The 57,671-nt window shown below is 44.5% G+C and carries 52 protein-coding genes, 1 pseudogene and 1 other annotated feature (2 of these 54 running past the window's edge); of the genes and pseudogenes, 13 read left to right on the forward strand and 40 right to left on the reverse strand.

What is annotated here, in order from left to right:
- Positions 1 to 15, reverse strand: partial view of a prenyltransferase gene (locus tag IGJ15_RS15610; RefSeq protein WP_005226546.1) — the start only. Its footprint begins 888 nt before the window's first position; 15 of the gene's 903 nt are visible here — the first part of the coding sequence; its start codon is at positions 13 to 15; the stop codon falls past the left edge of the window.
- Between the two features lie 93 nt (positions 16 to 108).
- Here IGJ15_RS15610 and IGJ15_RS15615 point away from each other — a divergent pair, with 93 nt between their 5' ends.
- Positions 109 to 1,089 (forward strand): polyprenyl synthetase family protein, encoded by a 981-nt coding sequence (locus IGJ15_RS15615; RefSeq protein WP_005226544.1) that lies wholly within the window; start codon positions 109 to 111, stop codon positions 1,087 to 1,089.
- A gap of 55 nt (positions 1,090 to 1,144) precedes the next feature.
- Here IGJ15_RS15615 and cydC read toward each other — a convergent pair whose 3' ends face one another.
- The 5 genes from cydC to IGJ15_RS15640 form a co-directional block, all read right to left on the reverse strand.
- Entirely contained in the window at positions 1,145 to 2,902 is a 1,758-nt protein-coding gene (cydC, locus tag IGJ15_RS15620; protein WP_231434712.1) for a thiol reductant ABC exporter subunit CydC, read from the reverse strand.
- A complete protein-coding gene (gene cydD, locus IGJ15_RS15625; RefSeq protein WP_015508716.1) occupies positions 2,895 to 4,616 on the reverse strand; it encodes a thiol reductant ABC exporter subunit CydD in 1,722 nt (573 codons plus the stop codon). Before cydD ends, cydC begins: the two co-directional genes overlap by 8 nt.
- Positions 4,613 to 5,632, reverse strand: coding sequence for a cytochrome d ubiquinol oxidase subunit II (gene cydB, locus IGJ15_RS15630; protein WP_005226530.1), 1,020 nt, complete (start codon positions 5,630 to 5,632; stop codon positions 4,613 to 4,615). The genes cydD and cydB overlap by 4 nt, the downstream gene beginning before the upstream one ends.
- Entirely contained in the window at positions 5,629 to 7,059 is a 1,431-nt protein-coding gene (locus tag IGJ15_RS15635) for a cytochrome ubiquinol oxidase subunit I (protein ID WP_010748516.1), read from the reverse strand. Before IGJ15_RS15635 ends, cydB begins: the two co-directional genes overlap by 4 nt.
- A gap of 187 nt (positions 7,060 to 7,246) precedes the next feature.
- Positions 7,247 to 8,206: a helix-turn-helix domain-containing protein gene (locus IGJ15_RS15640; protein WP_010748515.1), complete on the reverse strand. Its 960-nt coding sequence runs from the start codon at positions 8,204 to 8,206 to the stop codon at positions 7,247 to 7,249.
- Between the two features lie 95 nt (positions 8,207 to 8,301).
- On the opposite strand from IGJ15_RS15640, the pseudogene IGJ15_RS15645 reads away from it, so the two are divergent.
- The 3 genes and pseudogenes from IGJ15_RS15645 to IGJ15_RS15655 all read left to right on the forward strand — a co-directional run bounded on the left by IGJ15_RS15645 (position 8,302) and on the right by IGJ15_RS15655 (position 10,409).
- Positions 8,302 to 9,243, forward strand: a pseudogene (locus tag IGJ15_RS15645) (ATP-binding cassette domain-containing protein).
- Positions 9,240 to 9,992, forward strand: coding sequence for an ABC transporter permease (locus tag IGJ15_RS15650; RefSeq protein ID WP_005226521.1), 753 nt, complete (start codon positions 9,240 to 9,242; stop codon positions 9,990 to 9,992). Before IGJ15_RS15645 ends, IGJ15_RS15650 begins: the two are co-directional and overlap by 4 nt.
- A 60-nt stretch (positions 9,993 to 10,052) precedes the next feature.
- Entirely contained in the window at positions 10,053 to 10,409 is a 357-nt protein-coding gene (locus IGJ15_RS15655; RefSeq protein ID WP_010748512.1) for an MmcQ/YjbR family DNA-binding protein, read from the forward strand.
- 108 nt (positions 10,410 to 10,517) lie between these two features.
- On the opposite strand, the gene IGJ15_RS15660 is transcribed toward IGJ15_RS15655, so the two are convergent.
- The 4 genes from IGJ15_RS15660 to IGJ15_RS15675 all read right to left on the reverse strand — a co-directional run bounded on the left by IGJ15_RS15660 (position 10,518) and on the right by IGJ15_RS15675 (position 16,577).
- Positions 10,518 to 11,960: a glycoside hydrolase family 1 protein gene (locus IGJ15_RS15660; protein WP_005226517.1), complete on the reverse strand. Its 1,443-nt coding sequence runs from the start codon at positions 11,958 to 11,960 to the stop codon at positions 10,518 to 10,520.
- A gap of 381 nt (positions 11,961 to 12,341) precedes the next feature.
- Entirely contained in the window at positions 12,342 to 13,649 is a 1,308-nt protein-coding gene (locus IGJ15_RS15665; protein ID WP_010748511.1) for a PTS sugar transporter subunit IIC, read from the reverse strand.
- Positions 13,650 to 13,975: 326 nt separating this feature from the next.
- Positions 13,976 to 15,289, reverse strand: coding sequence for a PTS sugar transporter subunit IIC (locus IGJ15_RS15670; protein WP_010748510.1), 1,314 nt, complete (start codon positions 15,287 to 15,289; stop codon positions 13,976 to 13,978).
- Positions 15,290 to 15,296: 7 nt separating this feature from the next.
- Positions 15,297 to 16,577 carry a DUF4038 domain-containing protein gene (locus IGJ15_RS15675; protein WP_010748509.1) on the reverse strand — a complete coding sequence of 427 codons (1,281 nt, stop codon included), beginning with the start codon at positions 16,575 to 16,577 and terminating at the stop codon, positions 15,297 to 15,299.
- Positions 16,578 to 16,898: 321 nt separating this feature from the next.
- On the opposite strand from IGJ15_RS15675, the gene IGJ15_RS15680 reads away from it, so the two are divergent.
- On the forward strand, positions 16,899 to 18,086 hold the full coding sequence (locus IGJ15_RS15680) for an IS110 family transposase (RefSeq protein WP_010748508.1): 1,188 nt from the start codon (positions 16,899 to 16,901) through the stop codon (positions 18,084 to 18,086).
- Positions 18,087 to 18,243: 157 nt separating this feature from the next.
- Here IGJ15_RS15680 and IGJ15_RS15685 read toward each other — a convergent pair whose 3' ends face one another.
- From IGJ15_RS15685 to IGJ15_RS15725, 9 genes are all read right to left on the reverse strand, one after another.
- Positions 18,244 to 19,101 carry an alpha/beta hydrolase gene (locus IGJ15_RS15685; RefSeq protein WP_010748507.1) on the reverse strand — a complete coding sequence of 286 codons (858 nt, stop codon included), beginning with the start codon at positions 19,099 to 19,101 and terminating at the stop codon, positions 18,244 to 18,246.
- A 12-nt stretch (positions 19,102 to 19,113) separates the two neighbouring features.
- Complete coding sequence (locus tag IGJ15_RS15690; RefSeq protein WP_010748506.1) at positions 19,114 to 20,562, reverse strand: FGGY-family carbohydrate kinase; 1,449 nt, start codon at positions 20,560 to 20,562, stop codon at positions 19,114 to 19,116.
- A gap of 1 nt (position 20,563) precedes the next feature.
- Positions 20,564 to 21,505 (reverse strand): transketolase family protein, encoded by a 942-nt coding sequence (locus IGJ15_RS15695; protein WP_010748505.1) that lies wholly within the window; start codon positions 21,503 to 21,505, stop codon positions 20,564 to 20,566.
- Positions 21,492 to 22,328: a transketolase gene (locus tag IGJ15_RS15700; protein WP_010748504.1), complete on the reverse strand. Its 837-nt coding sequence runs from the start codon at positions 22,326 to 22,328 to the stop codon at positions 21,492 to 21,494. The genes IGJ15_RS15695 and IGJ15_RS15700 overlap by 14 nt, the downstream gene beginning before the upstream one ends.
- The gene (locus IGJ15_RS15705) at positions 22,319 to 23,737 is read right to left on the reverse strand and encodes an L-fucose/L-arabinose isomerase family protein (protein WP_010748503.1); all 1,419 of its coding nucleotides are present in this window, start codon (positions 23,735 to 23,737) and stop codon (positions 22,319 to 22,321) included. The genes IGJ15_RS15700 and IGJ15_RS15705 overlap by 10 nt, the downstream gene beginning before the upstream one ends.
- A 31-nt stretch (positions 23,738 to 23,768) precedes the next feature.
- Positions 23,769 to 24,056: a hypothetical protein gene (locus tag IGJ15_RS15710; protein ID WP_010748502.1), complete on the reverse strand. Its 288-nt coding sequence runs from the start codon at positions 24,054 to 24,056 to the stop codon at positions 23,769 to 23,771.
- Between the two features lie 170 nt (positions 24,057 to 24,226).
- Entirely contained in the window at positions 24,227 to 25,234 is a 1,008-nt protein-coding gene (locus IGJ15_RS15715) for a LacI family DNA-binding transcriptional regulator (protein ID WP_010748501.1), read from the reverse strand.
- Between the two features lie 117 nt (positions 25,235 to 25,351).
- Positions 25,352 to 27,373, reverse strand: coding sequence for a type I pullulanase (gene pulA, locus IGJ15_RS15720; RefSeq protein WP_010748500.1), 2,022 nt, complete (start codon positions 27,371 to 27,373; stop codon positions 25,352 to 25,354).
- Between the two features lie 345 nt (positions 27,374 to 27,718).
- Entirely contained in the window at positions 27,719 to 28,333 is a 615-nt protein-coding gene (locus tag IGJ15_RS15725) for a TetR/AcrR family transcriptional regulator (RefSeq protein ID WP_010748499.1), read from the reverse strand.
- A gap of 319 nt (positions 28,334 to 28,652) precedes the next feature.
- Here IGJ15_RS15725 and IGJ15_RS15730 point away from each other — a divergent pair, with 319 nt between their 5' ends.
- The 3 genes from IGJ15_RS15730 to IGJ15_RS15740 are packed head-to-tail and all read left to right on the forward strand — an operon-like array spanning position 28,653 to position 29,717.
- A complete protein-coding gene (locus tag IGJ15_RS15730) occupies positions 28,653 to 28,979 on the forward strand; it encodes a PadR family transcriptional regulator (RefSeq protein ID WP_005226473.1) in 327 nt (108 codons plus the stop codon).
- A complete protein-coding gene (locus IGJ15_RS15735) occupies positions 28,966 to 29,556 on the forward strand; it encodes a DUF1700 domain-containing protein (RefSeq protein WP_010748498.1) in 591 nt (196 codons plus the stop codon). The genes IGJ15_RS15730 and IGJ15_RS15735 overlap by 14 nt, the downstream gene beginning before the upstream one ends.
- Positions 29,553 to 29,717 (forward strand): hypothetical protein, encoded by a 165-nt coding sequence (locus IGJ15_RS15740; protein WP_005226470.1) that lies wholly within the window; start codon positions 29,553 to 29,555, stop codon positions 29,715 to 29,717. The genes IGJ15_RS15735 and IGJ15_RS15740 overlap by 4 nt, the downstream gene beginning before the upstream one ends.
- A 292-nt stretch (positions 29,718 to 30,009) precedes the next feature.
- Here the strand turns inward: IGJ15_RS15740 and IGJ15_RS15745 are convergent, their stop codons facing one another.
- Complete coding sequence (locus IGJ15_RS15745) at positions 30,010 to 30,495, reverse strand: hypothetical protein (protein ID WP_005226468.1); 486 nt, start codon at positions 30,493 to 30,495, stop codon at positions 30,010 to 30,012.
- Positions 30,496 to 30,753: 258 nt separating this feature from the next.
- Between IGJ15_RS15745 and IGJ15_RS15750 the strand changes: the two genes are divergently transcribed.
- On the forward strand, positions 30,754 to 32,127 hold the full coding sequence (locus IGJ15_RS15750) for an MFS transporter (protein ID WP_010748497.1): 1,374 nt from the start codon (positions 30,754 to 30,756) through the stop codon (positions 32,125 to 32,127).
- 121 nt (positions 32,128 to 32,248) lie between these two features.
- Here IGJ15_RS15750 and treP read toward each other — a convergent pair whose 3' ends face one another.
- Positions 32,249 to 34,228, reverse strand: coding sequence for a PTS system trehalose-specific EIIBC component (gene treP, locus IGJ15_RS15755; RefSeq protein WP_010748496.1), 1,980 nt, complete (start codon positions 34,226 to 34,228; stop codon positions 32,249 to 32,251).
- Positions 34,229 to 34,564: 336 nt separating this feature from the next.
- On the opposite strand from treP, the gene IGJ15_RS15760 reads away from it, so the two are divergent.
- The 3 genes from IGJ15_RS15760 to treR are packed head-to-tail and all read left to right on the forward strand — an operon-like array spanning position 34,565 to position 38,628.
- Complete coding sequence (locus tag IGJ15_RS15760; RefSeq protein WP_010748495.1) at positions 34,565 to 37,192, forward strand: glycoside hydrolase family 65 protein; 2,628 nt, start codon at positions 34,565 to 34,567, stop codon at positions 37,190 to 37,192.
- A 14-nt stretch (positions 37,193 to 37,206) separates the two neighbouring features.
- Positions 37,207 to 37,857, forward strand: coding sequence for a beta-phosphoglucomutase (pgmB, locus tag IGJ15_RS15765; RefSeq protein WP_010748494.1), 651 nt, complete (start codon positions 37,207 to 37,209; stop codon positions 37,855 to 37,857).
- A gap of 54 nt (positions 37,858 to 37,911) precedes the next feature.
- On the forward strand, positions 37,912 to 38,628 hold the full coding sequence (gene treR, locus IGJ15_RS15770) for a trehalose operon repressor (protein ID WP_005226457.1): 717 nt from the start codon (positions 37,912 to 37,914) through the stop codon (positions 38,626 to 38,628).
- A 298-nt stretch (positions 38,629 to 38,926) separates the two neighbouring features.
- Here the strand turns inward: treR and rny are convergent, their stop codons facing one another.
- The 7 genes from rny to yfmF all read right to left on the reverse strand — a co-directional run bounded on the left by rny (position 38,927) and on the right by yfmF (position 47,897).
- Positions 38,927 to 40,501, reverse strand: a complete 1,575-nt coding sequence (gene rny / locus IGJ15_RS15775) for a ribonuclease Y (protein ID WP_005232891.1) — start codon at positions 40,499 to 40,501, stop codon at positions 38,927 to 38,929.
- 243 nt (positions 40,502 to 40,744) lie between these two features.
- The gene (gene recA / locus IGJ15_RS15780) at positions 40,745 to 41,788 is read right to left on the reverse strand and encodes a recombinase RecA (protein ID WP_005226448.1); all 1,044 of its coding nucleotides are present in this window, start codon (positions 41,786 to 41,788) and stop codon (positions 40,745 to 40,747) included.
- A gap of 102 nt (positions 41,789 to 41,890) precedes the next feature.
- Positions 41,891 to 43,129 carry a competence/damage-inducible protein A gene (locus IGJ15_RS15785; RefSeq protein ID WP_010748493.1) on the reverse strand — a complete coding sequence of 413 codons (1,239 nt, stop codon included), beginning with the start codon at positions 43,127 to 43,129 and terminating at the stop codon, positions 41,891 to 41,893.
- Between the two features lie 127 nt (positions 43,130 to 43,256).
- Positions 43,257 to 43,838: a CDP-diacylglycerol--glycerol-3-phosphate 3-phosphatidyltransferase gene (gene pgsA, locus IGJ15_RS15790; RefSeq protein ID WP_005226440.1), complete on the reverse strand. Its 582-nt coding sequence runs from the start codon at positions 43,836 to 43,838 to the stop codon at positions 43,257 to 43,259.
- A gap of 132 nt (positions 43,839 to 43,970) precedes the next feature.
- Entirely contained in the window at positions 43,971 to 44,873 is a 903-nt protein-coding gene (locus tag IGJ15_RS15795; protein WP_159161176.1) for a helix-turn-helix domain-containing protein, read from the reverse strand.
- A gap of 464 nt (positions 44,874 to 45,337) precedes the next feature.
- The gene (gene yfmH, locus IGJ15_RS15800; RefSeq protein WP_010748491.1) at positions 45,338 to 46,636 is read right to left on the reverse strand and encodes an EF-P 5-aminopentanol modification-associated protein YfmH; all 1,299 of its coding nucleotides are present in this window, start codon (positions 46,634 to 46,636) and stop codon (positions 45,338 to 45,340) included.
- Entirely contained in the window at positions 46,629 to 47,897 is a 1,269-nt protein-coding gene (gene yfmF / locus IGJ15_RS15805) for an EF-P 5-aminopentanol modification-associated protein YfmF (protein WP_010748490.1), read from the reverse strand. The genes yfmH and yfmF overlap by 8 nt, the downstream gene beginning before the upstream one ends.
- A gap of 161 nt (positions 47,898 to 48,058) precedes the next feature.
- On the opposite strand from yfmF, the gene mscL reads away from it, so the two are divergent.
- Positions 48,059 to 48,505, forward strand: a complete 447-nt coding sequence (gene mscL, locus IGJ15_RS15810) for a large conductance mechanosensitive channel protein MscL (RefSeq protein ID WP_005226421.1) — start codon at positions 48,059 to 48,061, stop codon at positions 48,503 to 48,505.
- A gap of 95 nt (positions 48,506 to 48,600) precedes the next feature.
- Here the strand turns inward: mscL and IGJ15_RS15815 are convergent, their stop codons facing one another.
- The 12 genes from IGJ15_RS15815 to radA form a co-directional block, all read right to left on the reverse strand.
- A complete protein-coding gene (locus IGJ15_RS15815; protein ID WP_010748489.1) occupies positions 48,601 to 49,053 on the reverse strand; it encodes a GNAT family N-acetyltransferase in 453 nt (150 codons plus the stop codon).
- Positions 49,054 to 49,114: 61 nt separating this feature from the next.
- Entirely contained in the window at positions 49,115 to 49,360 is a 246-nt protein-coding gene (locus IGJ15_RS15820) for a Veg family protein (RefSeq protein WP_005226417.1), read from the reverse strand.
- Positions 49,361 to 49,447: 87 nt separating this feature from the next.
- Positions 49,448 to 50,011, reverse strand: coding sequence for a sigma-70 family RNA polymerase sigma factor (locus IGJ15_RS15825; protein WP_430599212.1), 564 nt, complete (start codon positions 50,009 to 50,011; stop codon positions 49,448 to 49,450).
- A gap of 95 nt (positions 50,012 to 50,106) precedes the next feature.
- On the reverse strand, positions 50,107 to 50,625 hold the full coding sequence (locus IGJ15_RS15830) for an NYN domain-containing protein (RefSeq protein WP_010748486.1): 519 nt from the start codon (positions 50,623 to 50,625) through the stop codon (positions 50,107 to 50,109).
- Positions 50,622 to 51,461 (reverse strand): 23S rRNA (guanosine(2251)-2'-O)-methyltransferase RlmB, encoded by an 840-nt coding sequence (gene rlmB / locus IGJ15_RS15835; protein WP_010748485.1) that lies wholly within the window; start codon positions 51,459 to 51,461, stop codon positions 50,622 to 50,624. The genes IGJ15_RS15830 and rlmB overlap by 4 nt, the downstream gene beginning before the upstream one ends.
- Positions 51,427 to 51,849 carry a Mini-ribonuclease 3 gene (locus IGJ15_RS15840; protein ID WP_010748484.1) on the reverse strand — a complete coding sequence of 141 codons (423 nt, stop codon included), beginning with the start codon at positions 51,847 to 51,849 and terminating at the stop codon, positions 51,427 to 51,429. The genes rlmB and IGJ15_RS15840 overlap by 35 nt, the downstream gene beginning before the upstream one ends.
- Positions 51,846 to 53,258 carry a cysteine--tRNA ligase gene (gene cysS, locus IGJ15_RS15845; protein WP_010748483.1) on the reverse strand — a complete coding sequence of 471 codons (1,413 nt, stop codon included), beginning with the start codon at positions 53,256 to 53,258 and terminating at the stop codon, positions 51,846 to 51,848. Before cysS ends, IGJ15_RS15840 begins: the two co-directional genes overlap by 4 nt.
- Positions 53,251 to 53,787: a serine O-acetyltransferase EpsC gene (gene epsC, locus IGJ15_RS15850; protein ID WP_034695645.1), complete on the reverse strand. Its 537-nt coding sequence runs from the start codon at positions 53,785 to 53,787 to the stop codon at positions 53,251 to 53,253. The genes cysS and epsC overlap by 8 nt, the downstream gene beginning before the upstream one ends.
- Positions 53,788 to 53,852: 65 nt before the next feature.
- Positions 53,853 to 54,051, reverse strand: a binding site (T-box leader).
- Entirely contained in the window at positions 54,048 to 55,505 is a 1,458-nt protein-coding gene (gene gltX / locus IGJ15_RS15855; RefSeq protein WP_010748481.1) for a glutamate--tRNA ligase, read from the reverse strand. (Overlaps the previous feature by 4 nt.)
- Before the next feature lie 169 nt (positions 55,506 to 55,674).
- The gene (locus tag IGJ15_RS15860) at positions 55,675 to 56,814 is read right to left on the reverse strand and encodes a PIN/TRAM domain-containing protein (RefSeq protein WP_005226396.1); all 1,140 of its coding nucleotides are present in this window, start codon (positions 56,812 to 56,814) and stop codon (positions 55,675 to 55,677) included.
- Positions 56,815 to 56,849: 35 nt separating this feature from the next.
- The gene (locus tag IGJ15_RS15865) at positions 56,850 to 56,981 is read right to left on the reverse strand and encodes a hypothetical protein (RefSeq protein ID WP_254907872.1); all 132 of its coding nucleotides are present in this window, start codon (positions 56,979 to 56,981) and stop codon (positions 56,850 to 56,852) included.
- A gap of 1 nt (position 56,982) precedes the next feature.
- Positions 56,983 to 57,671, reverse strand: the 3' portion of a protein-coding gene (gene radA, locus IGJ15_RS15870; protein ID WP_005226394.1) for a DNA repair protein RadA. It continues 682 nt past the right edge of the window; only the last 689 of its 1,371 coding nucleotides appear in the window; the start codon falls outside the window, past its right edge; the stop codon is at positions 56,983 to 56,985.

The raw sequence follows: 57,671 nt of genomic DNA on the forward strand, positions 1-57,671 counted from the left end.
TACAGGTAGCGTCACAACTTCACCTCCTTTAGTGAGTGCATTAAACTAGTCAATCACGCCCCTTTACGCTAGAATAAGGGCTGAATGACTGTTAGAAAGGGTTATACTATGTTTGACTTTTGGATCGATTATCCGACGATCGAACAACGATTGAAAACCGTATGTTCCATCATTGAAGAACACGTTACTGTTCGTAACAAAGAGATACAAGATGTTTTGATCGACTTTACTTATTCAGGTGGAAAAATGCTGCGGCCAGCGCTCTTTTTTTTGTTTGCTGACTTAGGCGATCCCCATTATAAAAAAACCGACCAATTAACAAAAATTGCTGCTTCTCTAGAAATTTTACACATGGCCACTTTGATCCACGACGACATCATTGACGATTCGCCGCTGCGGCGCAGTCAAGTCACTGTTCAAGCCAAATACGGCAAGGATATCGCGGTCTACACGGGTGATCTTTTGTTCACCCAATTTTTTGAGCTTTTGATCGAAAGTATGAATGGCTCCCCGTTTTTAAAAACCAACGCACAAGCCATGAAACGACTCCTTTTAGGTGAACTTGATCAAATGCACACTCGCTACAACATCCATGAATCGATTGACGACTATCTGCAAAGCATCAACGGCAAAACCGCTGAACTGTTTTGGCTCGCTTGTCTCGAAGGCGCTCATTTTGGCGGCCTCGACACAGAAAACCAAGAGCGGGCGGGTGAGATCGGTCGCAACATCGGGATCGCCTTTCAAGTATTCGACGATATTCTCGACTACACCTCTGATAGCGGCACTTTGAAAAAACCGATTCTAGAAGATTTGGCACAAGGAGTCTATACCTTACCGCTGCTATTTGCCAAAGAACAGGCACCTGCAGCATTCGCTCCTTATTTGAATAAAAAAGCAGCACTCTCCTTGGCAGAAGCCCAAGAAGTTGCGGATCTTGTCGTCCGTTACGGCGGTGTTGAAAAAGCGCGCGCTTTCGCGGTCACCTACACGCAAAAAGCCTTAGACGACATCGATCTGCTGCCCGAAGCACCTAGCAAAGCCAAAATTCGTTCATTAACTGAACTGCTCTTGCAGCGCAATTACTGAGCCATAGAGCAATGAGAAGAAAAGCGTCCATCACTGATTGATGGACGCTCTTTTTTTATCGTCGTCCTTGGTCAATGGCCAATAAGTGTTGAAAATGTTTGTTTTCTGCTGCCAATTCGGCAGGTGTTCCGCTCATGGTCAACTGACCATCTTCAATAAAGAGCACACGGTCCATCATCGAAATTCCTTGCAAGTGGTGGGTGATCCAAATGATCGTTTTGTTCTCCAGCACTTGGAAAAAGGTTTCGAGCACGCCTTGCTCCGTGATCGGGTCTAAGCCGACGGTTGGCTCATCCAATAAGATGATCGGAGTATCTTTTAGCAAGATCCGCGCCAAGGCCAAACGATGGCGTTCTCCACCAGAAAAACGCAAGCCGGCTTCATCCACCATCGTCGCCAAGCCGTTAGGCAAAGCTGCCACCATTTCTTTCAACCCGACTTGCTCCAGTACGCGCCAGACTTCTTCTTCCAAAGCCGACTCATTGCCTAGCCGAATATTATTCAAGACGGTCGTATGGAAAAGATAGGGACTTTGATTGATGACACCGATCAAGTCACTGATCGACTCACTCAATGCCGTCACAGGCACGTCGTTTAAGGTGATCGACCCTTGCGTCGGTTGCAGATCGCCTCGCAACAAGGAGGCAAATGTACTTTTCCCAGAACCGCTGCGACCAAGGATCGCTAGTTTTTGATGCGCAGGAATCGTTAGATCCAACCCATGAAGCACTTCTTTGCCTTCAGGATACTGAAAATGCAAGTCCTTGACTGTGATCGACACGAGGCCCGTCACTTCAGGTACTGACGGTTGCTCCATGGAGACTTGGCGATTTTCTTCTGGCAATGCATTGAAGCGATCGATGGAGTCTTTGTAGCGATTGGTTTCTTGAGCAGCAGACGGTAATGGCGCAAATGCATCAACTAAAGGAAAGACACACAGGACAAAGGCAGCGATCCAGTTGGCTGCTCCTCCGTGGTTACCTGGAAAGCGAATGCTGGTCCAAAGCAGCAATGCGACAGCGATCACTCCAAAGATGCTTTGTAAAAGAAAATCACGCCGGCGATCAAAGGACAGCATCTGTTCATCCACCGCCCGCAACTGTGTTTCCAGTTCCTTATGGGCAGCCACGTACTCGCTGCCTCTTTGAGAGAAGACCCAATCAGAAACCCCTAATACATTATCCGTCAGTGTCGTATACAAGTTGTTTTTCATGTGTTTTTGCTTTTCTTGCCGCGCGCCGTTGATGATCACCGACCAAAGCGGCAAGACAAAGACAATGATTCCTAATAGCAGCAGCATCACCAAAGCAAACCACCAAGAAAAATAGCCGAGTCCAATGATCAAGAACGCATACAAGATCCAAGCGATCACGGTAGGAAAGATCGTCCGCAAATACAGGTTTTGAATATGGTTGATATCTTCTGCCAATAAGCCCAAGATATCCCCCGTGCGATGCGCTTGCTTAAAGAAGATCGCATCTTTTTCTACTACGTTGTACAATTTCAATCGCAAATTAGAGGTCATGCGCAAGACCCAGCTATGACTGGTCAACCGTTCCAAATAGCGAAAGACTGGACGGCCGATCCCAAACGCTCGGGTCAGTACGATGGGGATGTAAACCAATAGAATGTTTTCTGGGATCGATGCCGAGCGGCTGATCAGGTACCCAGAATTAAACATCAGTGCCCCACCACAGAAAAAGGTCAAGAAGCCTAGGAATAAGGCCAGCGCCAAAACGTTTTTGTATTTTGACAAGAAAGGCTTGACCCACGTATCAGTTTTCAATGAGCGCAATAAGCCGATTTTATTCAAGCTGTTCCCTCCTCATTCCATTGACTAGTTCTGTAAAAGCACCTTGCTTTTGCTGCAGTTGTGCCAAGGTTCCTTGTTCCACGATTCTTCCTTGATCCATCACGATGATTTCATCCATTTCTTCCATCCAGTGCAAGCGATGGGTTGCAAAAAAGACTAAACGGTTTTCCATCAGCGGTAGCATCCGTTCCTTTAAAGCAACTTCGGTTTCAATATCCAAATGAGCCGTTGGTTCATCAAACAAAAGAATCTTTCGTTGCTGGTCTAAAAAGGCACGGGCTAGAGCGATCCGTTGGGCTTGTCCGCCACTTAGATGCCGTTCCCCTTCTCCTAACATCGTGTCCAACCCTTGCGGCAGCTCTGCTAAAAGCTCAGTCAAGCCTGCCACTTCAATGGCTTTCAGTACGGCTTCTTTGGTAGCTGTCGGCTGATAAAACGCGACATTTTCCTGCAAGGTCAACCGATAGATATAAGGATTTTGCGGAATATAGATCAGCTGTTCTTGCCAGCTTGCTTGGCGAAAGGCCGTGGTCTTGGCCCCTCCGAGACTGATCTCGCCACTGTCTGGCACGAGAAAGCCACTCAAAGTATTGATCAAGGTAGACTTGCCAGAACCGCTCAAACCGATGATCCCGATCTTTTTGAAGCCAGTCACGTTCAAGTTGATATCCGTCAAAGCCGCTTTTTCCTCGTAGGAAAACGCCAGCTGATCGATCGTTAACTGGGCGTCTTCCTGCCAACGAGGCACCGTTACTGCCGGTACTTGGGCTTCGGGCTGATGCAAGATCTCCGTCACCGCAGTCATCGCATTTTTTCCGTCTAAGGTTGCATGGTAATCACTGGAAAAGTCGCGGATCGGCAAGAAGTATTCTGGTGCTAAAATCAAGATGGTTAACGCTGGAAACAGCAAGATTCCTTCATTGATCAGCCGCAAGCCTAGCAAGACTGCCACGACGGCAATCGATAAGGTCGTGAAAAAGTCTAAGGCGAAGGTCGATAAAATACCGACTTTTAATGAAGCCATCGTCGCTTTCCGAAACCGTTCGCTGGAAGCAAAGATACTCTTGCCATATTTTTTACTGACCCCAAACAATTTCAGCGTGTCGATCCCTCGAAGGGAGTCGATGAAATGATTGGACAGTAATTGAAACGTTCGGTATTGTTTTTCCGCTTTGCTTTGCGCGGCATAGCCCAAGATGATCATAAAAATGATGATCAAGGGGAACACCAACAGCAAGACCAAGCCCGACTCCCAATCCAGATAAAAAACGAGTGCCAAAATGACCCAAGGAATGATCGACATATTCATGATTTTGGCAAGAATCAATTTCAAGTAGTTTTCGACTTGGTTGATCCCTTCCAAGACCATCGTTGTTACATTCCCCGTCCCTTGCTGTTGTGCGATCTGAGGACCGACCCGAAACAATTTCTCCAACAACTGATCCCGCAGATCGGCGGCTTGCTGGTAACTGTAATCATCAAGTCTTTTGGAACGGAAATAGATAACGGCTTGTCGGGCGATAAACGAACAAAAGAACAGCAGAATCCAGCCCCACTGTTCCTCTAATGGTCGTCCTTCCCATAAGCCAGTGATGGCACGTGCCAATCCATACGCCTGCCCAATAATGAAGAGCGCCTGCAGGAACGAAAGTCCCGCAAGCAGCCCTAAAAGTTGTTTCATTCCTGGGAGCTTCATGATTTGTTTATCAATCATTTATACCCCTCCAACGCCTCCGTATGACTGATCCGTTTACGGAAGATATAGTAACTCCAAGCCGTATAGGCCAAGACGAAAGGCAAGATCGTCAGTGAAAGATAACTCATGATCTTCAATGTGTAGCGGCTTGAAGACGCATCAGCGATCAACAGGTCATAGCTTGAATCGATCGAACTAATCAAGACTCTTGGGAATAACCCTGTGAAGATCAATGCCACCAAAGCGATCAACGTCAAGCCGCTCGCAATGAAAGCCATCATTTCCTTGCCTTTAAAGACGCCGATATTTGCAATCAGTGTCAGTACAACGATCACGAGCAACAAACCAAGCGTTGTCGCAAAATGATTCTCGAAGAAATCCGTTTGGAAGTAAAGCATCACAGCAAAGACGACTAAGCCTGCATATAAGATGCCATAAAAAATACTTGCATAGTTGCGTGCCCGTGCCCGAATCGGACCTTCCGTTTTCAAAGCGATATAGTTTAATCCGTGCAAGTAGCACAACAAGGTCAACGCGATCCCGCCAACGATTGAAAAGGGATTGACGTAATCCGTAAAGGTTGCCGTCATGTTGCCATCTTCACCCAAAGGCATTCCTTGGATCATGCTGACAAACATCAGACCGAAGAAAAACGGTACGATCGTACTGCCGATCGTCAACGTCCAGTTCCAAATGTTTTTGTGTTCTTTCGGGAAGTTTGCTCGAAACTCAAAGGAAACACCGCGAATGATCAACCCGACTAAGATCAATAACAAAATCAAATAAAAACCGCTGAACAAAGAAGCATACCAGTATGGAAACGAGGCGAACATTGCTCCGCCAGCGGTCAATAGCCACACTTCATTGCCATCCCAGACAGGCCCGATCGTTTTAACGATCTGGTCTTTTTCCTCTTCATTGTGGGCCAATGTCTGCACAGACATCCCCACACCAAAGTCAAACCCTTCTAAGAAGAAGAAGCCAGAAAATAAAAGCCCAATCAACGTGAACCATAGTAATTGCAGACCGGTCATCCTTCAAACGCCTCCTTATCAAATGGGTCTTCGTACCCTTCTTGGTTGTCTCCTTGGCTGATTTCGCCGAAGGCTTCTTTTTCAGGTCCATGATCCATTTCCCGTTTCACCAGATAGACCATCGTTCCGCCTAAGCCAGAGAACAAGAGGAAGTAAACGATGTTTGAGATCAAGAGTGAGGTCACGGAAACGTTTGGTGACACACTATCTTCGATCGTAAACAAGCCGTAAACCGTCCATGGGTAACGTCCTAACTCCGTGATCAGCCAACCAGCTGTATTGGCAATAAATGGGGTGAACAAAGTGATCGCCACTACCCAAAGCAGCCAGCGTTTTTCAAAGAGCCACGGTTTCTTCTTACGCGTAAAATACAACCCCAGACCAGAAACCAACAACATCAACGCACCAAAACCAGCCATGATCCGGAAGCTCCAAAAGAGTGTGTTGACCGGCGGGTAGTAATTACGGTCGCCGTAGGTTTCAATCAATTGCTGATTGACCGTATCCATCCCATCGATGGAGCCGAAGGGTTCATTGAAGGCTAAGATACTCAACATATATGGAATCGAAATACCGAAGACTTGGTGATGTTCCGCTTCATTCGCCCAAGCAACGACAGTCCAAGCCGCAGGACTCCCGGTATCTTCATAAGTTCCTTCCATTGCGGCAAATTTCATTGGTTGTTCTTCAACCAAGTATTTCATTTGTTCATCCCCAGCTAGCAAGACGGTGAATGAACCGAACAATGCCACCGCAAAACCGATCCGCATTGATTTTTTGAAGAAATCACGTTCAATGTCTTTGTCTTTCTTCAATAGACGAAAGGCAGATAAACCAGCAACAATGATCCCACCCATCGTGATGGCAGCGGTGATCACGTGTAAAAACTCATACCACACCTGTGGATTTGCCAATAATGCACCGAAGTCAGTCATTTCTGCCCGGCCATTGTTCAAGGTATACCCCACTGGATGCTGCATAAAACTATTGGCAGCTAAGATCCAAAACGCCGATAGCATCGAACCCAGCGTCACCAACCAGAAAAAGGTGGCGTGCAGCTTGGGACTGACCCGATCCCATGTAAAGATCCACAGTCCTAAGAACGTCGATTCTAAGAAGAACGCCAACAAAGCTTCTAAAGCCAAGGGCGCACCAAAAATATCCCCGACAAAACGAGAATAGTCTGACCAGTTCATCCCAAATTGAAATTCTTGAATGATCCCTGTCACGACCCCGACAGCAAAACTCAATAGAAAAATATTTCCCCAAAACTTCGTCATCCGGCGATATTTTTCATCTTTTTTGATCACATAAAGTGTCTCCATAATTGCAACGACGACACCAGTTCCGATCGAAAACGGTACAAAGAAAAAGTGAAAAATCGTCGTCATCGCAAACTGGATTCGCGCTAGTGTCACAATATCCATCCTACATCCTCCTATTTCATAAAAAGTACATTAAAATAATTCTAAATAAAGAAAAATTCCAACTTCGAATATACTCCTCTAATCAGTAAAAAAGAAGCAAATTGCTTGCATTTACTGATTTTTAATCACTTCCTCTCCGATTCTTAAACATAAGGCGCTTTCATCGGCGGAATACAGCTTATTCTAGCTAGTCCCAGCCAAAACGGGTTCCTTCAGAAAGCAATGGATCACTCAATAAAATCCCTGGAAACTCTTCTTTCAATACAGATGTGCTTAATAATTGATACATAGCAAACGTGTTCTTCATCCCTAATCTTTCCAGCTGATCTAACGTTTGCTGCATCAAGTCCGCTGCTTGTGCCTTATTTTGTTTTAATAGATGCGTCCAGCCTTCAAAAAACGGCATAAAGATCGCTTGTTCAATGTGCTCTTTTTCATAAACATGATCTCGCCATAAATGAAAGGTCTTTTCCGCATAATTCGCCTCGTCGAAAACAGCAAAGACAGAAAATACCGTCTCAAACGTGTTGTACAAAATATCTTCATTGCCAGGAATTTTTGCAAAGCGCTGACTCTTTTTGATGGCGATCGTCAAGCAGCGCCAAAGCAAAGCCGGCTCCATCGAAATTGCTACGCGGGCAAACAGCCGCAGCTCATAAACACCCCATGTATCGGTATTCAGCAAGTAATGCTTGGCAGAGTCCAAACAGTAATTGTGTTTCAGGTAAGCCTCCTCGATGGGCACCCCTTTAAAAAGCTCCTCTTTCATCAAGTAGTCAAAACGGATCAGTTGTAAGAAGTGGTCCAGCTCCAAGGAGTAATGCTGTTGAAAGTACGTGGTCAGCTTTTGATATTTCTTTTTTAATTTAGGTACTTCATCAATGGATTCGATCCCCATCGAACGGACATAGTCGACCATTAGCTTTTGAGCCTCCGAATGATGCTCCCCCGTATGCAGCAGCTGAAATTCGGCAAAACTCACTTCCAATTTATCTAGCAAGCGATAAAATCGTTCGCAGGAAATCGTCGTTTTGCCATTTTCAAATTGCGATAACAAAGACATCGACAATTGTTCATCCACTAATTCCTTCAACAGCAAGCCTTTACTTTTGCGAAGCTCTTTCACTGTCGCACCATAATTGTTCATTTTTTCACCTTCTTTTTCAATATATTGAAATAAGCAGTTGTTTTTCCCGAAGAGCCTTTATAGTTGAATTATCTTATAGAAACGAGGGAAAAGCTATGGATACCCATATAAAAAAGAAAATGCTTCACGTGAAACATTTACAAAAAAGCTTCAAAGACAAAACCGTTTTGAAAGAGGTCACTTTTGACGTCACTCCTGGCGAAGTATTTGTCTTACTAGGATCAAACGGCGCTGGAAAAACCACTTTAGTCAAAATTTTGTCCACTATCCTACCTTTTGACCAAGGAACCGCGCGGATCGATGGGATCGACTTGACCAAAGATCCAGCAGCGATTCGCGAAAAAATCAGTCTGACAGGGCAATTTTCCGCCGTCGATCAAGAACTGACCGGACGAGAAAACTTGCTGATGATTGCTGCCTTGCGCCATGTCAAAAACAAACAGTTTATCGTCCAACATTTGTTAGAGCGTTTTGATTTGGTGGATGCCAGCAACCGACTAGTCAAAAATTATTCTGGTGGCATGCGACGACGCTTAGACATCGCCATGAGTTTTATCGGCGAACCTGACCTGCTCTTTTTGGATGAACCAACGACCGGGTTAGACCCGCAAAACCGCTTAGCCACATGGCACATGATCAAAGAGATCGCCGCTCAAGGACGAACGATTTTCCTGACGACCCAATACCTCGAATAAGCTGAATTTTTAGCAGATCAAGTCGCCATCTTGCATGAAGGGAAAATCATCTTGCAAGGAACACCAACGGAAGTCAAAGCACTGCATCCTTCACAAACGATGGAAATCAGCGTATTGACGAAAGAACACTTGCAGACCGTGCGACAGCATCTGTCTGACTTTCCGCTGCAAGTCAATGAGTCCAGTCTCTCTCTGGCATTTCCCGTCAGTCAAGACTTCCAGCATTCCTTCACGCTGTTGCAGGAACTCAATCAACTACCGATCACTATCACCAGTTTTAATCAAAAGAATGCTTCGTTAGAAGATATTTTTCTAACACTTGTCCAAGGAGGAAACCAATGAAAGCAATTATAGAAACCAACACCTTATTCAAACGCAACCTCTTGCTATCGATTCGCAGTATGGAGACTTTGCTAAGTGGGATTTTGACCCCAGCGATTTTAATGATCCTCTTCGTCTATGTTTTTGGGGGAGCCATGAACGTCGGCGATACCTCTTATGTCGATTTTGTCGTTCCTGGTGTTCTCGTCCAATGTATCGCCCAAAGCGCCTCCTCCGTTGGGGTAACGGTGACGGAAGATTTGAAATCCGGCATGGTGGAACGGCTGATGACCTTGAACATCTCTAACTCAGCCTTTTTAAACGGGCATGTCTTTGCCGCGACCCTTCGGAGCTTGATCAGCACCTTGGTCGTGTTGATCGTCGCCATGGTCATCGGTTTTCGCCCTCAAGCCACAGTTGCTGGCTGGGGACTCGCCTTCCTATTGATCTTTTGCTTCACCTTCGCTTTTACTTGGGTCTCCGTTCTGGTTGGTCTCATCGCCAAAAGCCCCGAGACAGCGACCTTGTTTACTGTCTTGATCACCCTTTTGCCCTACTTAAGCTCTGGTTTCGTCCCTACGGAAACCATGCCGCGTCCGTTAGCCGTTTTTGCTGAATACCAACCAATGTCGCCGATCATCCATTCTTTGCGCGGGCTTTTGTTAAACTTAAAAGATACCACCTTGATCAGTGCCTTTAGCTGGTGCGGCGGTATCGTAGTGGTGAGCTGGTTCTTGGCACGAATGCTTTATCAGAAACGGTTACGCTAGGTAAAAGGAATCAGTGGTATAATATAAGTAGTTTTCTATTATAAAAAGGCAGGGATACCCATGGATCTTAAAAACCGGCTGATCGCCTTCGCTCAGACCTTCAATGATGTTCAGATCGACCATCCATTTGCAAAGTTTCCCGAGTACCAAGTCTTGCGGCATCGTAAAAGCGGCAAATGGTTTGGCTTGCTGATGACTGTAGAAAAGCAAAAATTAGGCTTGGAAGGAACGGAAATGATCGAAATTTTAGATGTCAAAGCAGCGCCCGAAATGGTTTCGATCATCAATCAAAGCCGCGGCTATTTACCCGCTTATCACATGAATAAAAACCATTGGCTCACCGCATTATTAGATGGCTCTGTATCAGAAAAACAACTCCAATCTTTGTTACGAGACAGCTATGAACGTACCCGTTAAAACCAAATATCAAAAAAAAACCGATCAACGATGCGCCTGTATAGGAGCACCGTTGATCGGTTTTCTTTTATAACGGATCCTGTGTCATCCGTGAGTCTAACGAAACACTTAGGCCAACTCTTCTCCGTTTGTTGCAATGACTTGTTTGTACCAATCGAAGGATTTTTTCTTGGAACGATCCATCGTGCCGTTGCCTTCGTCATCAAAGTCAACATAAATAAAGCCATAGCGTTTGCTCATTTCGCCTGTTGAAGCACTGACAAGGTCGATACAGCCCCATGGCGTGTAACCGATCAAGTCTACGCCATCAGCGATCGCTTCCCCCATTGCTTCAATGTGGCGGCGCAAGTAATCGATACGATAGTCATCTTCGATCTTACCTTCTTCGTTAAAGGTATCAATGGCTCCTAAGCCGTTTTCCACGATAAACAATGGTTTTTGATAACGATCATACAATTCATTCAACGCGATGCGCAGCCCTTCTGGATCGATTTGCCAGCCCCATTCACTTGCTTCTAAGAATGGATTGCGGACGCCGCCTAACAAGTTTCCTTGCACTTCATCGGCTTCTTCTGTGGTGATATCCACGGCAGAAGACATGTAGTAGCTGAAGCCAACATAGTCAACAGTATGTTCAGCAATCAAGGCTAAGTCTTCTTCGGTAATCTCAAGATCCTCTTTATTGACGCCGTGTTCTTTGTACAAACGATCCGTAAAGGATGGGTATTTTCCACGTACCTGCACGTCGGCACAGTAGTAGTTGAAGGCTTGATTATGGATCATCGTCGCCACTTGGTTGACTGGGTTCGCATCAATGCTGTAAGTCGTTGCATAAATGATCATACAACCGATCTGTAACTCTGGGTTTAATTCATGGCCGATTTTGACTGCTTTACTGCTGGCAACAAATTGGTTGTGCCACGCTTGGATCACGTTTGTAAAGTCGCTGGCACCCGTGCTGTTGACCATTCCTTGACTCAATGCGGAGAAATGGAAAGCAGAGTTGATCTCATTGAAGGTCATCCAGTATTTGACTTTGCTGTGGAACCGTTCCAAGACAACTTTTGCAAAACGTTCATAGAAATCGATCAATGCTCGGTTTTTCCAGCCACCGTATTCTTTGGCTAAATGCAAAGGCATTTCATAGTGAGAGATCGTAACCACTGGCTCGATCCCGTATTTCAAACATTCATCGATCAGCGCATCGTAAAATGCTAGCCCAGCTTCGTTTGGTGTCGTTTCATCGCCTTTTGGAAAAATACGTGTCCATGCGATGGAAAAACGATAGCTCTTGAAGCCCATTTCTGCAAACAACGCAATGTCTTCTTTGAAACGGTCATAATGGTCGATCCCGCGATGATTTGGGTAGGTGTATTTGTCCTCATCGATCGTCCAATCAAACGTATCACTGCCTAAAATCGCTAAACGCTGTTTGCCGCCAGGCATTGCATCCGCCACTGACAAGCCTTTGCCATCGCGATCGAACGCCCCTTCTAATTGATTCGCTGCGGTCGCGCCGCCCCATAAGAAATTTTCTGGAAATTTTGCCATTTGCTCGTTCTCCTTTTGTTTTCTTTTGATAAACCTACCTAGCTGATTACTGAAAAATCCCCGATAAAAAACAAAAAACCTAAATAAGAGCCGCTGCTAAAACGAGAAGAGCGCTTTCTTATTTAGGTCTTGCCTGATCGAGTCAGTAACAATCCACGTGGGTTTTCTTTCTTTAACTATAGCACTAACTCGTTGGCTTGTCATCATAAAATCGGTTTCTTTTAACCAGCGATCTTTTGAAAAAAGGGGAAATTTAACCAGTAAACCCTGTCAAATTAGCTTCTTTTAAAGAGTTTTTTATGAGTAGCCATTAAACAATTTCCTAACAATTACTGTTGACCCTTTCTATACGTTTAAGCAACTCCCTTTGATCTTCAACCATCAAGAAATCACTCGATCCATGCTTTGTTCTGCTGCTTTTTCTTGCGTTTCTTGCGCCAATTCTTGTTCGGCATTTTTCTTATCCAAAATGCGGACAAATGGGTAATAGATCAAGGCACACAAAGGAATCATCAGTAATTGAGCCGCCGCAAGTTTCCAACTTCCTTGTAAAACTCCCGAAAGAACAACTGGAGCTCCAAAAGGCACTTGCATCCCGATAGGAATTGGTAAAATATTCGTGATGGTTAAGATATAGCCTAAAATAACACACACAACTGGGCTTAAAATGTAGGGGATCGCCAGAATCGGGTTCATCACGATAGGCAATCCGAAAATTAGTGGCTCATGAATCCCAAAAACTGCCCCTGGCGCTCCCAATTTACCAATCGTTTTAAATTGTTTGCTTTTTGATAAAAACAACAGGACAACAATTAAACCAAGCATCGCTGAAAAGTTGGCATAGATGCTCCAAAATGCACCAGTTACTATATTGGGCATAGGCTCTCCCGCTTCATAAGCAGCTAAATTTTCTAGACTAAGTACCGTCATTATTGGCTGAATAATACCAAAAACGACTGCTGCGCCATGAATGCCAAACACCCAAAGTAGTTGCATCAGCAATAATGCAATACAAAGAGACCAGATCGAACCTCCGAGACTTTGCAGTGGAATTTGTAGAATCGTGTATACAAATTGATGGAAACTACCGAATTCCGTCATCTTCCACAAACCGGCTGTTATCGTAAATAAGACTGCTACTAACACTGCTGGAACCAGTCCCGAAAATGTTTTGGCAATCGTTGGTGGTACACCCTCCGGCATCGTGATAACCAAGTTTTTATCGACAAAAAACACATACAAACGGGCAGTTAAGACACCCACGATCATCGCCGCAAACAACCCTCTAGCCCCCAGCCAGTCAAAGGTCAAGGCATTGATTACAAGCTCTCCATCTTCAAAAACACTGATTGGTGTTAAGACTAAAAAGGAGAACAAGGAAACAAAACCAGGGATCAAGCCTTCTTTTCCATACAAGCCTGCCAATTTATAAGCGATGGAAAAAGCGGCATAAATAGCCAATGCATTTGTCGTAAATTGAGCCGGTAAGGCGATAATATCGCGAAACGGGGCAATCATTGATTGATAAACCCCGATTTGCATAGAAGACAACAGTGTACTGAATGCGCCGATGATCATGATTGGCAGTAGGGTCATCAATCCAATTGAGATTGCTTGCATATACTTATTTTGCTGAATCTTACTTGCGTAGTACTGGCCTTTTTCGGTGAACTTCTCTGCGAAAGTCATATAATACACTCCTTTTTGATCTGTGTCCGAGAAACAAAACGTCTTGATAGCAATTGTGGGGGAGCAGCTGGTATCTTTTTTAAAAAGACCCACACTGAGTAAAATCAAAAATCAGAAAATCTATTTGTGTCACATTTGCATTAGGATCATCGGCGTTTCCCCGAACCATTCGATTACTAAGTAGATCAATCAGAGCCTATCTGCTTTCGGGAATGGCCGATCATTGACTGGATTCACCGTCTTAAGAAATCAAGTGTGCAAAAATTCACCTTGTCCCTTGTTGAAGAAGAACAAGGTCCTGCCTTTTACGCATTGTTCCCCTGAAGTCAGACGGTTTCTCCAGCTGGATCGATACTTTCAGTTTGAACCTCTGCTTGCGCTGCTTCTGCTTCTGTTTTTAATTTTCCTTTATCTAATATTTTGACAAAAGGAATGTACAGCAAGCAGCCTGCCAAAACGCAAACGACTTGTAGAACTGCGACCTGCCAGCCTCCAGCTAGAAACCCATTTAGAAAAATCGGTGTGTCAAAGGGAACTTGTACGCCACTAAGTCGTGGGACGATCCCACTCCAGATCGCTAGGTACGCCACAAGCACTTGAACCAATGGTGTTAATATGAACGGAATCGCCATGATTGGATTCAAAATCAGCGGTAAGCCAAAAATCACCGGCTCATTAATGGTGAACAATCCAGGAACGGCACTCAGGTTAGCGACTGTCCGTGATTGTTTTGATTTCGCCAACAGCAAAATAACGATAATCAATGACAATGTTCCCCCAGCCCCACCAATACCAGCAAACAAATCATAAAACGACTTACTCAAAATATTCGGCAACTCGGAACGAGCAACGCCGCTAGCCAAAGCATCCATATTTTCCACATCCATTGGTAAGTACAAAGCGGTGACAAAGCTACCCACCACCAACGAACCATGGATACCGAAGAACCATAGCACCATTTGGATCAGTACAATAAATAACAACGAACCTACACTAGAAGACAAGCTTTGCAGCGGCATTGCCAAGATTTGATAGATGAAATCTGAGAATGAGCCATAAGAAGTAAAACTGAATGCCCAGCTAATGACGATCGCGGTAAACCCAGAAATAATTGCTGGAATCAAACCGGCGAAGGTATCCGTCACAAATTGCGGCACGCCTGCTGGCATTTTGATGGCGATATTTTTTTCTAAAATAAAGCAGTACAAACGAGCAAAGACTAAGCCACAGATCATAGCGGTAAACAAGCCTTGAGCACCGAGTTTGCTCATGTCGAGGGTCGTTGTTTCCTCTAAGGTAACCATTGGCGTCATCATCAAAAAGGCAAACAGTGAAACGATGCCGGCAGGAACCGCCGATTGCTTAAATTCTGTCGCTAAACGGTGACCGACCAGAAAGGAAGCGTACACTGAGATAACCCCGACGGTCATACTGTAACCGACGGAAAAATAGCCGCCAATATTGATCGAATTGATAAAGTCTGTCCATCCTTGAATCGGCAAAACTGCTAACAATAAGGCGATCGAACCAATAATGTTGATCGGCAGCGTCGCCATCAACCCGTTTGAAATTGCCTTTAAATACCGATTGTTGGAGATTTTATCTGCAAATACTAACACCTTATCCATATACTTATCCATTTTCTTTTCACTCCTTTATTTGGATGACAAACAATACATCTTCATGACAATTGTGGGGATGGAAAACAGTGATACCATCGGTAACTGTCAGTTTTGGTTTCAAGAAACGATTGGTATTCAAATCGATCAATGTGACGGTCGCTGTAGAAAGATCTCCTTGCAGACGAACTGTTGTATTGCTTGGCAAGTAAAGCAACGCATCCTTCGATCCTGCGATGGCTGCCATACGAATCTGTTCATCTGCATCGATCAAGCGCTCTTGGCAAGGCACAAGCTCCTGAATATTTAATAATTCGAATAATTGCTTGATAAAGCCATAGTCATCTGCCCCAGGAAAAGATAAAGCTTCTGGCCAAATCATCGGACGATCAAACGCTTCCCCGATTTCTTCCGCAAAAGTCGCCGTCGGGGTTTGCCAACTCCAGATGCCGTGGGCACCGTACGTGATCCCAGCCGCGCCGCCGGCTAACAGTGATTGCCATGCCGCTTTGCGGACATCCTTTTGACCAAATCGGCCGTATACGTGACGGGCATAGCCCATTTGTTCATAGCAAGGTTCTGAGTTGATGATCGGCAGCTGCGGTTGTCTTTGATAAAAACGCTCTGCCAAATAATAAGGCATATTCAAAAAGGCGCTGTTATGACCTGATTGGTATAAAAATAAGTCCAAATGTTCGACGATCGTTGCGGGAATCTCTTCAAAACGTCCCTTTATATGAATCGTTTTCAGAGTATTGGGCGAATGCTTTTCAAAGAAAGCAAAGGCTTCTAGATACGTATCGATGGTTGGCTGTGTTGGGAAATCCGTATCGCCACCAATAAAGTAGATCGGATGGAAGGCATCAAAAGTCGCAATCACTTTTTGATAGTAGGCCTGGCGGCAATCCTCCGGCAACACGTTGCGTTCTTTGTCCAACTGGCTAGCCCACGTTCCTGCGACATAGTTTGACCACAAGACGACCAACGCTAAAGTAAAGCCTTTCTCGTCGGCAATTTTACAAAGACGCTGAGCCCGTTCGAAATAGGCATCCTCCCAAACAGTAAAATCAAAGACGCCCGCATCAAGAGGAAACGGCAAGCAGTCAAATTGACCACGGCTGCGATCCCATTGCGGTAACACATTGATTTGAAGGGTATTGAAGCCCTGCTCTTTGCGTTTGTCTAAGTAAGTGATCCAGTCATTTTCTTGAATACTAGTAAAGGCACTCCAACAAGTGTCAGCTAAATAAAAGAAATGCTGTCCGTCTCGCAATAAGGTGCGTTTGTTTTGGCTTACGGTGATTTTCACAGTGGTGCTCTCCTTGTATATTAGAGTTAGGGTTTTAACCTTCCGGTTTTGATTGGATAACCCTATGAACCATCGTTATTTTAATTTGGTATTAACTCATTCATTTTGAGATAATATATTTATTGGATTGAGAGGCTATGCCGTTGCCTCCTTGAGTTTTGAAGCTCGTAATCGAAAGACTGGCACCTCTCTCTGATAAGTGGATTACGTATGAGTTAGATGTTGAAAGTTTTTGCTTTACTCCGTATCTCGTACAAGGTAGTGACGCTTTTCAGTTGAGCGGGTTTCAATCCAAAATATTTTTTTAGAAAGGTCAAATGTATGTACTTCTTAGGAATTGATATCGGCAAGCGAACTCACGTGGCTTCTTTAATGAGTGAAGAAGGTAAAGTGATCCTAAAAGGTTTTTCTTTCCCTAACACTACTGAAGGAGCTGATTCCCTGATTGAGCGGCTTTCAAAATATTCAGAGACTCCCGCTGACTTTATTGTCGGAATGGAAGCTACGGGTCATTATTGGCTCTCCATCTTTTCATACCTCCACGAATCAGACTTTTTGATTCACGTTGTGAATCCTCTTCAAACCGATGGCTGGCGCAAAGGAACAGAAATCAGAAAACGAAAAAATGATATTATTGATTCTGTTTTGATTGCTGACTTGATGCGTTATGGTTCCTTTGTAGAAACAGTATTGTCTGATGAAAATGTTTTTTCGTTAAAACAACTTTCACGTTACCGAACCTATTTAGTAGGTACCGCAAGCGACTTCAAACGAAAAATCATAGCTGTACTAGATCAAGTGTTTCCTGAATATGCATCAATTTTTTCTAAACAAGGTATTTTCGGAAAAGCGTCTAAAGAGTTATTGCTTGAGTTTAGTTCTCCTATAGAGCTAGAAGAAATTTCGGCAGAAACGTTGGCTCAATACTTAGCTGAGTTAAGCAGGAACCGAATAAAGCCAGAGAAAGCAGATCAATTGAAGCAAGCAGCTTCTAACTCCTTTGGAGTGAAATTTGCTCAAGAAGCTTTTACATTTCAATTACGCTCCATGATTGAACAATTGAAATTCATCGAAAGCCAAGTAAAAGAAACTGAAAAAGAAATTAAGCGCATAATGAGTAATTTAGACTCTGTTATTCTCACAATCCCTGGAATCGGCCCTATAAATGGCGCGACAATTCTTGGTGAAATTGGAGACATTCGCAAATTTTCTAATCCGAAAAAACTGGTTGCTTATGCTGGCATAGACGCGTCTGTGTCCCAATCTGGGCAATACGAAGCAACACATAATGTTATGAGCAAGCGTGGATCTCCATACTTACGAAAAGCCTTGTTTTCAGCTGCTCTAGTTGCTTCTCAATGTGATCCTGTTTTTCGCGCGTTTTATCAGAAAAAAATTTCTGAGGGAAAGCATCATCTGACGGCCTTAGGTGCTGTTTCTCGTAAGCTTTGTTATGTGATTCATGCTATTTTAACTAAAAATGAACCTTATAAGATTGTTTCCGATTAGCTATTGAACAATCAAAAAAATCTAATAGTGAAAGGTCTATTTGTTGTACTCATTTTTTGGACTTAACTGTTATAAAATATTTTTTTGATTTAGCTAATTTTCACTTGACTCTATATAGTTAGTCTTTCATCGGCACAAGTTGTGCACCGACGGTTTTTTAATCAATATAACTACTGAGCCAGCCTTCGCACAGCTCAAACCATTTAGCGACATGGGCATTGTGGTGACTTGGCTTGCGTGCCGTTGTTCGATCCGCTAATGCCAGTCCGTGTTCGCCTTTTTCAAAAATATGCAGTTCGAATGGAATCTCGGCTTCTCTTAATTTGACCGCCAGCTTCAACGAGTGCGCCACATCGACTAAGACGTCTTCCGTCGTATGCCAGAGAAACATCGGAGGTGTCCACTGATCGACATGATGCAAAATGTTCATGGATTGAATGGCTTCTTCCGTCGGTTGTTTACTCCCAAAAAAGCGTTCGTTGGCAGTTAAAGGTTTTTCGATCAGACTAGCAGCAAAGCCTAGCTCATCGATTGGGAAGGCATGCTCTTGATAAACCAATGGGTAGCCGGCGATCGCCAAATTCACTTTCAGTAAGTCACTGCTAACGCCCAACGCTTCTGCCAGCTCAGCATCGTGCCAGCGCGTCGCTAACTGCAACGCTAGATGTCCGCCTGCTGAAAAACCGCAAACGATGATTTGCTCCTCATCCACCAACCATTCTTGAGCATGCGCACGAATGGTTTTGACGGTTTGGGCGGCTTCCATCAAGGCATTGTGGGGAACGTTTTTCACTTGGTCACCGGTGGTGTACCATAAAACAACACTATTTAGCCCGATACTATTGAATTTCAAGGCAATGACTTCCGCCTCTCGATCACTGGTAAATGCGTAGCCGCCGCCTGGACAGACGATCACTAGCGGTCGTTTCTTGCCGACATTGTACTCTTTGGATTGGTGCAATAAATAGGTATCCACGTAAGCCGTTTGATTCAATTGGATTCGTTGGGTCTCCATATAGTTCCTCCTTTATCCTTCACTAAAAGCAGCTGATTTCTCAATGAACCGTTTCCATTTTTCATATTTCAAACGGATCACGGCCTGTTCGGCTTGCGGAACGATCGTGGTTTGCTGAATAGCTGGTTCATTCATGATTGGATTGGCAACAAGCATCGTGCCGATGGCTGAAAATTCTTCGACTTCGCTGACGATGACGGGTTTATTGATCAAAGTCGCTAATAAGCTCATCAAGGCGCGGTTTTTCGAAACACCGCCATCGATCATTACCTGATTGATCAGTCGTTCAGCGACTTCTTCCATCAAATCGATCACTGCTTTGATTTGAAAAATGATGCTTTCTAAAACGGCTTTCAACAGCTCATGAGTCGTCGTCGTGCGTTTCATGCCGACAAAGCTGGCAGTCATCGTATTATCCCAAAAAGGGGCACCCATTCCTTGCAATGCTGGGATAAAATAGATGTCTTCTTGACTGTCATTGGTCAGCACTTCTTGACAGATCTCAGCTACATCTGGCAGCGGAGCCACTTGCTCACTGAACCAGTTGATGGCGTCACCACAGGAACGGATGATGCCTTCTAGCGCAAACGCTGTTTCCTGGCTAGTTTGCCAGCCGACCGTCGTCAAAATGTGGCGATCTCGCAACGTCTGCTCCTGCTGCACTTGCATCATGATCGAACAACCGGTACCCATCGTGATTTTTACATCCCCAAGGCTTTGACAACCTTCCCCGAATAATGCCGCTTGTGAATCGGCTAAGATTCCTTTGATAGGGATTCCGTGATAGTTACCGAAAACCGTATCAGCAGGTTTGATCGCTGGCAAGTCTGCTAGATGGATGCCAAAAAGTTTGACGAGTTCTGCATCCCAACGGCCCTCTTCAATATTGTAAAACAATGTTCGGCAAGCGTTGCTGGCCTCTGTCGCAAATACCTTCCCTTGCGTTAAATTCCACAACAGCCAGCTGTCCATCGTACCGATCGCCAACTCGCCAGTTCCCGACTTTTCCTTGATAGCCGATAATTCTTGTGCCAGCCATTTCACTTTGGTGCCAGAAAAATACGGGTCTAAGCGTAAACCGGTCTTTTGATTGATCGTCCTTTCCCAGCCTTGTGCCGTCAATTCTTCACAAATCGCGGCGCTGCGGTTGCATTGCCACACGATCGCATTGTACAGGGGATTACCAGTCAATCGGTCCCAAGCAACGATCGTTTCTCGCTGATTGGTCAATGACAAGGAAACGATTTGATCTGCAGTGATCGCTTGTTCTTGAAACACTTGTGCCAGCAATTCTTGGACATTTTGCCAAATCTCAAGGGGATCATGTTCGACCCACCCGACTTTTGGATAAATTTGGCGGTGTTTTTTATCGTAACGCTGCAGGATTTTCCCTTCTTGAAACAGTAAGAGCTTGGTACCGGATGTACTCTGATCTAAAACCAGCTGATAGGTCTTGTCCATCTTAAGCTCCTAGAAACGCAACCGCTGTTTTCGCTATGGAGGCACCGTCTAAGCCATAATGGGCAAACAGTTCTGACGAAGAACCAGTAATCAAGGCTTCATCCGGAAAAGCAATGATTTTTTGTCGAATGTCCGTTTCTTCTGTCAGTGTTTCCGCCACGGCAGCTCCTAAGCCGTTGTATTGGCTGTGTTCTTCCACAGTGATCACGGTGCCTGTTTCTTTCGCCACTCGTTTGACCGTTTCTGAATCAAAGGGCTTCAAGGAATGAACATTTAAAACGGTAGCAGTGATACCTTGTTTTTCCAATAGCTCAGCAGCATCCAACGCTTGGCGCACGGTTTCGCCGGTGGCGATCAATGCGACATCTTGGCCGCTTCTCAGCTTAATGGCTTTGCCGATCTCAAAAGGATAATCTGCAGAATCATAACAATCTTCAACAGGATTGCGACCGAGACGGATATAGGCTGGTTCATTTGATGCCGCTAAGGCTTTAAACATTTGGATCGTTTCAAAGCGATCTGCTGGCAACAGCACTTGCAAATTAGGGATCGCTCGTGCCACTGCGATGTCTTGCAAGGAATGATGACTCATGCCTAATGCCCCATAACTGACACCGCCGCTGATACCTACGAGTTTGACATTCTTATTCGAATACGCGACATCGACTTTGATCTGCTCGATACTGCGCATGCTGAGAAAACAAGCTGGAGAGGCAACGAAAGGGCGTTTGCCCATATGGGCTAAGCCAGCCGCAATACTGACGATGTTTTGCTCTGCGATCCCTACTTCCACCAATTGTGTCGGTAATTCCTTGGCAAAAGGTGCTAACGAAGCGGAACCACGAGAATCACTGGTCAACACCGTGATCGCAGGATTCTTTTTTCCTTCTTCAATCAATACGTCGCACATCGCTTGGCGATTGGCAATATTATTTTTTCCCATGAGTCAAAACCTCCATTTGCTGATCAAGTTCGGCAATGGCTTGTGCAAGCTCTTCTGCCGTGGGCACTTTATGATGCCATTGCGCTTGATTTTCGGCTGCAGAATAGCCTTTGCCTTTGATGGTTTTAGCAATGATCAGCTTCGGTTGATTGGGCTGATGCGGTTTTTCTAATGCAGCCACCAAGGCAGCCATATCATTGCCATCAACGATATGCACATCCCAACCAAAGGCACGCCATTTTTCATCTAGCGGCTCCACTGCCATCACATCTTCCGAGGCGCCCGTGATCTGCAAGCCGTTGCGATCAATGATGGCGGTCAAATTGTCCAGCTGGTAGTTGGCAGCCGCCATGGCTCCTTCCCATACCGATCCTTCTGCTAATTCGCCATCTCCCAACAACGTATAGGTTTGATACGTGCGGTGATCCAGTTTGCCTGCCAAGGCGATCCCTACTGCGACAGGTAAGCCGTGGCCTAGCGAACCAGTATTCATCTCAACACCAGCTACTTTATTGTTTGGATGACCGATCAGTCGTGAACCAAATTGCGAAAAGGTGGCTAATTCTTCTTTCGGCAAAAAACCTTTGTCCGCTAAAACGGCCCATAGTACTTCTGCCGCATGTCCTTTACTTTGGATATACTGGTCACGATCTTGCTTTTGGGGCTCTTTCGCATCGACATTCATTATCCGATAATACAAGGCCACTAAAATATCGGTACAAGAAAGATCCGAACCAGTATGACCCGTTTTTGCTTGATAGATCAGCTCTAACACGGATTTTCGAATCGTTAAAGCCTTCATCTCCAGCTCGTTTATTTCCATGATTGATCCCCTCTCAAGTATGCTTTGACGTCTTCTTCGATTGGATCATAAAAATCTGGCTGCACGCCGATGTATTTGCACGCTTCATACAAGATCGGCACCACATTTTTTCTGACCGCCGCAACATGATGAATATAAGGGCCTTCAACGAGTTTGAATTCCAAGCGATTCAAATTTGCAAATTCCAGATAGAGATAGGTCCCTTGATTGTATGGGCCATCGATCCCTTTACCAGTACCCATCAGCAGTGAGTACTCGCCGTTGTCCCCATCAAAGCGACACAGCGTATACTCGTCTTTGATTGCCCGAAAAGCGACTGATCCTGGATAGTCAAAAACAAAATGTCGTTGCGGCAAGATCGGTTTGGTCTCTGCGGTGGAATAAGCAAAAACTCCTAAGTGCTGCAGCAATTCGCCATTCTCATTTTCTGGATGGCGGCAGTTGACATCCGCAAAGATTGCTCGGTGTTCCCCCAACGAAGCGGCTTCGACCAACAGTTCCGAGATCGCCCCATGGACATCCGTCTCACAGACAAAAGGCAAACCTTCTTCTTGTAACAGCGACAAGGAGGCATACGGTAAAATACCGATTTCGTCTTGTAAGGCCGTCCAACACTGGATGACTCCTGCATTGCAGCCGTAGCTTTCACATAAGTTTTGCAAAGCCACTTTAAGGGCTGCCACCATCTCCAAATCTTTCGCCGAAATTTGGACTTCCGTATTGGTTTCGAAATAATCAATGACTGCTTGCACTTTATCTGGCTGCTGTTCTTTGACTTTCTTGATTTCTTGCACCACTTCTTGGATCGGTACTGGTGATAGCGAAATATTGAAACGCTCCAATAGTTCGCCTTCGTTGCAGATCACAGTCCAAAAATCAAAGGGGCGTGGGCCAACTTGCAAGATTCGTGTTTGTTTGAAGGTCTTGACGACATTGCAGACTTTGATAAAGTCTTGCAAGCCGCGGGCAAATTCTGGTGAATCAATATCAGAATTTTTGACATAGGTGAAAGGTACCTTGAAACGGCGCAAGACTTTCCCAATAGCGAAAAGACCGCATTGCGTATCCCGCAAACGTGAACCGTCGGCGGCTGGCGTCTCATCTTTAGGTCCCCACAGTAAGACGGGGACATCTAGTTTTTTGGCTAGACGAGCACAGGCATATTCCGTACCAAAGTTTTCATTGGCTAGAAAAAGACCGTCGATCTTCGCTGCTTTGAATTTTTCGGCGATTTTTTCAACCCCTTCATCATCGTATAGTAAGCCGTCTTCGTTGATATCTAAAATATCTACATAATCAATGGCAAGTTCGTCCATTTTTTGTCGTGTCAGATTGGCGTACTCAATGGCTGCTTCTGCACTAAACAAATTTCTTCTAGTCGGGGCGAACCCGATGGTTACTTTATCCATAAAACCACCCTTTGCGTTTTAGTATATTTAGCTAAATTTTTATTTCTTCGACGATTCGTGCTACATTTTTGCTCAGAAATTCCTCATCCGTCAGTAAAACGATTTTTTTATCAGGAAAGGCTGCGGCGACTTTCGCTTGATTGAAGCGGGTTTGAGGAGCTAAAATCAAAAAATCATAGTCATTCCCCACCATAAATATTTCTGAAAAAGGCGCGGAATTGACTTGGTAATGCTGTTCATCCGCTAGTTGCTCTTTGAGCGCTTTGACGAGCAGTGCACTGGAGAGCCCAGTGGCACAAAAGAGACCGATCTGTGTCATCTATTCACTTCCTCAAAATGTAATCCCTTACTTTTTACACCTTAAATATAACACAAGCTAAATATTTTGCAATAGTTTTAGATAAATATTTTTGTTTAATAACTAAAAAAGGACAAAACGCTTGCTAAACGTTTTGTCCTTCTTCTTATTTTTCATATTATTTTTTATTCTTAATTGATGCTTTCGCGTTCGACGATCGTCGTGGCGACCAGCATTTTCAGATGGTTTTCATCTTCACTCGTGATTTTCTCGATCAAGCGTCGCACGGCTTGGCGACCAAGGTACACTTTATCTACTTTGACGGTGGTCAGTGGTGGGTTGCAAAATTCCGCCAAAGGAATATCATCGAACCCAACAATGGTCAACGGATGATCGGGAAACACTTCGCGAATGGCTTTCATGGCACCGATGGCGATATTGTCATTGACCGCAAAAAAAGCGCTTGGCAACGGTCGCTGATCGGCACGCAAGGATTCCAAATAGACCTTCATGTCTTGATAGGAGCCTTCCAAGGTGGGTTCTACTAAGGCTTCCGTCTCTTCATAATGGATCAGATCATGCTCTTGGATCGCTTGGATGAACCCTTGCTTGCGTTCCCGAAAGTTGTTGATTTGAAAGGTTGAATTGATGATGCCGATGTCACGGTGGCCTTTTTCGATCATCTTTTCAACGATCTCATAGGCACTGTCACGATTATTGATGGCGACAAAATCAAAGTCCTGCGAATTAAACACCGTATCTAAAATCACTAACGGTACTTCCAAATGGCGAAAGACTGCTAAATCTTGTTTTTCCAATTCCGTTCCTAACAATAGCAAACCATCTGCTAATTCTGGACGGATCTTTTCAATCGGGTCTTCTTCTGGTGCCAGTGTGATATGGGAAATGACCAGTTCATAGCCTAACGCACTGCACTCCATTTCGATTCCTCGGATCAATTCAGAAAAGAAAGGCGTATCCCCTACGACATTTCCTTGTTTGTTCATTACGACAAATTTGATTTTTTGGCTTTCCGTTTTTTTAATTTCTCGCTGATCAAAATACCCCATATCACGAGCGATCTTCAAGATCGCTTGCCGTTTTTGTTCACTGATCCCCTTACGATTGTTGATCGCATTAGAGACTGTTCCGCTGGAAACGCCAGCTTTTCGGGCAATATCAGAGATCACAACTTTCATTTGCTCACCGCTTTCTGCTTCTCATTCTGTTAAAAGTATAGCAAAAGAATTGTTTTTTTACTACCAAAAAAGCTAAAACAAACTAAAATTTTTAGTTTGTTTTAGCTTCTACTTTGATTAGTTACTTTGTTCCGCCAAAATGCAGAAGGACAATGGGTCGATGGTTATCCTTGGCGCTGCTACGCCGCGAGAAGCGATCCCAGCTCCTTTGGGGTCAGCAACGAGGTGCCAAGAAGTATTTTCTGTTGTCGTCGGTAAGTCAAAGGACCAGCTTTCTTCCGTGCTGTTGAGTAAAACGAACAAGGAACGCCATGGATGCTGTTTGTCACGATTGGGTACTTGATACGCCAAGCGATTTTCATCCTTTGTCTCATAAAAGACCATGCTTTCAGTCGTTTGGGTCGTGGCATCTCTCAATGGTGCATAGGACTGCCGCAATGCCCACAAGCCCCGATACAGCTCGCGCAATTCTTTGAAGGTTTTGGCACGTGCCCAATCCAGCTGATTGACTACCAGTGGCGAACGGAAGGAGTTTTCATCGCCTTCTTTGGTACGGCCAAATTCTTCCCCAGCTTGGGTCAGCACGGCTCCTTGGCTAGTAAACAAAATGGCTGCTGCTAGTTTGTTACGGGCTAAAAGCTCACGATCAAAATCATAATTTCTTTCCTTCGCTGAAGCTTGCATGGTTGCCACCAGTTTGTCCCATAAGGTCAAATTATCATGGACTGACGCATAGGCGATCACTTGGCGGGGCGATTTTGCCCAACGCTCGGCGCCTTCTTGCCCAGCAACTTTCGTATTTCCTTGAATCGCCGTTGCCAAATTTGCTGCATAAAAGGTTTGCTTGACTTGCGGTTGACCATTCATTCCTTGAATAAACGCGCCGTCTGTTTCTTCAAAGACATCGCCTTTGATACTGTCTCTTAAATCATTGCTAAAAACCGCAACGCCTTCTGACAGTGCCCAAACATTGCTTTTGTTCGCTGGGATATTCGGCTGAATAATTTGATTGCTGCCGGCATCCCATGGCTCGCCGTATAAAATCACATGGCTGAAGCCGGCATCATCTAGGCGTTGCCGCAACTGGTTCATGGTTTCCACATCGATCAAGCCCATCAAATCAAAACGAAAGCCGTCGATTTTGTATTCTTGCGCCCAATATAAAACTGAATCAATGATAAATTTGCGCATCATTTTCCGTTCAGAAGCCACTTCATTGCCGCAAGCAGAACCGTCCGCAAAATTCCCCGCATCATCTTGGCGGTAGTAATAATCAGGCACCGTCAAATTAAACCATGATTCTTCTGTGATCGCAGTGTGATTGAAGACCACATCCATTACAACGCCGATGGCTTCTTCATGCAGCGATTGGATCATTTGCTTGCATTCACGAATCCGCGCCTTGGGATCACTAGGATCAGAAGCGTATCGTCCTTCAGGGACATTGTAATTTTTCGGATCATAGCCCCAGTTGTAGGCAGACGAAGTTTCATCATTGTCAAAATCGAAGATCGGCAGCAGATGAACATAATTGATCCCCAGCTCTTTTAAATAAGCCATGCCAGTTGGTTGACTTTCATCCCCCACCAGATGGGTCTTTTTTTCAGTAAAGGCTAAATATTTCCCGCGATTTTCTGGTGAAATCCCGCTGTTTTCGGCGCCACTGAAATCTTCGACATGCAATTCCCAAATATAGGCATCTGTGATCGATTGCTGACCGACGCCGTGAGTCTCCTGCCAGCCTTCAGGATCTGTTTCCTTTAAATCAATGATGGCCCCACGGTTCCCGTTGATCCCTACTGCCTTGGCATAAAGATCCACCGCTTCGACTTTTTGACCGTCTCGTTGAAATTCAAACGTATAAAACAGCTCTTTGACGGTTTCTTCCGTCGTGACTTGCCAACAGTTGTCTTCTTGGACCATTGGCAGTGTCAGCAGGCGATCGTCAGTCCCAGCGACACCGCTTTGATAAATCAATACTGAAACAGCCTCTGCCTCTGGTGACCAGCATTTGAACGTGGTTTGCTGTCCTTGAAAAGTCACACCAAGATCATTCCCGTGATACGTATGTTCTTCTAAAAAACCGATCCTGCGATCGATCGCAATCTTTTTTTCTCCATACTGCGTGTTTTGTCCCATCAAAATTCCTCCATTCAACGTTGCTAACTATAAAACCCAGTTACTTTTCTGCTATTTCTACCTTCTCATATTTCTTGAAAATTGCCAACAATAAGCCGCCTTTTCTTTGACCTAAAAATAAGCCTTAACACTACAGACAAGCCCTTTTCTTATTTTGCTAAACGACTCCGCACCTCTTTTTATCAAAAGAAAAACCCCCACTCGTTGAACGGCTCTTAAAGAATAGCTATTGCTTCTAATCTTTAAGATCACTGCTCCGATGGGGATTGTTGAAAAAGAAGAAATCAATAATGGCAATGATAGCTGTCACAATATTCTGAAATCTCTTCCTCTCTTTCTCGCTATCTATTGATCACTTACAGCTAGACCTGATTCGAGTAAGGTTTTAGGTAAATCACCTTGATAAAAATCGACTGGTTCATGAAGGACTCGCTGCCAATAATTTTGTGTCTCTTTCAAAAAATTAGCATTATCTTGCGTATTTCCTTCACGAATAAACAGCAATACCAACCCACTAAAAAAGATCAAGGCTTTTTCATGATATTTTCTCAGATCGCTTTTATGCGCACATTGAAAAACAGCTGATTCAGCAATTGCTTCTTGAAAATAAGCAAAAGAACGCTCTTTTATGTAAGGACCACAGCCAATATCATTTAAAAAAAGTGCGAAAAAGAGGTTACGATTGCGGCTGGCAAATACGTAATAGTCCTGCCAAAAGCTGTATAAGGAATCGAGTGTCTCTTCTGACTCTTTTTTTGTTTCGTGAATGTCGCGAAATACATCATCAACCATCGCCTGTTTATAATTTTGCATGTTTGAAAAATTTAAATAGATCGGTTGGGTCGATGTTCGTGCATATTTAGCAATGTCGCGGACAGTGATTGGTCGATAAAGATATTCCACCAGATATTTTTTTAAGCAATTGATCAAATATTTTTTCGTAATCGTTGCTTTTCTCATAATACCCCTTCCTTTCTGGACGTCACCAATTCTTGCTGATGTTCGTCTCATTCACTTTGACTACTTGCAGCTTTTAGAAGCACAACCAACGCCCATTTTCTTACTGAAAGTAATCTTTATACTTCTACTTTAACAAAAAAGAGCACGTTAACCTATACTTTCCGCCGATTTTCTTAATTTTATTTTTTATTTTTGACCATTTTATTAAAGAAACTCTTGTTGTCTTATGGTGCTCAGACTTAAGGCTGATTTTGACTGGTGCTGCTTGTGGAATGATACTATGTAATGTATAGTATGAGTATGAACAGGAGGAGAGCCTTTGGATGCCCAATTAAAAAAAGGATTATTGGAAATTTGTGTTTTGGCTTATTTGCAGCATGGTGACTCTTATGGCTATGAATTAGTCAAAAACATATCTCCTTTACTGCCAATCTCAGAATCAACGCTCTATCCTATCTTGAAGCGCTTAGAAGCCAGCCGAGCGGTTGAGACTTATAATAAAAGCCATCAAGGACGGACCCGAAAATATTACCGCTTGACCAAAATCGGAAAACAGCGGATCGACGATTTTTTAACCAACGACTGGCCCCAATTGACATTGATCCAGCGATTTATTAAAGGAGGAACATTAGATGAACAGAGTTGATTTTATCAAGGCATTGGCTGCGGAATTATCTGAAAAAGTCAGACCTAGCGAGATTCATCAGCTGATCAACTATTATGACGAGATGATCGAAGATTTGATGGAAGAAGGATACACCGAAGAAGAAGCCGTGGCACGCCTTGGCTCCCCAAAAGAACTGATCCAAGCAGTTACCGAAACGGAAGAGGTCGTAGTAGAGATTCCCCGCCGCTTTCATCCCTTTTTGCTCTTGATTTTAGTACTGGGCTTCCCATTGTGGGGCAGCCTCTTGTTAAGTGCCGCTTTGCTGATCCTAAGCTTTTTAATAATCATCTGGTGTGTGCCTTTCACCACTGGCATGATTGGTGTCACTACGTTTATCGGTGGGATCGCCAGCGTTGTCTTAAGTCCCATGCTGATGGCGGATGGTTTCTATCTCTTTTTAAGTCAATTAGGCATGGGGATTTTCTTATTTGGTTTAGGGCTGCTTTGCCTGATCGCCACTTATAGTATGAGCCGACCTTTTTCCCGTCTTACCCACTCCCTTGTCGTTTGGCCGAAATCATTTGTTCAAAACTATCGAAAGAAGGCAGTCCTATGATCAAAATCAATAAGCGCTTTTTCGTTTTTCTCAGTCTGTTGTTTATTATTCTCGGACTGGTCATCACCTTTATCGGTTTTTCAATGTCAGGCTACTCACCTGATGCCTACCATATTGAGCATCGTCGCTGGTATCAACTCGTTGGTTTCTATACGGAATAACAGACGGAAAATAATTATAAGTTGATTTTTTCGTCAGAAAAACTAGCAATTTTCATTAATTTCATGTATCGGTGAAAAAATTGAACTTCTCTTTTTGACGGAACCATATTACTATATAGGTACATCCTGTATCCTATTTCATAGGGTAACCAGAAAAACCCATACCATCCTATGGGTTTTTTTGCTGTCTATAAAAGCAAAAAAACGTGCCGCAAGTCCAGGTATCGCCAAGCCAGCTGTTTTAGCTAACCTTGGCAGAACCTGTCTGCAGTACGTTTTTTCTAATGATCGATTATTCCCCTAGTACTGGCTGTTCTTGCACAGTGCCAATAGGAAACAAGGCGCGAAACACCCGGCGAACGATTGGACCTGCAATGAACAATTGCAACGGCAATGCGACGATCACATTTTTCCCAATGTTGCTTAGCCAATTGACGAACACCGAGTGATCAGGGTTTGGGTGCATCAACGCACCAAAGAGTGACATACAGATCACCATGCCGGCGATCATCAATGAAGAAATCAAACCGATTTTTTTCCAAGTAGCTGATTGATGGTCCAAAAATCGAAACGCCAAACCTTTTGCCGGACCAGAAACAATGAACCAATCCAAAATAAAGGCGACACAAAGGGCTAATGGCAATTCATTCCACGCCAATTGGAATGCCAATGCCGAAACACCGACTTGAAACATGAGGTTATAAACACTCATAAAATACACCATGAAAATACACATAAGTGTCGTATAGATCAAACTTTCTTTTTTATTGATGGGCATGTAACAACTTCCTTTCTCTTTTTCGTACTCGACTATTCTAGCAGAAGAAAATTTTTCGTGTAAGTAAAAGTTTGAAAACTTTCAAAAAAGTTTTTTGCTATTTTTTTATCCACTTCTCTTGACACTTTCTTATGAAATCAGTAGAATAGCGATAGATTAAATCGTACAGATAACAAGCGGGTTCGCTTGTCGAGAGAGAGGCGGTTTCTATGAGAATAGAAACGGTCTCTTTTTTTGCGAATTTTTAGAGGTGAGAATATGGAAAACAACAAAAAACTCGTGGGGGCGATCCTCGCAACCGGATTGATGTCATTTGCAGGTGTGCTGATTGAAACAGCCATGAATGTAACGTTTCCGACATTGATCGATCAATTTACGCTTTCAACATCCGATGTTCAATGGGTGACGACCATCTACTTACTGGTCATCTCCATCATTGTCCCAATATCGACCTACCTTTTGAAACGCTTCTCATTGAGAACCTTGTTTCTAGCTGCCAACGCCTTTTTCCTTGTTGGCTTGGTGATCGACTTTTTATCGCCGACGTTTGCCATTTTGCTGATTGGCCGCTTTTTCCAAGGTGCCAGCACAGGGATCGCACTGCCTTTGATGTTCCACATCATTTTGACTTACTCCCCCTTTGAAAAACGGGGAGCGGCAATCGGCTTAGGGAATTTGACCACTTCCATCGCTCCAGCGATCGGACCGACATATGGGGGCTTATTGACCGCCCATTGGTCTTGGAATGCGATCTTTCTTTTCTTGATCCCAGTCTTGCTGATCTCCCTAGTACTCGGCCTTTACTCGATCCCTAAAACGGCTGGGGCAAAAGACACTTCCCTGGATTTACTGAGTGTATTAGGAATCGTCTTGATGTTCAGCGGCTTCTTATTGTTCTTGAATCAAGTAGGCACCTTAGCGAGTCTACTGCCGCTGCTTTTCGGTTTCATTGGTGCTGGCTTGTTTTATCAACGCTCAAAAGGCCCGAACCCTTTGATTCGTTTGGCTGTTTTGAAAAACCGTAGCTTCAGTTTGTTTCTGTTTGGCTTTCTTGTTTGTCAGTTCCTTTTACTGGGCATTTCCTTTGTCTTGCCGAACTTTGTCCAACTCGTCTTGGGAAAAGATGCCTTTACTGCAGGATTAGTTATGCTTCCTGGGGCGGCGATCGGGGCGATCCTTGCGCCGATCTCTGGTCGGTTGCTGGATAAAGTTGGACCGAAAAAACCGATCCTGTCTGGTTTGACGTTGATTGCCATCGGTTGGCTCGCCTTAGCCCTCGTTTTGCGTTCGCCTTTCATTTGGAGCCTAGTTGCTGGACATGTCTTTTACATGATCGGGATCGGCTTAGCCTACAGCAATATGATGACCACCGGCTTAAACAAGCTGACTCCTGCGTTGTACGCGGACGGTAATGCGATCTTTAATACGCTGCAGCAATTTTCTGGTGCAGTGGCGACGGCTGTGGTGGCGACCATTATCAATTTGGCACAAAATGCGGCGACCGATTACACCCAAGGGACGGTCATCGGCTCTCAAATCGCCTTATTCTTTTTGTGGGCCTTAGTCTTACTGACTTTCCTATTAACGATCAACTACTTCCGCAAAAGCACCGACAAAAAAGCCGTCAGCTAACTGCGGCTTTACCCATTGAAAACCAAGAAAAAAGCCGCTCTCCCTTGAGGGCGGCCATAAAAAAATCCGCTTCCGATCCCCCTTCTTAGTCAAAGGGCGCTCTCGGAAACGGATTATTTTTTTAGTTTAATTCAGCGGAACCAACCGCTGTTTTGGCTGTCACTGTGCCTGTGGTCGTCAATGAAAGCTGACGCACTTTTTCGGCATTCGTGATGACTGTTAAAACATCTGTCTGTTTGCCAGCTGCGGTCACTGCATCTAGATCCATCACTGCAATCTTCGTTTCTGGTGTGACCGTGTCACCTTCAGAAACAAGGACCTCAAATGGCGCACCTTTTAATTCCACAGTATCTAAGCCCATATGAACAAGAACTTCCGCGCCACCAGGCGTTAAAATCCCAATTGCATGCTTTGTTTCAAAAATGCTAGAGATCGTACCTGCAACAGGAGCATAAATCGTTCCATTCGTTGGCTGAACAGCAAAGCCGTCACCCATCATTTTTTGAGAAAAGACAGGATCAGAAACTTCAGTGATGGCAACTACTTTCCCATCAGCTGGAGCATAAAGGGTTTCTTCTGAAACTTGTGCTGCTTCTGGGGCTGCAGTTGTCGGTGCAGCCGTCGTTGGTGCAACAACCGCTGCTGCAGCTGTATCAGCAGCCAATTGCGGTTCTAATTTATTTAAGAAGGTAACTTTTCTAAAGATGATGGTGCAAACAAACGTGATGGCAATCGTCACCGCCATTGAGATGAAGACCATTGGATAGTTTTCAATTTTAAATGATAAGAAGCCAGGCAGTCCCCCTACACCAATACCTAATGCACGGGTATTCGTTGCAGTGATCAGCATTCCACCAAAGGCAGAACCTACCATTGCTGCGACAAATGGGTAAACATATTTCAAATTGATCCCGAACATCGCTGGTTCAGTAACCCCCATGTAAGCAGAAATCGTTGCTGGAACAGAGACTTGTTCTTCTTTTTTATTGCCACGGTGAAGGAACCAAATCGCCAATACTGCCGTACCTTGCGCAATATTTGACAGCATGATCATTGGCCAAAGGTTGGTTGTCCCAAAATCCGCTACTAATTGAGAGTCGATCGCTAGCGTTGTATGATGCAATCCGGTAATAACCAAAGGCGCATACAAGCCACCGAAAATGAAACCAAATAACCAGTTTAATGGTGAGGTCAAGCCAGCATTTACGACCCAAGAAATGCCTGATCCGATTTGCCAACCGATTGGACCTAACACCATGTGGGCTGCTAAAATAGTTGGCAGCAATGAGAACAATGGAACGAAGATCATTGAAACCGCTTCTGGAATCCATTTCCGGAAGAATCTTTCAAGATAAACCAATAAGAAACCTGCCAGCATTGCTGGGATCACTTGTGCTTGATACCCAATTTTATCAATAGTGAAGAACCCGAAGTCCCACGTATAATTTTGAGCAATTTCTGCAGCAGAAGTTGAACTTACTGAATAAGCATTTAATAATTGCGGTGAAACCAATGTAATCCCTAAAACAATCCCTAATATTTGCGTGGTTCCCATCTTACGTGTAATACTCCAAGTAATCCCTACTGGTAGAAAGTGAAAGATGGCTTCACAGGGCAGCCATAAAAAGCCGTTGACACCGTTCCAAAAAGTAGAAGCTTGTGTAATGGTTTGTCCACCTAGAGCTTCTAGCGGTACACCTTCTAAGAAATTTCTCAGCCCTAGCATCAAACCACCGACAATAATCGCTGGTAATAACGGGGTAAAGATCTCAGCTAACGTAGCGATCGCTCGTTGCACGATATTTTGATTGTTTTTTGCAATCGCTTTACTTTGTTCTTTAGAAACACCTTCTATTCCTGATACATCGGTAAAATCATTGTAAAACGTTGAGACATCATTGCCGATAATGACTTGGAATTGTCCCGCATTGGTAAACATTCCTTTGACACTTGGAATTTCTTCAATTGCCTTTTCGTTTGCTTTTGACTGATCGTTCAAAACAAAACGCATCCGTGTCGCGCAATGTGTTACTGCGGCGATATTTTCTTTGCCGCCAACATATTCCAGCAGCTTCTCAGCATCATCACGATACTTTCCCATAATTAATAAACCCCTTTCATCTCCACTTGTATATATATGTTTTGATTACGCACTAATCATAACTTGATAATTTTGATATTGCAAGCGTTTCAAACCAATTTTTTTTACTTTTTCTATAAACAATACAAGCAAACAGCAAAGGTACCATATAAAAACCTTGATAAATAAACGTTTTTTAAAATGTTTCATTAATATAAAATAATATTGCCAACAACTTTATTTACTGTTTATTTGACAAAAAAGAATAAAAAAACAGGCTAGATAAATTGAAATAGCTTACAATTTACGTTATAATCATTTTGCATGTATAGACAAGTTTAAAGGAGGACAACTACTGTGAATACGATTATATTATCTAAGGAACAATGGCTGTTAACGGATCAAACTGGTACGACCTATCCGTTTTCTGGGACTGACAGTGAACGCGTTGCCGCACTGACCGCGCAGCTGCAGCAAATGGAAGGTGGCGGGATCGTCTCTGAATCGCTGGTGTTTACAAATGAAGAAGGGACTTTTTCACTGGACCAATGGTTGACAGAAAAATTGAATCGTCCCTTTGTTTGCACTACGAAAGAACAGTATGAAGAAAAAACTGCTGAAATTCCTTGGCGCCTCGAATACTATGGCTACACCCCTGGTAAAGATGAATACTCGGTGGAGTCACTTTTAACCGTCGGTAACGGCTATTTAGGGCTGCGAGGCACAACGCCTGAGATGACCATTTGTGAAGCGAACTATCCAGGACTGTATTTAGCAAGTCTTTACAATACGGTGGAATCGGATGTTTCTGGTCATACCATCAGCAATGAAGACTTCGTCAATGCACCGAATCTGCAAAAAATGTACGTAAAGATCGATGATGAAGTGATCGATATCGCCAACAATCAGCTCCTTTCCTTTAAACGGACATTGGATCTGAAGACCGGCTTGTTCCAATCAGTGGCAGAAATTGAAACCAAAAAACAAAAGCGTCTGCGAATCGAAACGAAGAAGATCGCCAATATGCAAGACGTTCACCAATACAGCTTGGTCTATCAGTTTACCCCGCTGAACTTTTCTGGCACCGTTACCTTCGTCAGTGAAGCCGACGGATCGGTCTATAACTATAACGTCGCTCGTTACCGTAGTTTAACCAACCAGCATTTGACCGTGAAAGAGGCAGCAGCTGAACAAAGCAAAGCGCATTTAGTGGTCACCACTAACCAATCACAGATTACCGTTGTCCAATCCTCTGAACTGTTTTCACAGGACCTGCCATTGGCTGAGCTGCAAGCTGAAACAAATGACCAGCTCATCCGTCAGCAAGTAACCCTTGAGGTGACGGAAGGACAAACTTATCGGGTCGAAAAATCAGTCACTGTTGCCGCTTATCGCCAAGAAGAGCCGCAACCGGCATTTACGTTTTCTTCCTTAGCATTACCTGATTTTGCGACGATGTATACCGCCTCAAAACAAGCCTGGGCTGAATTATGGGCAAAAGCGGCCATCGAAGTCACTGGTGACTTGATGTCGCAAAAAATGCTGAATCTGCATACGTATCATCTGCTGGTCTCCGCAGCACCGAATGCTTATCAGGAGTCCTTAGATGCCAGTATCACTGCCCGTGGCCTACATGGTGAAGCCTATCGCGGTCATATTTTCTGGGATGAACTGTTTATCTTACCGTTTTACATTCTACATTTTCCTGACACCGCCAAAGAAATTCTGCTGTATCGCTACCGCCGCTTAGCTGCTGCCAAAAAAGATGCCCAAAAAGCTGGCTACCAAGGCGCCATGTTCCCATGGCAATCAGGATTGGATGGCAGTGAGCAATCCCAAGAACTGCATTTGAACCCTATCAGCGGCGAATGGAAAGAAGATCACAGTCGCTTGCAACGCCATGTCTCCTTAGCGATCGCTTATAACATTTGGCAATACTGGCACAACACGCAAGATCGAGTCTTCATGGAACAATATGGGTTAGAATTGATGTTAGAAGTCGCTCATTTCTGGCAAAGTGCTGCCACCTGGGATGATGCTGCTCAACGTTACTTTATCGATAAAGTCATGGGACCAGATGAATTTCATGAAAGCTACCCAAATAGTGAACAAGGCGGCTTGAAAAACAACGCCTATACCAATATGATGGTAGTATGGTTGTTTGAAGAGATCGAGAACCTTCAACAACAACTTTCAGCAGAGAGCTTCCAAGCGGTATTAGAGAAAACGGCTTTAACCCCTGCAGATATTGCTGCTATGGCAGATATTCGTACCAAGCTGGGCTTAGAGATCGATCCAGAAGGCATCATTGCACAATTTGAAGGGTACTTCCAGCTGGAAGATCTGGATTGGGCTCACTACAAAGAGAAATATGGCAACATCTATCGGATGGACCGCATCTTGAACGCTGAAGGCAAGAGTGCTGACAGCTACAAAGTCGCGAAACAAGCGGATAGTTTGATGATTTTCTACAATTTCTCAAAAGAGCAAGTCAATCAGATTTTGGCAGATCTTTCTTACCAGCTGCCAACAGACTATATTGAAAAAAATCTCCATTATTACTTGGCTCGTACCTCCCACGGCTCGACGTTGTCACGCATCGTTCATGCCCAGTTGGCGGCAATGGTAGATGATCAGGAGTTGGCTTGGTCATTATACCAAGAAGCCCTCTCTTCTGATTACCGTGATATCCAAGGCGGGACTACAGCAGAAGGCATTCACGCCGGTGTCATGGCTGCTACGTTGTTTATTCCATTAACCACTTTTGCTGGGATCGATATTCGAGAGGAGCAGCTGCAGATCACGCCAAACTTGCCGAAAGCTTGGGACAGCTTAGCCTTTCAGCTAGAAGTTCGCGGCACCCGCTTTGCGATGAATGTTACACATGAAACATTGACGATTACCGCTGATCAGCCAGTCATGATCTTAGTGAATGGGCAACAAGTTTCTCTAGAAGCAAAGAAAGAAGCAACGATTACTTACTAAAAGGAGTGTTACACATGAAAAAAGGATTTATTTTTGATTTAGACGGCGTTATCACGGATACGGCCAAATACCACTACATTGCATGGAAAGAATTAGCTGCGGAGATCGGGATCGAGATCGATTTGAAGTTCAACGAGCAGTTAAAAGGCATCAGCCGCATGGACTCTTTAGAGCGAATCTTAACCCTAGGCAACAAAAATGATGCCTACACAGAAGTCGAAAAAGAAGCGTTAGCGACGAAGAAAAATACCCACTATGTACAATTGTTACAAAGCTTGACTCCTGATGATCTATTGCCAGGGGTGAAGACATTCCTTGATGAAGCCAAAGCAAAAAACATTCCTTGTGCGATCGCTTCGGCATCCAAAAATGCGCCGTTTATTTTGGACAAACTTGGGGTCATGCAAGACTTTGATACGATCGTTGACCCAGCAACCTTGAAAAAAGGCAAACCAGATCCAGAGATCTTTATCCAAGCAGCGCTGGCACTAGGCATTGAACCGGCAGAAGCAGTTGGCTTTGAAGATGCTCAAGCTGGGATCGACGGCATCAAAGCTGCTGGTATGTATGCGGTAGGCGTTTATTCAGGAGAAGAATTACACGGTGCAGATGTGATCGTTGAAAAATTAACGGACCTAAACATTGACGAACTTTTGGCGAAATAGTCGATTGCATTTCCAAATTGGCCTCGCTATAATAGCCAAAGAGGGGGCAATCCGATGAACAAGTTCAAAGAAATATTTTTAGATTTAGAACAAAAAATTCTAGCAAACGAATACCCTCCGCATTCTTTGCTGCCTAGCGAAAACCAATTGATCAAAACTTATGGTGTCTCCCGCGAGACTGTCCGTAAGGCATTGAATTTATTGCGGGATGCTGGTTATATCCAAAAGAAACAAGGGAAAGGTTCGATCGTTTTAGACTTGAATCGCTTTGATTTCCCGATTTCTGGCTTGACGAGTTTTCGAGAGCTGCAAGATACCCAACGCATTCCTAGTGAAACAAAGGTTGTCGAGATCCGCAAGATCGCCGTTTCGCCAAAGCTGCACGAGACCACTGGTTGGCCTGTTGCTTCTGAGGCATGGAAACTGATCCGTCAGCGGAGAATTGATGGAGAAGTGGTGATTTTGGATAAAGATTACCTTGATGCTTCTATCATCGAAGAGTTGCCAGAAAACCGAGCGAAAGTATCGATTTTTGATTACTTTGAAAATGATCTTGGCCTTGAGATCGCTTATGCACAAAAAGAAATCACTGTTGACCCCGTCAACAAAGAATTGCGGGATCTAATGGATCTGCGTCCTGAAGATCAGCATGTCGTTACGGTTCGCAGCCTCGTGTATCTAGAAGACACGCGCTGTTTTGAATACACCGAATCGATCCACCGACTGGATAAATTCCGCTTTGTGGACTTTGCCCGCCGACGCAAGATTTGATGGACGTATAGACGTGAAACACATGAAACAGACCTGGACTTCCCCGAGAAGTCTGGGTCTGTTTTGTTTTTCAATAGCCCCCGACTCGATAATACTGGATCGATCCTCCCATTTTTCGCCTCTGTCGCTATCGAGCCATCCTTTTGCTTGTTCGTTGTTCTGTTGCCGACGAATAAAAAAGGCACGATCATTTATGGGACTGATGAAATAGAGTCGATTTTGCACAACTCAGCCGTCCTTATTGACAATCAGCTACACAAAAAAGCAGTATCCTCTCAGAGGATACTGCTTTTGCTTGCTATTTGGCGTAATCCGTTGCGCGGGTCTCGCGAATAACGGTTACTTTGATATGACCTGGGTAATCCAAATCGTCTTCGATCTTCTTGCGGATGTCGCGAACCAATCGTACAGCATCCAAATCAGAAATCTCTTCTGGTTTGACCATTACACGGACTTCACGTCCGGCTTGGACTGCAAAACTGGAATCGACCCCTTTGAAGCCGTTGGCGATATTTTCTAGGTTTTGCAAGCGGCGAATATAATTTTCCAATGATTCGCTGCGGGCACCTGGACGGGCTGCTGACAAGGCATCTGCGGCTGCAACTAAAACAGAGATAACCGATGTTGCTTCAACATCTCCATGGTGAGAAGCAATCGCATTGATCACCACACCATTTTCTTTGTATTTGGCAGCTAACTCAGCCCCGATCTCAACGTGAGAGCCTTCAATTTCATGGTCAAGGGCTTTCCCGATATCATGCAAGAGTCCGGCACGTTTGGCTAACTGGATATCTTCGCCTAATTCTGCGGCAAGAACACCGGTTAGTTTTGCGACTTCGATCGAGTGGTTCAAGACGTTTTGTCCGTAGCTGGTACGGAAACGCAAACGACCTAAAATCTTGATCAAGTCTGGATGAAGGGTGTGGGCGCCGACTTCAAAGGCTGCTTGTTCCCCATATTCACGAATATGCTCATCCATTTCTTTCCGAGATTTTTCGACCATTTCTTCAATTCGAGCTGGATGGATCCGGCCGTCTTGAATCAGTTTTTCAAGGGTCATACGAGCAATTTCACGGCGAATCGGATCAAATCCTGATAAGACGACTGCTTCTGGCGTGTCATCAATGATCAAATCGATCCCTGTCAATGTTTCAAGGGTGCGAATGTTCCGACCTTCTCTTCCGATGATTCGACCTTTCATCTCATCGTTTGGTAATGATACGACCGATACCGTGGTTTCAGACACTTGGTCTGCGGCACAACGTTGGATTGCTAAGGACAAGAGATTTTTTGCTTTTCGATCTGCTTCTTCCTTCGCACGCTGTTCAGATTCTTTGACCATGATCGTTAATTCATGGTTCAATTCCTCTTCCGTTGATTTCATGATCAACTCTTTTGCTTCATCTCTAGACAGCGCAGCGATGCGCTCTAATTCTTTCTGTTGTCCATCGATTAAGTTTTCTACTTCTTTTTCTCGCTCGTCAATTAATTGTTGTTTCTCACTAAGTCTGCCTTCTTTATCTTCAAGTGAGCGTTCTCGTTTTTCCAAAGAATCGTCCTTACGATCAAGAACTTGTTCTCTTTGGAGTAAACGATTTTCTTGTGATTTTAAATCAAGTTTGCTTTCTTTCAACTCACTTTCAATCTCTGACCGATACTTCTGATTTTCTTCCTTAGCTTCTAACAATGCTTCTTTTTTAAGAGTTTCTGCTTCTTTCTTAGCGCTTTCGATAATTCCAGCTGCAGAATTTTGGGCGCCGTTGATTTCTTTCTCATGACGAGATTTCGTCACATAAACTCCTAATCCAAGACCGACAATTAAACCGATGATAGCGAGGAGAATGTAAAGTAGTTCCAATGAATCCACCTCCATACTATCTTTTTAAATATTTTGTAATTTTGATTAACAAAGGATAACAAAATTATCAATTCGCTACTTCTTATGTGGAAATCCACATACGTTTATTCTAATGTTTGAACCCAAGAGTGTCAACTTTAAATAATAAAGTAAACTTTCGCAACCCTTCCTTTTTACGGATGTTTTTTCAACAATGGACGAATCTAGCAAAAAGCCACAAAAAAGCCAAACAACGAGGTTGTTTGGCTTTTTCAAGACTTAGTCGTCTAATGGTAATTCTTCTTGCGCTTCCTCAAGGGTTACGGTCTCTCCTGTTCCAATCCCGTAAGCATCGCGGACGCGAGCAGAAACTTCTAACATCATTTCTTGGTGTTCACGCATGTAGTTTTTGGCGTTTTCACGACCTTGACCGATACGATCCCCTTTATAGGCATACCACGCACCGCTTTTATCGACGATGTCTTGTTCCACAGCCATATCCAGCAATTCGCCTTCTTGGGAAATCCCTTGACCATACATCATGTCGACTTCTGCTACTTTAAATGGTGGCGCTACTTTGTTTTTGACTACTTTGATCTTCGTGCGGTTCCCGATGATATCTGTACCGGATTTCAATTGCTCAGCACGACGTACTTCCAAACGGATGGTTGAATAGAATTTCAACGCACGGCCACCAGGCGTCGTTTCTGGATTCCCGAACATGATCCCAACTTTTTCCCGAATTTGGTTGATAAAGATCGCGATCGTTTTCGTTTTGTTGATGGAACCAGAAAGTTTCCGTAATGCTTGTGACATCAAACGTGCTTGCAAACCAACGTGGGTATCACCCATTTCACCGTCGATCTCCGCCCGTGGGACTAAAGCTGCTACCGAGTCAATGACCACGATATCAACCGCACCACTTGAAACTAAGGCGTCAGCGATCTCTAATCCTTGTTCCCCTGTATCTGGTTGTGATAACAAAAGATCATCGATATTTACACCTAATTTTTGCGCATATTGAGGATCTAACGCATGTTCGGCATCGATAAATGCTGCTGTTCCGCCATTTTTTTGGACTTCCGCAATGGCATGTAAAGCAACTGTCGTTTTACCAGAACTTTCTGGGCCGTAAACTTCTACGATCCGTCCTCGTGGGTAACCACCTACACCTAATGCAACATCCAAGGCCAATGAACCACTTGGGATCGTTGAAATTTGTTGATCAACTTTTTCGCCAAGCTTCATGATGGCACCTTTACCATAGTTCTTTTCAATCTTCTTTAGTGCAGCATCTAAGGCTGCTTTACGATCATCTGCCAAACGGATAATCCTCCTTATATTCATCACTTTCGTGTGTCGTTCATAAGATAATAATAGTCCTTCTGACGGGAAATTGCAAGAAAAAACGAACAAACATTCGCATTAATTTAATAATTCCTTACGTATTTGATTTAAGCCCGCCATGACAGCACTATGCCGAATATAGGCGCGGTCGCGGTTGAAGTGATACAGCTGGCTCGAGACGCCTTTGTCAGAAGCTAAGGCGATCCAAACGGTACCTTTAGGCTGACCTTCTAACTCGTCTGGACCAGCAACACCCGTAAACGCCACCGCATAATCGGTCTCGGCTTGTTTGCGGGCATAGACGGCCATTGCTTCCGCACACTCCTGACTAACAGTCCCATAGCTTTCCAAAAGCCCTGGATCGATGCCTAAGAGCTTGCTTTTTGTTGCAGCAGAATATGTCACGAACCCACCGGGAAACACCTCAGAGACGCCAGGAATCCCTCCTAGGGTCGCTTGGAACAAACCAGCGGTCAAACTTTCCGCTGCGGTGACGGTTTTCTTTTTCTCGATCAGTCGCTCGACGACTGTTTCTGCCAGCGAATTTTGTTCCCCATACCCATAGAAATACGCACCGACCCGTGCTTGGACGGTTTCTTCTAACGCATCCAATTGTTTGATCCCTTGCGCCTCGTCTGCGGTTTTGACCGTCAGACGCAGCGTGACCTCATTGGGTTTGGCATAAGGAGCGATGGTGGGATTGACTTGATTCTCGATCAAATCGGCCAATTCTGTGACCAACGCCGATTCCCCGATCCCGTAATAGCGCAAAACGCGAGAAAGCAAGACTTCTTCTTGGGGAAACTGCTCTAATAGAAGTGGTTTTGCGTGGGTAAGAAACATCGCCTGCAGTTCACTTGGTGGTCCCGGCAGCAGCAAATAACTGGTAGCGGTTGTCTGATAAAAGATCCCGATCGCTAGTCCATTGGGATTTGGCAAAGACACACAGTCTTTAAAAACGAGGGTCTGCCGCAAATTGTTTTCCGTCATTCTCCGTTGACTGTTTTCAAAGAAGGCTTTCAATTGGTGATAACCTGGTTCATCTCTGACTAACTCTTGTCCCACATGACGGGCAGTGACTTGTTTCGTCAAGTCATCGTCGGTGGGCCCTAAACCGCCACATAATACGATCAAGTCGCTGCGTTTGTCGGCGATCGTCAGCAATTCCTCTAAGCGATTGGGGTTGTCCCCGACAACACTATGATAAAAAACATCGATCCCAAGACTTGCCAGTTCTTCTGACAAGAAGGTCGCGTTCGTATTCACCACCTGTCCTAAAAGTAATTCGGTCCCGACTGCAATAATTTCTGCTTTCATTCGTTTACTCCTTCATTTATCAGATACGTAAAAGTCTTTCATATTGACAAAAAAAGTCCAGAAAACTTCTGAACTTTCGTGACTTGTATCCTTGTTTTTATCGCTTCTTTATCTAGATCTAGAAATTTTACATAGAATCTTTAAAAACATTCGTATTTTTTATGAAATAATCGACCCCGGAATAGATCGTGAAGATCAAACATAGATACAACATGATTTGATCGATAGGCAAACCGATCATTGAAAAGGGAATGTTGTTCAAGAACAAGAAAATGATCGCAACCATTTGTGTCGCGGTTTTGATTTTCCCTGGCCACGCAGCAGCCATGACTTCCCCGCTTTGTTCCACTAACAACAAGCGTAAACCCGTCACTGCCAACTCGCGGCAAACGATGATCGAAACTACCCAGCCTGGGGCTTTGTCTAATTCAACCAGCATGATAAAAGCCGTCATGACGAGCATTTTATCTGCTAACGGGTCAGCAAACTTCCCGAAGTTGGTAACAAGGCCTCTGGAACGAGCGATCTTGCCATCTAGCCAGTCTGTAATGCTGGCTGCCGCAAAAAGGATCGCTGCAATAAGGTGCGTGTTTTCTAATTGTGTCGTACCAACGGTCAGCGTGCCAAGATCGATTGGCAAAACCAAGACCAAAATAAAGATGGGGATCATAATGATCCGTAATACAGTTAATTGATTGGGTAAATTCACGAAATAGACTCCTCTCTGCCGACTATTGTACGAAATAACGGCAAATCATGCCACTACTTCTGCTTTTCAATGGTCGGATGCAACAGATAACTTTTTAGCTAATGATACCTCAATAAGGCGCATTTGTCAGATTTATGCCGCATCGTCTTGGTATTCAATCACGAGGCGGACTGTCTTTTGTAACAATTCAAATTGCGGGTCAGAAAAGTCCACTTCCTGACCATTGGCAGTGATGGAGATATTTTGACTTGCGCCCAGGGTCAAGGTCGCATTCGTGGCGCCTTCTGGCAGCGTCATCGATTGCGTTTCTCCCGCTTGAACAGTGTATTGGTACACATAAGCGTTGTCGACTTGTACACCGACCCAACAAGAAGCATCTAGCCCAGTAAATGCTAATTCAATAGGATTTTCCGCATCTTTCATCGTGATCGTGATCGACGATTGCGTCGAATCACTGGCAGTCATCGTCATTTTCGCTTCGCTGGATTCCGTCGTACTTGAAGACTCCGTCACTTCACTCGAAGTACTGGTTTCTTCCGTACTTGACGTGGTGGAAGCGGTAGACGCTGAATTTTCTACCACAAGAGAAGAGCTTCCTTGGATCATCGGCGTTGTATTCCGGTCTTGCCAAGCCATGTAGCCCACGATACTCACGATCGTAATGGCCACCAAGCCTAATAGAATCATCGGCAAATAGCGGACGACAAATGAGCCGCTTTTTTCTTCTACGTGCTGTGCTTTTCGTGAGCCGCTGACGGTTTCAGGCTGCGGTCTTTTTGGTAAGGGGGCGTCTAACGTATCTTTGCCATCAAAAACGGCTACCAATTTGTCGCCGTCTTCTCCAACCGCTGCTGCATATTGGCGAATAAACGCACGGACATAAAAAGTGCCTGGCAATTGATCAAAACGCTCTGCTTCAATTGCTTCTAAATAGCGTTTTTGGATCTTTGTCATTTGTTGTAATTCAATCAATGAAATGTTTTTATCTAAACGGGCTTGCCGTAATTTTGCTCCAATCGTTGTTTCGTTGGCCACTCGATCATCTACTCCAGTCTTTTATTCATCTTTAAAAAAAGCCCTAAAATCGCTTCGCTGCTTGTCGTAAGGTCAGCAAAGCTGCTCTATCATTTTAAAACAGGGGTTCCCTGTATACGTCAATAAAAAAAACTCCGTCACGCAGATTGCCATCTGGGCGCGCCGTCTACTAAATATAACATTTTTTCCGTGATTTTTTGTAAAAAAACAAAAAAAGATTTTGCTTCAATAATTAAAGAATACCATAAAAGAAAAAGTCTGAGGATAGCCTAACCACAACTCGCAAACAAATTTTAATACTTTTCGCCAAATTGGCATCAAATTGCAAGAAAAAACCACCTTTTGACGCAAAAAGAAAACACTGAATGACTCAGGAGTTGGCCAGCCCTTGTTCTGTTGGGCGTTCCTCCTTGAATCAGTCAGTGTCGCTTAGATGACAGCTGTTTGACAAAACCAGCCTTCGCTTAGGCTTTTTCTGTTGGATACATGTAAAAACGACTAAACGCTTTGGGGTCGATAAAGGAACGAGCCGCTTGCTGGACATCTTCCAAAGTGATCGATTGGATCACTTCTGGCAGATCAAAGAGCGTCGTTTCACCAAATAAACTTTGGGTAAACTGGTTTGCGATAAACTCCAGTGAGTTCAGTGATTGGAAATATTTCCCTAGCATTTTCTTCTTCAATAACGTCAAGTTTTCTTCATTGATCTCTGGATCTTGCGGGAAATTCATTACGATCGCTTCGATCTCTGCCAACATTTTTTCTGGCTCTTCAGAATCCCCCGAGAAGTCGGCAAAGTAAAAGCCGCGATCCAAGTTCACTTCAAACCCAAATGTGTCGTCGATGATGCCTTGATCATACAAACGCAAATAATTGGCGGAAGTATTGCCTAACACCAATTGGCAGAAAAGATTCAACGCATTTTTGAAGCGCAAGAGCTCTCTTCCTGATTTCGGCAGTTTGTTCAAGTCTCCTTTGATCCCTAATACACCTTTGGCACGTGTCACTGGCATGGTAAGACTTGATTCTGCTTGAATATCGGCAAAGGTTTCTTCAGGAAACTGGCGAATGATCGCCTGCGTTTCTGGAAAGGTCTTGGCCGCTTGATTGGTCCGAATCCACGCCATCGTTTCTTCAGGATCGATATTGCCTACCACAAAAAGCGTCATGTTGCTTGGGTGATAGAAGGTATTGTAGCAAAGATACAAGTCTTCTGCGGTGATCTGCGCAATGCTTTCCACCGTACCAGCGATATCGATATGCAAGGGGTGCTTCGGATACAGATTTTTGATGATGCCGAAAAACTGCTGCCAGTTTGGATCGTCATCATACATTTGGATTTCTTGACCAATGATCCCTTTTTCTTTTTCGACGGTTTCTTCTGTGAAATACGGGGCTTGAACGAAATCGATCAACGTTTCAAGGTTCAGCTTGATTTGATCGGTTGCCGAAAAAAGGTAGCTGGTTTTCGTGAAACTGGTAAAGGCATTGGCAGAAGCCCCCTGCTGACCAAAGGTATGAAAGACATCGCCGTCTTCTTTTTCAAACAGTTTGTGCTCTAGAAAATGGGCAATGCCATCAGGGACTCGATGCAATGCTTCGGGTGAAAACCCGAAATGATTGTCGACAGAGCCATAGTTCGTACTGAAAAGTCCGTAAGTTTTATGGAAATCGGCTTTTGGCAGCAAATAAACTTTCAAGCCGTTTGGCAATACTTCTTCATAAAGGGTCTCATTGATTTGCTGATAGACTTTTTTATTCATGGGTCGTCTCCTTATCCAGGAAGAATACAGCTTGCAAGGACACGTTTTGAGCCAATGCTTGGACATCTGCCACGGTCACTTGTGCCAATTTCTGCATAAATTCATCTTCCGTCATTTTCGTATTCGGTACCCACTGATTCAGATAGGCTGTTTCGATCAGTGCTTGTGGGTTATCCAATGAAAGCAAGTACTGGTTTTTCAACATCGCTTTTGTTTGCGCCAGTTCTTCCGCGGTGACTTCGCCACGCTGCAAGCTTTGCAGCTGCTGTTCGATCAATTTGAAGACCTTATCGCGGTTTTTGCCATCGATCCCCGTTTGGACCGACAAATACCCACGAAACGTATCGATACTGCTAGAAGCATAATACGCCAAACTTTCTTTCTCTCGGACATTCATAAACAGTTTTGAATGAGGGAATCCGCCAAACAACCCGTTGAAGACCATAAAGGCGATCCGCTCGGTTTGGTCATAATACACGCCAGTATGATAGCCTAAGTTCAATTTGGCTTGGATGATTGGTTCTCGCAAGATTTTCTCGCGAATGATGTTTTCCGCCGCTTGCTGATAAAAGACCGGCATTGCTTGGTCTGGCCGATCGGTAAAGGCCATGTTTTGGAAGAGCGCCGCAACTTCTGCTTCAACCACATCGCCGATCACGAAAATATCGATTTGATCATTGTCCATCATTGAGCGATAGGTTTGGTAAAGCTCTTTTGCGGTCACAGCTTCTAAGTCTTGGGGACGGCCAAAGCTCGGATACTTCTGATTCTGATCGTTTTCGAAATACAACTCTTGCAGCCCTAAAGAAGCCAATGCTTGCTTATCTTCTGCCACGCTGTTCATATAGGCGATCAAGTTGTGCTTTTCGATGGTGAAGTTCTTTTCTTCAAACTGTTCCTCGTGGGCATTCGGATGGAACAAAACTTCTGCTAAAAAAGCGGCTGCTTGCGGCAATACTGCTTCATCTGACACGTACTTCCCGTTGACAAAGGACATCGCTGCATTGATTTGATGCAGATTGCCCCGTTTGTTAACATTCATACCAAAGCTGGCACCGTAAAGCTCTGCCAGCTGACTGCTAAATGCGGTCTGTGTCGGATAAGCCAAACTAGTCGTTTCTAATAAACTGGTCAATAAGGTCCGTTTGGCGGTCATTTCAGCCTGCAATGGTGCAGTAAACCGAACGAAAAAACGGATCGTTTTATACTTTTTGGTCGGTAGCACCGTTAACCGAACACCTTTTTTTAATTCAATAGACATGTGACACCCCTTCTAGAAGCAAAATTATCTCTTCAATTATAGCATAGCTGACAAACTTTCTCCTCGGCTCACTGATCAAACCTGTTGCAGCGAGCGTTTTTTTTTATAAATCCCGCGTTTTTCGCTATACTGTCAGTAAGATTTAGAAGGGAGGATACAGGATGATTAAAGAATTTAAAGAATTTATTTTACGAGGAAACGTCATTGACTTGGCGATCGGGGTCGTGATCGGGAGTGCCTTCACCGCAATCGTCACTAGTTTAGTTGAAGGATTGCTGACACCATTGGTTTCATGGATCTTATCACTCTTTGGTAACGCAGATGCCTTTTCTGGCTTGGTCTTTGAACCAGCCAAAAATGTGGTCTTTGATTTCGGCCGCGTAATTACTGCCATTATTACGTTCTTGATTACCGCATTTGTCTTGTTCTTGATTGTCAAAGCAGTCAACAAACTACGCAATCTGAAACAACAACCTGAGGAAGAAGAAGTACCAGAAGTCACTGCAGAGGATTATTTAGAAGAGATTCGTGACCTTCTAAAAGCGCAAACGCCTCCTGCCAACACTGTGGATCCACGTCCAACATCATTGGATGATACGATCCGATAAAAAAACGGCTCTTAGTCAATAAGGTCGAAAGAAGCGATTCGGATTCATCCGATCCATCAATCATAGCGCTAAAAGAAGCAAGCACGCGAACCTCGCTAGAGAGTCGCTGTGCTTGCTTCTTTTTTCATCCCGACATGCAGGATCCCGTCTTCATAAAAAGGCGGTGTAATGGTTTTAAAGCCATACTGGCCGTAGAATTTTTCTAAGTGGGCTTGTGCTTCGATCTCAATAGGCAAAGCTGGATAACACTGCTCAATGCGATGCAAAACTTCTTTGATCAGACGATGGCCTTCTTTTTGCCCCCGGTATGCTGGTGCCACAATGACCCGACCAAAATGCACCGTTTGTTCCTGCTGGAAAATACGGGCGTACGAAACGATCTGCCCTTCCTCATCAAGGGCCCATAAATGTTTGGCTTGTGCATCGATCGCATCGATCTCTTGATACGCACACGCTTGTTCCACCACAAAAACCGCTGTACGCAAACGGGCAAGCTGATAAAACTCCACCCCAGTCATTTCCCCTAACTCTTTTAGAAAAAACGCCATCCCATCACTCCTTATCTTATTGAACCAAAAAAGAGTCAACAAAGTGTCAACTCTTCTTGTTTCAAACAGCTTCTGATAAAAATTCAATCTCAACAGTTCTAGTTAAAATATCTGAATAACTATAAGAAACCCGCTCGAATGAATTCTCATTTGGATCCAAATCTACAACAAAAACTGAAGGATAAGTTTCTGTCAAAACGCCGCGACGTTCAGTTTGACGCTTACGTCCAGTCTGAGCAACTAGCATAATCTCACTACCGATACGGCCTTCTAAATCTTTCTTGATCGTAGCTAAAGTTGTTGGCATCGCATTCACCTCGAGCATCATCATACCACGAAAAGCAGAAAATTTCAAGTTTACCATAAAATAATTCTACTTTCAATAAGATTTTTGTTAAACACCCTTGATAAGCGCTATCAACTTTGTCCGACCGCGAATGAAAGCGCTTTTTATTTTTTCATAAGGCAGCTTTTCTTGAGCGGCAATCTGATCAAGTTCTAATCCTTTTAAATAATTCATTATAACCATTCGTTCTAAAGACGATAAACTTTTCGGATACTCTGCCAACGATTCATTAACGAACAAGTAGGTCTCTGCCGTTTCCGCACAGCGATTATGATCGGTCAAAAACCGATTGCCTTCTTGTAAAAGCTTTTCTTCCAGCGAGCAGGCATCGACTTGGGCTTTGCGTTTTTGGGCATGTTGCGCCCGCAACAGGCTGCAGATACGGTTCTCAAAGGAACGCTTAAACAAGATACCGATGGTCGTTCCTTTGTCCTTATCGTAAGTCTTTAGACACTTATTAAAAACGATCCTGCCTTCTTGCAGCCAATCGTCTAAGTCATAATCCCGCAGATAATATTTTTTATGCAAAATCTCAACGATCGGTCGATATTTTCTGAACAACTCTTCAAATCTATCTGAACGGTGCGATACTTGTCTTTCCTTTGTGCGCATCGAGATCACTCCTTTTGTTTTTGTTTCATTTGCTACAAAAGGAGCGTATCATAAATGGCTGGGACATCTTCTAATTTACCAGACCAACTTTGTCCCTAACTAAGGTCTTGCAATTTCTTTTCAAGTTCGGCTAATTGTTCAGGTGACCAAGGGGAATTGCGTCGAAAATTTTCAAATCGCAAGTCGGTTTGATGCTCGTGGATGTCTTTTTCCGTTTTTTCCACGCTTTTGTACAATTCCCGTGCCGAAGTTCGCAAAGCACCTTGAGAGAAGATCACCCACTGTTCGGCTAAATCGCTGGTAGCGACGGTGACTTGCGTCAATCGATTGTTTAATTCACCAGCGATTCGTTCGATGTAGCTGTCGGCGGTCTCTCCTTCTTCGGTAAAAATAACTTCCAGCTGATATTTGGTGTAACTTTGGGTCACACCAGGCACCAGTTGGGCATCAAAAACAACGATGATTTTCAACCCTTCATATTTTGCATAATTCGACAGCCGATTCAGTAAGGCTTCTCGGGCATCTTCTAAACGGTCCTGATTTTTCAAAAGAACCAGCTCCGGCCAAGCGCCAATCATATTGTAGCCATCCACGATCAGCAAAGGGGTTTTCATTGGGACGCCCCATTTCGGCTAGTAAAGGCCTGATACATCAACAAGCCTGCCGCCACACTGGCATTTAAGCTCTGCACGTGCCCAGTCATTGGGATCGTCAGCATTTGATCCACTTCTTTTTTCAAACCTTCCCCCATGCCGCGTCCTTCGTTGCCGATGATCAAACCGACCGCCCCTTGGGCATTCCATGTGCGGTAATCACTGCCACTCATATCCGTACCGAAGATCCAAAAACCAGCTTTTTTCAGCTGCTGGACTGCTTGGGTCAAGTTGGTCACGCGGGCCACAGGGATATGTTCCACTGCGCCGGTCGACGTTTTCACCACGATTGGCGTGATCCCCACCGCACGGTGTTTTGGAATGATGATCCCGTCTACGCCGCTGGCATCAGCGGTTCGCATGATGGAGCCGAAATTATGGGGATCTTCTAGATTATCTAAAATCAGATACAGCGGCTGTTCTTTCGTTTGGGCCAACAATTCATCCAAGGTCAAATACTGATAAGGGGTGATCGCCAAGATCATGCCTTGATGGACCCCTTGGTCACTCATCGTATCCAGCTTTTGTTTTGGCACCCATTTGACTGGAACTGCCTGTTCCCGCGCCATTTCTTTCAAACGATCGATTTTTTCTCCCCGTGCTTCTTCGGAAAGAAACAGCTTGTTGCCTCGCCCTTCTTTCAAGGCTTCAGCAACCGCATGATAGCCGAAGACAAAATTATCTTCGATGGCTTCTCCAGCGGCTTCTTTGCGGCGATCCGGTCTATTTTCTTGTCTGGCTTCTGATCGGCCAGCTGTTTTTTTATTTGGACGCTTTCTTTGCGGTTTTTCTCGCATCTTCTTCTCCTACTTTCTTTATACACCAGTCTATTAGCTCGTCTAAGCGTTCTTTTTGCTGCGTGAGGTGCAAATACCCGATCAGCGATTCAAAGCCAGTAGCGATACGATACGTCGTGACATCGGCATTTTTGGCACCCGTATGGCTTTTACTATTACGGCCGCGGCGGTAAAAATCATATTCTTCTTCGGTCAGGATCTCTTCATCCAACATCTTTTGGATCAATGCCGCTTGGGCTTTGGCCGACACATAGTGGGTCGCCATATGGTGCAGTTGGTTCGGGCGGGTTTGGCCTTGGGCGACTAAATAATCGCGAATATAGACTTCATAGACCGCATCCCCCACATAGGCCAATGCCAAACCATTCAATTGTTTATAATCTCTCATGCTTCTCGTCTCCATCGGGTTCCTTGCGGGGTATCTTCTAAGATGATCCCTTGTTCTTTCAACTCATCACGGATTTGGTCGCTGCGGGCAAAATCTTTGGCTTTGCGTGCGGCGATCCGTTCATTGATCAGCTGTTCGATTTCTTCATCCAGCAATTCTTCGGATACAAAATAAATCCCGAAAATCGTCAGCCATTCGCTGAATTTGGCTAATCCAGCGGCTAATAAAGCCAAATCTGTTTCTGGGTCTTCGCTAGCTAAGTTCAGCCACTTCGCCAATTCATAGACCACAGTGATCCCGTTAGCCGCATTGAAATCGTCGTCCATTTCTTTGACGAAACGTTCTTCAAATTCTTCCAGAACCGCTGCATTGACTTCCTCATCGCTGGCTTGATAATGACTGCTATTCAAGCGGAATTTGGCATTTTCATAGGTCGTCCGCAATTTTTGCAGGTTGGTTTGTGCTTCATGCAAGGTAGTCTCACTGTATTTGATTGGTCGGCGGTACTGGGTCGTTGCCAAAAAGAAACGCAGCACCTGCGGATCAACTTTTTTGACCATCTCATGCACCGTGACGAAGTTGCCCAGTGACTTACTCATTTTTTCTTCGTCTTCACCGATCGTCACATAGCCGTTATGCATCCAATAGTTGGCAAAGGTCTTGCCAGTTTTCGCCTCGCTTTGGGCGATCTCATTTTCATGATGCGGGAAGGTCAAGTCTTGTCCGCCTCCATGAATATCGATGGTCTCGCCTAGGTGTTTGGTCGCCATCACCGAGCATTCGATATGCCAGCCAGGACGACCGACTCCCCAAGGAGATTCCCAAGCGATCTCATCGCCTTTTGCCGCTTTCCACAAAGCAAAATCCAACGGATCTTCCTTGATTTTTTGTTCTTCACCGGTCCGCTGACTTGCGCCGACTTCCAGCTCATCGATGGATTGGTCGCTTAATTGCCCATAGTGAGCAAATTTGCGGGTACGGTAATAAACATCGCCATTGACTGGATAGGCATAGCCTTTTTCTACAAGAGCAGCAATAAAGGCAATGATGTCTTCGATATGATCCATCACACGAGGATTCATCGTAGCAGGTTTGACGTTCAGCGCTGCGGTATCTTCATTGAAGGCGTTGATAAAACGCTCTGCCACTTCTGGGGCCGTCGTGCCTAATTCTTTTGCCGCACGAATGATTTTATCATCGACATCGGTAAAATTCATCAAATAGTCCACTGTATAGCCGCGGTATTCAAAATAACGGCGCACGGTATCAAACGACACAGTACTGCGGCCATTCCCGATATGGATGTAGTTATAGACGGTGGGTCCGCAAACATACATTTTTACTTTCTTTTCTTCTAATGGCTGAAACACTTCTTTTTCCCGTGTCAGCGTATTATAGATTTTAATCATCGTGGATAACCTTCTTTCCTTTGATTCGAACGATCTTTGCTGGGATTCCGACAGCAGTTGCTTCTGCAGGGATATCCTTCAAAACCACTGCATTGGCGCCGATCTTTGCACGCTCACCGATCGTGACAGGGCCTAAGATCTGCGCATGGGCTGAGAGAAACGCACCGGTTTTAACCGTGGGATGACGCTTGCCCCGCTCTTTACCGGTTCCCCCTAAGGTGACACCGTGAAACAAGACGACATCATCTTCAATGATCGCCGTTTCCCCGATCACGACGCCCATCCCATGATCGATAAAGACCCCTTGGCCGATCTGCGCACCAGGATGAATCTCGATCCCAGTCAAGAAACGCCAAAACTGGGCCGTCAGTTTTGCCAAAAAATACCAGCGATGCTGAAACAAAAAATGCGACCAACGATGCCAAAACAAGGCATGAAATCCTGGGTATGTGATGATGATCTCCAACGTTGATCGTACCGATGGATCATGTTTTTTTGTTGCCGCAATTGCTTTTTTGAACCAAGTCATCTTCTCACCTACTTTATCCAAACTTCTTGATACGAAAAAAGCGTCTTTCAAATAAGTTTCCTTATTCAAAAGACGCTTTTTTGCGTGGTCCCACTTTTGTTCGCAGTTCGGCACTGCCTTCAAGCGGGTAACGTCCGCTGCTTCGTCTTTGACTTGCGCCAAAGCCACTCCTAGGTGCATTTCCTAGCCTTTTTTGACCACTCTCACCTTCCGTGGTCTCTCTGAAAAAAATCGGCTAGTACTTCGTCTATTCGCTGTGTTTATAACACGTTATTCAAATGATCAAGGGCTTTTTCTTTCCCTAATAATTCAACGGTATCTGGTAGTTCTGGTCCGTGGGTTTGGCCTGAGACCGCCACGCGGATCGGCATGAATAAATTCTTGCCTTTGATGCCTGTTTCTTTTTGGATCTCTTTGATGGCTGCTTTGACTGCCGCAGCCTCAACGACTGGCATCGCCTGTAATTTTTCTTTAAAGGCTGTCAAAACCGTCGGTACAGTTTCTCCTGCTAAGACTTCTTTGGCTGCATCATCTAATTCAGGGTGTTCTTCGAAGAACAATTCCGAAAGGTCGACGATTTGTGCCGCAAAACTCATTTGCGGTTGATACAAGGAAACGATTTTTTTCAACCAAGCAGCTTTTTCTTCGGTCAATGTTTCTTCGATGCGACCGGCTTTTGCCAAGTAAGGGACGCACATTGCCGTCAATTCATCCAGATCCATTTGTTTCATGTACTGGTTATTGACCCATTCCAACTTCTTGGCATCGAAGGCAGCTGGTGATTTGCTCAACCGTTCAGGATCAAAGATTTTGATCAATTCTTCTTGAGAGAAGATTTCTTCTTCCCCTACTGGTGACCAGCCTAAAAGTGCAATGAAGTTGAACATAGCGTCTGGTAGATAACCCAACTCACGGTATTGCTCGATGAATTGGAGAATCGATTCGTCCCGTTTGCTTAATTTTTTCCCGGTTTCGCTATTGATGATCAACGTCATATGCCCGAATTCTGGTGCTTGCCAGCCAAATGCTTCATAGATCATCAACTGTTTTGGTGTGTTGGCGATGTGGTCATCTCCACGCAGCACATGGGTGATTTTCATATGATGGTCATCGACTGCTACTGCAAAGTTGTAAGTCGGCATACCGTCACGTTTTTGAATGACAAAATCGCCACCGACATTATCTGATTCAAAAACGATCTCGCCTTTGACCATGTCGTGGAATTTGTATTCAGTATTGCGAGAGACACGGAAACGAATCACTGGTTTCAAGCCTTGTGCTTCTTTGTCGGCTTGCTCTTCTGGTGTTAAGTTGGCACATTTCCCTGCATAATGGGGCATTTCGCCACGAGCTCTTTGGCCTTCACGTTCGGCTTCCAATTCTTCTTCCGTACAATAACACTTATACGCACGATTGCTTGCAAGCAATTGATCGATCAGTGGTTGGTAGATATCGCCGCGTTCTGATTGACGATACGGACCGTATTCTCCTGGATTTTCAGGTGATTCGTCCCAATCCATTCCTAACCATTGCAAGTTTTCAAGCTGGCTTTTTTCACCATCTTCAATGTTTCTTTTTTGATCGGTGTCTTCGATTCGGATAATAAATTCACCGTCATTATGACGAGCAAACAAATAATTGAATAAAGCCGTCCGAGCATTCCCGATGTGTAAATGTCCTGTTGGACTTGGCGCGTAACGTACACGTACTTTTGTCATTGTTTTCCTCTTCCTTCATCTGATTTCCAAGCCAGCCAAGCTGCTTGGGGCTTATTGTTCAGTTTAGTGGGAAAGACCCGCGTAAAAAACAGAACCCTCAAGTTGAATTGTACAATCAATAACCCAATTAGTAAAGGCAGCTGGCATATTTTACGCCAGCTGCCTAGGATTATTTCTCTGATTTCGATCCTTCTTTGTTGTCGATGCCGCGACCAGAATGGGCTGGTTTGGCAAAAATCATCCGACCAGCTGCCGTTTGCAAGGCGCTGGTGACGATCACTTCGATGTGTTCATTCATGTAATGCTGGCCATCTTCCACCACGACCATCGTCCCGTCATCTAGATAAGCGACCCCTTGCTGGCGCTCCGTGCCAGCTTTCACCACTAAGACGTGCATGCTTTCTCCTGGAATCACCACTGGTTTGACCGCATTGGCTAACGCATTGATATTCAAGACAGGCACATTTTGAAATTCAGAAACTTTGTTTAGATTGTAATCATTGGTCACGACGACACCATCCAGCATCTTCGCTAACTTGATCAGCTTGCTATCGACTTCGGAGATGTCTTCAAAATCGCCTTCATACATCTCAACTGCGATGCCTTCTTCTTTTTGCAAAGCATTCAAAATATCCAAGCCGCGGCGGCCCCGAACCCGTTTCAAACTATCGCCAGAATCTGCGATGTATTGCAATTCATACAAGACAAAATTCGGGATCAGCAAGACGCCTTCTAAAAAGCCCGTTTTAGCAATGTCATAGATCCGACCATCAATGATCACGCTGGTATCCAAAATTTTGTATTTGTGGAAATGGTCCGCGATCTTTCTTTCCAGCATCTGCTGTTCATCTTGCTCTTGGGGCTCTGCCTTTTTGTTTTTCGGGGCAAAGACTTTTTTCCATTCATCAATCCGTGTCGTCCCGATCTGAAAACCGAGATACCCTAACAGGACCATCACTAAGATTGGGGCGATCCCGTTGATAAAAGGAATATCCCAATTGTAAAAAGGAATCGACACGATCACACCGATCATCAGACCGATGATCGAACCAATTGCGCCAAACAAGAGATACGTTAAGCTCAATTCACTTAGTTTTTCTTCAATTTTTCGAATACCAGCTGCAATATATTTCGCTAATAGTAAAGATAATAAAAAGAAAATAAGGGCTCCAAGCAAACTATTAGTGATGTTATTATTCAGCCATTCATTTTGGGTTTGCCCAATGGCTTGCCATGCGATAGGCATCAGTGAGATCCCCAGACTTGCTCCGGCAAGTACCATTAGTGCGGTAATGACTCGTTTCTGCATACATGTTCCTCCATACTCCAGTAGGTTTCTTTTGTTCAAAAATCCGTGCTGCCAGACAGGCTCCTTCCGCCAGTCAGCGGCTGTCGGTCGGTTGGTTCAAACGAATGAATCAGCAGCGTCAGGGCAAGAGGAGAGGCGATTGCCCCTTGCTCTTGCATTGACTCCACTTTAACGGAAGACTTTCCGCAAGGTTTCGGCTAAGGTAGACACGCCTTCGACTTCGATGCCTTTGGGCGGCTGCCAGCCAGTCAGATTATTTTTCGGCAAATAAACTTTCGTAAAACCTAGTTTTTGCACCTCTTTGACCCGTTGCTCGATCGCGTTGACTCGGCGAATCTCACCCGTCAAGCCAATTTCACCGATAAAACACTCCGTCGGGCTGGTGCCTTTTTCTTTGTAGCTAGACGCGATACTAACAGCGATCGCTAGATCGATCGCAGGTTCATTTAATTTGACCCCGCCGGCTGCTTTTAAATAGGCATCTTGATTTTGCAGCAGCAAGCCTGCCCGTTTTTCTAAAACCGCCATGATCAGCGAGACGCGGTTGAAGTCTAGCCCCGTCGTCGTGCGTTTGGCATTGCCGAACATCGTTGGCGTGACCAGTGCTTGGATTTCCACCAAGATTGGCCGACTGCCTTCCATTGCCACTACGATCGCCGATCCAGTTGCGCCTTCTAAGCGTTCTTCCAAAAAGACTTGTGACGGATTGGCGACTTCTTTCAACCCGCCTTCTTCCATTTCAAAAATCCCGATCTCATTGGTGGACCCAAAGCGGTTTTTTACGGCCCGCAAAATTCGAAAACTGTGGTGCTTTTCGCCTTCGAAATACAAGACGGTATCCACCATATGCTCCAGCA

The sequence above is a fragment of the Enterococcus sp. AZ079 genome, from assembly GCF_050547255.1.
GTDB lineage: Bacteria > Bacillota > Bacilli > Lactobacillales > Enterococcaceae > Enterococcus_D > Enterococcus_D casseliflavus.

Coding starts and splice junctions, on each gene's coding strand:
- IGJ15_RS15615 (WP_005226544.1), top strand. CDS start 109: ATGTTTGACTTTTGGATCGATTATCCGACGATCGAACAACGATTGAAA.
- cydD (WP_015508716.1), bottom strand. CDS start 4,616: ATGATTGATAAACAAATCATGAAGCTCCCAGGAATGAAACAACTTTTA.
- cydB (WP_005226530.1), bottom strand. CDS start 5,632: ATGACCGGTCTGCAATTACTATGGTTCACGTTGATTGGGCTTTTATTT.
- IGJ15_RS15635 (WP_010748516.1), bottom strand. CDS start 7,059: ATGGATATTGTGACACTAGCGCGAATCCAGTTTGCGATGACGACGATT.
- IGJ15_RS15640 (WP_010748515.1), bottom strand. CDS start 8,206: ATGAACAATTATGGTGCGACAGTGAAAGAGCTTCGCAAAAGTAAAGGC.
- IGJ15_RS15650 (WP_005226521.1), top strand. CDS start 9,240: ATGAAAGCAATTATAGAAACCAACACCTTATTCAAACGCAACCTCTTG.
- IGJ15_RS15655 (WP_010748512.1), top strand. CDS start 10,053: ATGGATCTTAAAAACCGGCTGATCGCCTTCGCTCAGACCTTCAATGAT.
- IGJ15_RS15660 (WP_005226517.1), bottom strand. CDS start 11,960: ATGGCAAAATTTCCAGAAAATTTCTTATGGGGCGGCGCGACCGCAGCG.
- IGJ15_RS15665 (WP_010748511.1), bottom strand. CDS start 13,649: ATGACTTTCGCAGAGAAGTTCACCGAAAAAGGCCAGTACTACGCAAGT.
- IGJ15_RS15670 (WP_010748510.1), bottom strand. CDS start 15,289: ATGGATAAGTATATGGATAAGGTGTTAGTATTTGCAGATAAAATCTCC.
- IGJ15_RS15680 (WP_010748508.1), top strand. CDS start 16,899: ATGTACTTCTTAGGAATTGATATCGGCAAGCGAACTCACGTGGCTTCT.
- IGJ15_RS15685 (WP_010748507.1), bottom strand. CDS start 19,101: ATGGAGACCCAACGAATCCAATTGAATCAAACGGCTTACGTGGATACC.
- IGJ15_RS15690 (WP_010748506.1), bottom strand. CDS start 20,562: ATGGACAAGACCTATCAGCTGGTTTTAGATCAGAGTACATCCGGTACC.
- IGJ15_RS15695 (WP_010748505.1), bottom strand. CDS start 21,505: ATGGGAAAAAATAATATTGCCAATCGCCAAGCGATGTGCGACGTATTG.
- IGJ15_RS15700 (WP_010748504.1), bottom strand. CDS start 22,328: ATGGAAATAAACGAGCTGGAGATGAAGGCTTTAACGATTCGAAAATCC.
- IGJ15_RS15705 (WP_010748503.1), bottom strand. CDS start 23,737: ATGGATAAAGTAACCATCGGGTTCGCCCCGACTAGAAGAAATTTGTTT.
- IGJ15_RS15710 (WP_010748502.1), bottom strand. CDS start 24,056: ATGACACAGATCGGTCTCTTTTGTGCCACTGGGCTCTCCAGTGCACTG.
- IGJ15_RS15715 (WP_010748501.1), bottom strand. CDS start 25,234: ATGAAAGTTGTGATCTCTGATATTGCCCGAAAAGCTGGCGTTTCCAGC.
- pulA (WP_010748500.1), bottom strand. CDS start 27,373: ATGGGACAAAACACGCAGTATGGAGAAAAAAAGATTGCGATCGATCGC.
- IGJ15_RS15725 (WP_010748499.1), bottom strand. CDS start 28,333: ATGAGAAAAGCAACGATTACGAAAAAATATTTGATCAATTGCTTAAAA.
- IGJ15_RS15735 (WP_010748498.1), top strand. CDS start 28,966: ATGAACAGAGTTGATTTTATCAAGGCATTGGCTGCGGAATTATCTGAA.
- IGJ15_RS15740 (WP_005226470.1), top strand. CDS start 29,553: ATGATCAAAATCAATAAGCGCTTTTTCGTTTTTCTCAGTCTGTTGTTT.
- IGJ15_RS15745 (WP_005226468.1), bottom strand. CDS start 30,495: ATGCCCATCAATAAAAAAGAAAGTTTGATCTATACGACACTTATGTGT.
- IGJ15_RS15750 (WP_010748497.1), top strand. CDS start 30,754: ATGGAAAACAACAAAAAACTCGTGGGGGCGATCCTCGCAACCGGATTG.
- treP (WP_010748496.1), bottom strand. CDS start 34,228: ATGGGAAAGTATCGTGATGATGCTGAGAAGCTGCTGGAATATGTTGGC.
- pgmB (WP_010748494.1), top strand. CDS start 37,207: ATGAAAAAAGGATTTATTTTTGATTTAGACGGCGTTATCACGGATACG.
- treR (WP_005226457.1), top strand. CDS start 37,912: ATGAACAAGTTCAAAGAAATATTTTTAGATTTAGAACAAAAAATTCTA.
- rny (WP_005232891.1), bottom strand. CDS start 40,501: ATGGAGGTGGATTCATTGGAACTACTTTACATTCTCCTCGCTATCATC.
- IGJ15_RS15785 (WP_010748493.1), bottom strand. CDS start 43,129: ATGAAAGCAGAAATTATTGCAGTCGGGACCGAATTACTTTTAGGACAG.
- yfmH (WP_010748491.1), bottom strand. CDS start 46,636: ATGAATAAAAAAGTCTATCAGCAAATCAATGAGACCCTTTATGAAGAA.
- yfmF (WP_010748490.1), bottom strand. CDS start 47,897: ATGTCTATTGAATTAAAAAAAGGTGTTCGGTTAACGGTGCTACCGACC.
- mscL (WP_005226421.1), top strand. CDS start 48,059: ATGATTAAAGAATTTAAAGAATTTATTTTACGAGGAAACGTCATTGAC.
- IGJ15_RS15815 (WP_010748489.1), bottom strand. CDS start 49,053: ATGGCGTTTTTTCTAAAAGAGTTAGGGGAAATGACTGGGGTGGAGTTT.
- IGJ15_RS15820 (WP_005226417.1), bottom strand. CDS start 49,360: ATGCCAACAACTTTAGCTACGATCAAGAAAGATTTAGAAGGCCGTATC.
- IGJ15_RS15825 (WP_430599212.1), bottom strand. CDS start 50,011: ATGCGCACAAAGGAAAGACAAGTATCGCACCGTTCAGATAGATTTGAA.
- IGJ15_RS15830 (WP_010748486.1), bottom strand. CDS start 50,625: ATGAAAACCCCTTTGCTGATCGTGGATGGCTACAATATGATTGGCGCT.
- rlmB (WP_010748485.1), bottom strand. CDS start 51,461: ATGCGAGAAAAACCGCAAAGAAAGCGTCCAAATAAAAAAACAGCTGGC.
- IGJ15_RS15840 (WP_010748484.1), bottom strand. CDS start 51,849: ATGAGAGATTATAAACAATTGAATGGTTTGGCATTGGCCTATGTGGGG.
- cysS (WP_010748483.1), bottom strand. CDS start 53,258: ATGATTAAAATCTATAATACGCTGACACGGGAAAAAGAAGTGTTTCAG.
- epsC (WP_034695645.1), bottom strand. CDS start 53,787: ATGACTTGGTTCAAAAAAGCAATTGCGGCAACAAAAAAACATGATCCA.
- gltX (WP_010748481.1), bottom strand. CDS start 55,505: ATGACAAAAGTACGTGTACGTTACGCGCCAAGTCCAACAGGACATTTA.
- IGJ15_RS15860 (WP_005226396.1), bottom strand. CDS start 56,814: ATGCAGAAACGAGTCATTACCGCACTAATGGTACTTGCCGGAGCAAGT.